This window comes from Halorubrum sp. C191, assembly GCF_002727095.1.
Classification (GTDB): domain Archaea; phylum Halobacteriota; class Halobacteria; order Halobacteriales; family Haloferacaceae; genus Halorubrum; species Halorubrum ezzemoulense.
Window position 1 is genome coordinate 1 of the sequence record NZ_NHNZ01000174.1, and the last position, 55,295, is coordinate 55,295.

At 62.0% G+C, this 55,295-nt stretch carries 59 protein-coding genes and 2 tRNA genes (1 of these 61 running past the window's edge); 23 read left to right on the forward strand and 38 right to left on the reverse strand.

The features are described 5' to 3' along the window. Window positions 1-91: 91 nt before the first annotated feature. Entirely contained in the window at window positions 92-1,042 is a 951-nt protein-coding gene (locus Z052_RS15375; RefSeq protein WP_094520860.1) for an aminopeptidase, read from the reverse strand. Window positions 1,043-1,226: 184 nt separating this feature from the next. Here Z052_RS15375 and Z052_RS15380 point away from each other — a divergent pair, with 184 nt between their 5' ends. Further along, a complete protein-coding gene (locus Z052_RS15380) occupies window positions 1,227-2,294 on the forward strand; it encodes a type II glyceraldehyde-3-phosphate dehydrogenase (protein ID WP_049931557.1) in 1,068 nt (355 codons plus the stop codon). Between the two features lie 46 nt (window positions 2,295-2,340). On the opposite strand, the gene Z052_RS20605 is transcribed toward Z052_RS15380, so the two are convergent. From Z052_RS20605 to Z052_RS15395, 4 genes are all read right to left on the reverse strand, one after another. After that, window positions 2,341-2,517, reverse strand: a complete 177-nt coding sequence (locus Z052_RS20605) for a hypothetical protein (RefSeq protein ID WP_167373071.1) — start codon at window positions 2,515-2,517, stop codon at window positions 2,341-2,343. Between the two features lie 151 nt (window positions 2,518-2,668). Beyond that, entirely contained in the window at window positions 2,669-2,968 is a 300-nt protein-coding gene (locus Z052_RS15385) for a hypothetical protein (RefSeq protein ID WP_099289234.1), read from the reverse strand. Window positions 2,969-3,059: 91 nt separating this feature from the next. Then, entirely contained in the window at window positions 3,060-4,037 is a 978-nt protein-coding gene (locus Z052_RS15390; RefSeq protein ID WP_094520862.1) for a hypothetical protein, read from the reverse strand. A gap of 63 nt (window positions 4,038-4,100) precedes the next feature. Beyond that, a complete protein-coding gene (locus tag Z052_RS15395; RefSeq protein WP_094520863.1) occupies window positions 4,101-6,548 on the reverse strand; it encodes a cation-translocating P-type ATPase in 2,448 nt (815 codons plus the stop codon). Window positions 6,549-6,687: 139 nt separating this feature from the next. On the opposite strand from Z052_RS15395, the gene Z052_RS15400 reads away from it, so the two are divergent. After that, window positions 6,688-7,047, forward strand: a complete 360-nt coding sequence (locus tag Z052_RS15400; protein WP_099289235.1) for a DUF5518 domain-containing protein — start codon at window positions 6,688-6,690, stop codon at window positions 7,045-7,047. A gap of 97 nt (window positions 7,048-7,144) precedes the next feature. Here the strand turns inward: Z052_RS15400 and Z052_RS15405 are convergent, their stop codons facing one another. Continuing rightward, window positions 7,145-7,618, reverse strand: coding sequence for a redoxin domain-containing protein (locus tag Z052_RS15405; RefSeq protein ID WP_086216983.1), 474 nt, complete (start codon window positions 7,616-7,618; stop codon window positions 7,145-7,147). 97 nt (window positions 7,619-7,715) lie between these two features. Further along, window positions 7,716-8,219, reverse strand: a complete 504-nt coding sequence (locus Z052_RS15410; protein WP_086216982.1) for a DUF367 family protein — start codon at window positions 8,217-8,219, stop codon at window positions 7,716-7,718. Window positions 8,220-8,667: 448 nt separating this feature from the next. Here Z052_RS15410 and Z052_RS15415 point away from each other — a divergent pair, with 448 nt between their 5' ends. The 3 genes from Z052_RS15415 to Z052_RS15425 all read left to right on the forward strand — a co-directional run bounded on the left by Z052_RS15415 (window position 8,668) and on the right by Z052_RS15425 (window position 12,356). Further along, window positions 8,668-9,423 carry a coenzyme F420-0:L-glutamate ligase gene (locus Z052_RS15415; RefSeq protein ID WP_049931550.1) on the forward strand — a complete coding sequence of 252 codons (756 nt, stop codon included), beginning with the start codon at window positions 8,668-8,670 and terminating at the stop codon, window positions 9,421-9,423. A gap of 2 nt (window positions 9,424-9,425) precedes the next feature. Beyond that, window positions 9,426-10,409: a 5,10-methylenetetrahydromethanopterin reductase gene (locus Z052_RS15420; protein WP_049931549.1), complete on the forward strand. Its 984-nt coding sequence runs from the start codon at window positions 9,426-9,428 to the stop codon at window positions 10,407-10,409. A gap of 264 nt (window positions 10,410-10,673) precedes the next feature. Then, on the forward strand, window positions 10,674-12,356 hold the full coding sequence (locus Z052_RS15425) for a methyl-accepting chemotaxis protein (protein ID WP_049931706.1): 1,683 nt from the start codon (window positions 10,674-10,676) through the stop codon (window positions 12,354-12,356). Between the two features lie 77 nt (window positions 12,357-12,433). On the opposite strand, the gene Z052_RS15430 is transcribed toward Z052_RS15425, so the two are convergent. Beyond that, entirely contained in the window at window positions 12,434-12,673 is a 240-nt protein-coding gene (locus Z052_RS15430; protein WP_094520864.1) for a hypothetical protein, read from the reverse strand. Window positions 12,674-12,739: 66 nt separating this feature from the next. After that, on the reverse strand, window positions 12,740-13,225 hold the full coding sequence (locus Z052_RS15435; protein WP_086219695.1) for a DoxX family membrane protein: 486 nt from the start codon (window positions 13,223-13,225) through the stop codon (window positions 12,740-12,742). 132 nt (window positions 13,226-13,357) lie between these two features. Here Z052_RS15435 and Z052_RS15440 point away from each other — a divergent pair, with 132 nt between their 5' ends. After that, complete coding sequence (locus tag Z052_RS15440) at window positions 13,358-15,259, forward strand: site-2 protease family protein (RefSeq protein ID WP_094520865.1); 1,902 nt, start codon at window positions 13,358-13,360, stop codon at window positions 15,257-15,259. A 97-nt stretch (window positions 15,260-15,356) separates the two neighbouring features. Continuing rightward, window positions 15,357-15,872, forward strand: a complete 516-nt coding sequence (locus tag Z052_RS15445; RefSeq protein ID WP_049931545.1) for a hypothetical protein — start codon at window positions 15,357-15,359, stop codon at window positions 15,870-15,872. A gap of 71 nt (window positions 15,873-15,943) precedes the next feature. Here the strand turns inward: Z052_RS15445 and Z052_RS15450 are convergent, their stop codons facing one another. Further along, on the reverse strand, window positions 15,944-16,987 hold the full coding sequence (locus tag Z052_RS15450; RefSeq protein ID WP_086215751.1) for a succinylglutamate desuccinylase/aspartoacylase family protein: 1,044 nt from the start codon (window positions 16,985-16,987) through the stop codon (window positions 15,944-15,946). A gap of 110 nt (window positions 16,988-17,097) precedes the next feature. On the opposite strand from Z052_RS15450, the gene Z052_RS15455 reads away from it, so the two are divergent. Together Z052_RS15455 and Z052_RS15460 are read left to right on the forward strand one after the other, a co-directional pair. Next, window positions 17,098-18,453 carry a RimK/LysX family protein gene (locus Z052_RS15455; RefSeq protein ID WP_176450716.1) on the forward strand — a complete coding sequence of 452 codons (1,356 nt, stop codon included), beginning with the start codon at window positions 17,098-17,100 and terminating at the stop codon, window positions 18,451-18,453. A 78-nt stretch (window positions 18,454-18,531) separates the two neighbouring features. Then, window positions 18,532-18,984, forward strand: coding sequence for a hypothetical protein (locus Z052_RS15460; RefSeq protein WP_094520866.1), 453 nt, complete (start codon window positions 18,532-18,534; stop codon window positions 18,982-18,984). Between the two features lie 31 nt (window positions 18,985-19,015). On the opposite strand, the gene Z052_RS15465 is transcribed toward Z052_RS15460, so the two are convergent. After that, the gene (locus Z052_RS15465; RefSeq protein WP_049931703.1) at window positions 19,016-19,570 is read right to left on the reverse strand and encodes a DNA-3-methyladenine glycosylase; all 555 of its coding nucleotides are present in this window, start codon (window positions 19,568-19,570) and stop codon (window positions 19,016-19,018) included. Window positions 19,571-19,939: 369 nt separating this feature from the next. Between Z052_RS15465 and Z052_RS15470 the strand changes: the two genes are divergently transcribed. Then, the gene (locus Z052_RS15470) at window positions 19,940-21,925 is read left to right on the forward strand and encodes a 3-hydroxyacyl-CoA dehydrogenase/enoyl-CoA hydratase family protein (RefSeq protein ID WP_089308111.1); all 1,986 of its coding nucleotides are present in this window, start codon (window positions 19,940-19,942) and stop codon (window positions 21,923-21,925) included. 15 nt (window positions 21,926-21,940) lie between these two features. Here the strand turns inward: Z052_RS15470 and Z052_RS15475 are convergent, their stop codons facing one another. Both Z052_RS15475 and asd read right to left on the reverse strand, forming a co-directional pair. After that, a complete protein-coding gene (locus tag Z052_RS15475) occupies window positions 21,941-22,567 on the reverse strand; it encodes a class I SAM-dependent methyltransferase (RefSeq protein ID WP_086219692.1) in 627 nt (208 codons plus the stop codon). 368 nt (window positions 22,568-22,935) lie between these two features. Next, window positions 22,936-23,982, reverse strand: a complete 1,047-nt coding sequence (gene asd, locus Z052_RS15485; RefSeq protein WP_094520867.1) for an aspartate-semialdehyde dehydrogenase — start codon at window positions 23,980-23,982, stop codon at window positions 22,936-22,938. Between the two features lie 621 nt (window positions 23,983-24,603). On the opposite strand from asd, the gene Z052_RS15490 reads away from it, so the two are divergent. After that, window positions 24,604-25,344: an MBL fold metallo-hydrolase gene (locus tag Z052_RS15490; RefSeq protein WP_086215745.1), complete on the forward strand. Its 741-nt coding sequence runs from the start codon at window positions 24,604-24,606 to the stop codon at window positions 25,342-25,344. A 175-nt stretch (window positions 25,345-25,519) separates the two neighbouring features. Here the strand turns inward: Z052_RS15490 and Z052_RS15495 are convergent. After that, window positions 25,520-25,592 (reverse strand) — tRNA-His (locus Z052_RS15495). 141 nt (window positions 25,593-25,733) lie between these two features. Between Z052_RS15495 and Z052_RS15500 the strand changes: the two genes are divergently transcribed. The 5 genes from Z052_RS15500 (at window position 25,734) to Z052_RS15520 (ending at window position 29,812) form a co-directional block, all read left to right on the forward strand. Beyond that, on the forward strand, window positions 25,734-26,189 hold the full coding sequence (locus Z052_RS15500; protein ID WP_094494322.1) for a DUF5814 domain-containing protein: 456 nt from the start codon (window positions 25,734-25,736) through the stop codon (window positions 26,187-26,189). A gap of 124 nt (window positions 26,190-26,313) precedes the next feature. Continuing rightward, a complete protein-coding gene (locus Z052_RS15505) occupies window positions 26,314-27,210 on the forward strand; it encodes a COX15/CtaA family protein (RefSeq protein WP_222104438.1) in 897 nt (298 codons plus the stop codon). A gap of 139 nt (window positions 27,211-27,349) precedes the next feature. After that, complete coding sequence (locus Z052_RS15510; RefSeq protein WP_049930712.1) at window positions 27,350-28,171, forward strand: basic amino acid ABC transporter substrate-binding protein; 822 nt, start codon at window positions 27,350-27,352, stop codon at window positions 28,169-28,171. 79 nt (window positions 28,172-28,250) lie between these two features. Further along, window positions 28,251-29,087 (forward strand): amino acid ABC transporter permease, encoded by an 837-nt coding sequence (locus Z052_RS15515; RefSeq protein WP_049930713.1) that lies wholly within the window; start codon window positions 28,251-28,253, stop codon window positions 29,085-29,087. Continuing rightward, window positions 29,084-29,812 carry an amino acid ABC transporter ATP-binding protein gene (locus Z052_RS15520; RefSeq protein ID WP_086215741.1) on the forward strand — a complete coding sequence of 243 codons (729 nt, stop codon included), beginning with the start codon at window positions 29,084-29,086 and terminating at the stop codon, window positions 29,810-29,812. The genes Z052_RS15515 and Z052_RS15520 overlap by 4 nt, the downstream gene beginning before the upstream one ends. Window positions 29,813-29,819: 7 nt before the next feature. Here the strand turns inward: Z052_RS15520 and Z052_RS15525 are convergent, their stop codons facing one another. Further along, window positions 29,820-30,890: a zinc-dependent alcohol dehydrogenase family protein gene (locus Z052_RS15525; protein WP_089308641.1), complete on the reverse strand. Its 1,071-nt coding sequence runs from the start codon at window positions 30,888-30,890 to the stop codon at window positions 29,820-29,822. Window positions 30,891-31,036: 146 nt separating this feature from the next. Between Z052_RS15525 and Z052_RS15530 the strand changes: the two genes are divergently transcribed. Next, window positions 31,037-32,191: a HAMP domain-containing sensor histidine kinase gene (locus Z052_RS15530; protein WP_049930720.1), complete on the forward strand. Its 1,155-nt coding sequence runs from the start codon at window positions 31,037-31,039 to the stop codon at window positions 32,189-32,191. 19 nt (window positions 32,192-32,210) lie between these two features. On the opposite strand, the gene Z052_RS15535 is transcribed toward Z052_RS15530, so the two are convergent. Further along, on the reverse strand, window positions 32,211-33,713 hold the full coding sequence (locus tag Z052_RS15535; protein WP_099289236.1) for a replication factor C large subunit: 1,503 nt from the start codon (window positions 33,711-33,713) through the stop codon (window positions 32,211-32,213). A gap of 51 nt (window positions 33,714-33,764) precedes the next feature. Here Z052_RS15535 and Z052_RS15540 point away from each other — a divergent pair, with 51 nt between their 5' ends. From Z052_RS15540 to Z052_RS20290, 3 genes are all read left to right on the forward strand, one after another. After that, window positions 33,765-34,145: a hypothetical protein gene (locus tag Z052_RS15540; protein ID WP_099289237.1), complete on the forward strand. Its 381-nt coding sequence runs from the start codon at window positions 33,765-33,767 to the stop codon at window positions 34,143-34,145. Continuing rightward, window positions 34,132-35,151, forward strand: coding sequence for a tyrosine-type recombinase/integrase (locus tag Z052_RS15545; protein WP_099289238.1), 1,020 nt, complete (start codon window positions 34,132-34,134; stop codon window positions 35,149-35,151). Before Z052_RS15540 ends, Z052_RS15545 begins: the two co-directional genes overlap by 14 nt. Before the next feature lie 132 nt (window positions 35,152-35,283). Then, window positions 35,284-35,460: a hypothetical protein gene (locus tag Z052_RS20290; protein ID WP_158228711.1), complete on the forward strand. Its 177-nt coding sequence runs from the start codon at window positions 35,284-35,286 to the stop codon at window positions 35,458-35,460. Here Z052_RS20290 and Z052_RS19905 read toward each other — a convergent pair. From Z052_RS19905 to Z052_RS15555, 4 genes are all read right to left on the reverse strand, one after another. Beyond that, window positions 35,454-36,533 carry a hypothetical protein gene (locus tag Z052_RS19905; protein WP_144050048.1) on the reverse strand — a complete coding sequence of 360 codons (1,080 nt, stop codon included), beginning with the start codon at window positions 36,531-36,533 and terminating at the stop codon, window positions 35,454-35,456. The two genes, Z052_RS20290 and Z052_RS19905, sit on opposite strands and share 7 nt — an antisense overlap. A gap of 310 nt (window positions 36,534-36,843) precedes the next feature. Then, the gene (locus Z052_RS19910; protein ID WP_144050049.1) at window positions 36,844-37,155 is read right to left on the reverse strand and encodes a hypothetical protein; all 312 of its coding nucleotides are present in this window, start codon (window positions 37,153-37,155) and stop codon (window positions 36,844-36,846) included. Next, window positions 37,152-37,391 carry a hypothetical protein gene (locus Z052_RS15550; RefSeq protein ID WP_099289239.1) on the reverse strand — a complete coding sequence of 80 codons (240 nt, stop codon included), beginning with the start codon at window positions 37,389-37,391 and terminating at the stop codon, window positions 37,152-37,154. The genes Z052_RS19910 and Z052_RS15550 overlap by 4 nt, the downstream gene beginning before the upstream one ends. Window positions 37,392-37,440: 49 nt before the next feature. Beyond that, on the reverse strand, window positions 37,441-37,644 hold the full coding sequence (locus Z052_RS15555) for a hypothetical protein (protein WP_099289240.1): 204 nt from the start codon (window positions 37,642-37,644) through the stop codon (window positions 37,441-37,443). 532 nt (window positions 37,645-38,176) lie between these two features. On the opposite strand from Z052_RS15555, the gene Z052_RS19915 reads away from it, so the two are divergent. After that, window positions 38,177-38,566, forward strand: coding sequence for a hypothetical protein (locus tag Z052_RS19915; protein ID WP_144050050.1), 390 nt, complete (start codon window positions 38,177-38,179; stop codon window positions 38,564-38,566). 1 nt (window position 38,567) lies between these two features. Continuing rightward, a complete protein-coding gene (locus Z052_RS19920; protein WP_144050051.1) occupies window positions 38,568-39,131 on the forward strand; it encodes a hypothetical protein in 564 nt (187 codons plus the stop codon). A gap of 1,000 nt (window positions 39,132-40,131) precedes the next feature. Here the strand turns inward: Z052_RS19920 and Z052_RS15565 are convergent. The 3 genes from Z052_RS15565 to Z052_RS15570 all read right to left on the reverse strand — a co-directional run bounded on the left by Z052_RS15565 (window position 40,132) and on the right by Z052_RS15570 (window position 41,271). Then, window positions 40,132-40,725 carry a site-specific integrase gene (locus Z052_RS15565; protein ID WP_099289242.1) on the reverse strand — a complete coding sequence of 198 codons (594 nt, stop codon included), beginning with the start codon at window positions 40,723-40,725 and terminating at the stop codon, window positions 40,132-40,134. A 143-nt stretch (window positions 40,726-40,868) separates the two neighbouring features. Further along, window positions 40,869-41,054, reverse strand: coding sequence for a hypothetical protein (locus Z052_RS19925; RefSeq protein ID WP_144050052.1), 186 nt, complete (start codon window positions 41,052-41,054; stop codon window positions 40,869-40,871). Continuing rightward, entirely contained in the window at window positions 41,047-41,271 is a 225-nt protein-coding gene (locus Z052_RS15570; RefSeq protein ID WP_158228712.1) for a winged helix-turn-helix domain-containing protein, read from the reverse strand. Before Z052_RS15570 ends, Z052_RS19925 begins: the two co-directional genes overlap by 8 nt. A 188-nt stretch (window positions 41,272-41,459) precedes the next feature. On the opposite strand from Z052_RS15570, the gene Z052_RS15575 reads away from it, so the two are divergent. After that, window positions 41,460-42,698 carry a site-specific DNA-methyltransferase gene (locus tag Z052_RS15575; RefSeq protein WP_099289244.1) on the forward strand — a complete coding sequence of 413 codons (1,239 nt, stop codon included), beginning with the start codon at window positions 41,460-41,462 and terminating at the stop codon, window positions 42,696-42,698. Between the two features lie 5 nt (window positions 42,699-42,703). Here the strand turns inward: Z052_RS15575 and Z052_RS15580 are convergent, their stop codons facing one another. The 15 genes from Z052_RS15580 to Z052_RS15620 all read right to left on the reverse strand — a co-directional run. Next, window positions 42,704-44,263: a restriction endonuclease gene (locus tag Z052_RS15580; RefSeq protein WP_099289245.1), complete on the reverse strand. Its 1,560-nt coding sequence runs from the start codon at window positions 44,261-44,263 to the stop codon at window positions 42,704-42,706. A gap of 129 nt (window positions 44,264-44,392) precedes the next feature. Beyond that, the gene (locus tag Z052_RS19930) at window positions 44,393-44,728 is read right to left on the reverse strand and encodes a hypothetical protein (protein WP_144050053.1); all 336 of its coding nucleotides are present in this window, start codon (window positions 44,726-44,728) and stop codon (window positions 44,393-44,395) included. A gap of 2 nt (window positions 44,729-44,730) precedes the next feature. Then, entirely contained in the window at window positions 44,731-45,012 is a 282-nt protein-coding gene (locus Z052_RS19935) for a hypothetical protein (RefSeq protein WP_144050054.1), read from the reverse strand. 61 nt (window positions 45,013-45,073) lie between these two features. Further along, complete coding sequence (locus Z052_RS15585; protein ID WP_144050055.1) at window positions 45,074-45,340, reverse strand: hypothetical protein; 267 nt, start codon at window positions 45,338-45,340, stop codon at window positions 45,074-45,076. Continuing rightward, complete coding sequence (locus Z052_RS19940) at window positions 45,333-45,620, reverse strand: hypothetical protein (RefSeq protein ID WP_144050056.1); 288 nt, start codon at window positions 45,618-45,620, stop codon at window positions 45,333-45,335. Before Z052_RS19940 ends, Z052_RS15585 begins: the two co-directional genes overlap by 8 nt. After that, a complete protein-coding gene (locus Z052_RS15590) occupies window positions 45,620-46,057 on the reverse strand; it encodes a hypothetical protein (protein ID WP_099289247.1) in 438 nt (145 codons plus the stop codon). Before Z052_RS15590 ends, Z052_RS19940 begins: the two co-directional genes overlap by 1 nt. 64 nt (window positions 46,058-46,121) lie before the next feature. Beyond that, window positions 46,122-46,373: a hypothetical protein gene (locus Z052_RS19945; protein WP_144050057.1), complete on the reverse strand. Its 252-nt coding sequence runs from the start codon at window positions 46,371-46,373 to the stop codon at window positions 46,122-46,124. Between the two features lie 337 nt (window positions 46,374-46,710). Beyond that, complete coding sequence (locus tag Z052_RS19950) at window positions 46,711-47,835, reverse strand: hypothetical protein (protein ID WP_144050058.1); 1,125 nt, start codon at window positions 47,833-47,835, stop codon at window positions 46,711-46,713. Continuing rightward, a complete protein-coding gene (locus Z052_RS19955; protein ID WP_144050059.1) occupies window positions 47,828-49,537 on the reverse strand; it encodes a hypothetical protein in 1,710 nt (569 codons plus the stop codon). The genes Z052_RS19950 and Z052_RS19955 overlap by 8 nt, the downstream gene beginning before the upstream one ends. A 42-nt stretch (window positions 49,538-49,579) precedes the next feature. Then, window positions 49,580-51,580, reverse strand: a complete 2,001-nt coding sequence (locus Z052_RS19960) for a hypothetical protein (protein WP_144050060.1) — start codon at window positions 51,578-51,580, stop codon at window positions 49,580-49,582. A gap of 81 nt (window positions 51,581-51,661) precedes the next feature. Continuing rightward, entirely contained in the window at window positions 51,662-52,111 is a 450-nt protein-coding gene (locus Z052_RS19965; protein WP_144050061.1) for a hypothetical protein, read from the reverse strand. A gap of 210 nt (window positions 52,112-52,321) precedes the next feature. Beyond that, the gene (locus Z052_RS15605; RefSeq protein ID WP_049930723.1) at window positions 52,322-52,618 is read right to left on the reverse strand and encodes a DUF3006 domain-containing protein; all 297 of its coding nucleotides are present in this window, start codon (window positions 52,616-52,618) and stop codon (window positions 52,322-52,324) included. Further along, a complete protein-coding gene (locus Z052_RS15610; RefSeq protein ID WP_094520869.1) occupies window positions 52,615-54,072 on the reverse strand; it encodes a lamin tail domain-containing protein in 1,458 nt (485 codons plus the stop codon). The genes Z052_RS15605 and Z052_RS15610 overlap by 4 nt, the downstream gene beginning before the upstream one ends. Window positions 54,073-54,216: 144 nt before the next feature. Then, a tRNA-Pro gene (locus tag Z052_RS15615) sits at window positions 54,217-54,287 on the reverse strand. A gap of 46 nt (window positions 54,288-54,333) precedes the next feature. Next, window positions 54,334-55,295 carry the 3' portion of a succinylglutamate desuccinylase/aspartoacylase family protein gene (locus tag Z052_RS15620; protein WP_094520870.1) on the reverse strand. Its footprint extends 211 nt past the window's final position, so 962 of the gene's 1,173 nt are visible here — the last part of the coding sequence; its start codon lies beyond the right edge, outside the window; it ends in the stop codon at window positions 54,334-54,336.

Genomic DNA, 55,295 nt, shown 5'->3' on the forward strand with positions numbered 1-55,295 from the left:
CTGTCTCGCGGCCGCCGATGGCGCCCGCTCGTCGGCACGCGCCAGCGCCTCGATAGTTTATAAGTGGGGGATGTTTTCTCTCACGGACGTTTCACGCGCTCGGCAGGTCGATCTCGTCCCCGTCGGCGTAGACCGTCGGGTCCCGGATGATCCCGTCGAGGTGGAGCGGCGCGTCCGTCTCGCCGCCGATCCCGACGTTGTCGCCGATCGCGATGTGGACGGTCCCGCCCGCCTTCTCGTCTAGGAGGACTGACCCGACGAGTTCCGCAACGCCGCCGTTGGTGCCGATGCCGAGTTCCGCGAGGTTGTACGCCGCGTCGCCGACCTCGTCGGCGGCGGCCTCGACGTCGGCGCGGATCGCGTCGTCGGCGATCTCGGTCACGAACCCGTCCTCCACCTCGAACGCCAGCTCCCGCCCGTCGTCGAGCAGGCCGTGGGGCATCATCGTCCCGTCGACGACGAAGGTTCCGGTCGCGCTCGCGGGCGCGACGAACACCTCGCCCGCGGGGAGGTTCGAGAAGTCGCCCGGGTCGCGGACCATGCCGGTGTCGGCGAGCCACTCGCGGTCGCCGACCTCGAAGGTGATGTCCGTGCCGGCGGGCGCGGTGACGCGGACCTCGCTGGCGTCGCCGATCTGCCCCAGCACGTCGTCGCAGGCGGCCTCGATGGCGGCGTAGTCGGCGTCGAGCCCCGTCGTGAACACGTCCTTGGTGATCCCGGGCAGCGTCGCGCCGCGCGCGCCGGCGTCGCAGGCCGCGCCGCGGGCGCGGGTGTGGCTCAGGCTCTTCGTCGTCGGCGCGAGGAAGGCGTCGGCCTCCGCCATCGCGGCCGCGACCGGTGCCGGCGGCTCCGTCCCGTGCTGTTCGGTCGGGGGGTACCGGAGGAGCGTCGCGTCGTCGGTGACGGCGCTCGCGGCCGCGTACAGCGCCTCGCCGATCGGCTCGCGCTCGTCGTCGGTGACGACCGCGACCGATTCGTCGGGAGCGACGTTCAGACACTGTTCGACCGCGGTCGTCGCGGCGTCGGAGAGATCGGCTGCCATGCCAGCGTCTCCGTTCGGCCGGGCGTTAGGCCTTGTCATCGCTGAGTTTACTCTATTCCGTAATTGAATTATTTACGTCCGGTACCGATCGGCGTCGAATTAACCGATCGATTACTCGTGGGGTAGTTAATTTCATTTCACCCACCTCGAAAAGATTATACCGATTCCCGAGCGAGGGGCAGATATGATACGCGTGGGCGTCAACGGCTACGGCACGATCGGGAAACGGGTCGCGGACGCCGTCGCGGCCCAGCCGGACATGACACTCGTCGGCGTGACGAAGGCGTCGCCCGACTACGGCGTCGAGGCCGCGGCGCGGCGCGGCTACGACCTGTACGCGGCGGTCGAGGACCGCGTCGAAGACTTCGCGGCCGCCGGCGTCGACCTGTCCGGGATCCTCGGCGACCTGCTCGACGCCGTCGACGTCGTCGTCGACTGCGCGCCCTCCGGCGTCGGCGAGCGCAACGCGCCCGTCTACGAGGCCCACGACACGCCGGCGATCTTCCAAGGCGGCGAGGACGCCGCCGTCGCCGAGGCCTCCTTCAACGCCCGCGGTCGGTTCGAGGCGGCCCGCGGCGCGGACGCGGTCCGCGTCGTCTCCTGTAACACGACCGCGCTCTCGCGGCTGCTCGCGCCGCTCGACGAGACCTACGGCGTCGAGAAGGCGCGCGTCACGCTCGTGCGCCGCGGCGGCGATCCGAGCGAGACGGACCGCGGCCCGATAAACGACATCGTTCCCGACCCCGCGGCGGTCCCCTCTCATCACGGTCCGGACGTGAACGAGATTCTTCCCGACCTGCCGGTCGACACCGCGGCACTGAAGGCGCCGGTCACGGGGATGCACACCCACAGCGTCAACGTCACGCTGGAGAGCGACCCCGACTCGGGGGCCGTCCGCGACCTCCTCGCCGACGAGGACCGGATCTTCCTCGTGCCGGAGGCCGCGGGCATCGACGGTGCGGGCGCGCTGAAGGAGTACGCCGCCGACGCGGGGCGGCCCCGCGGCGACCTCTGGGAGAACTGCGTCTGGGAGGAGTCGATCAGCGTCACCGGGCGAGACCTGTACCTCTTCCAGAACGTCCACCAAGAGGCCGACGTGGTCCCGGAGAACGTCGACGCGATCCGCGCGATGACGACCGACGTCGACGCGGCCGAGTCGGTGGCGCGGACGAACGAGACGCTCGGCGTGGGTCTCGAAAGTCGGCTCGGGAACGACGGGCCGGCGCGCGCGGAACTGACGGCCGACGACTGACGCCGTAGTCGCGGTCTTTTCGGTCGCTACCGTCCGGAAGCCGCCGTCACTCGGTCGGTCGCGTGACGAGGAACGTCCGGCCGCCGCGGCGTTCGAGGTGGACCTCGCTCCCGTCGACGCGGTTCACGCGGACTCGGTCCGGGAGGCGGTCGGTTCGACAGTCGGTGATGTCCACGCGCGTGGGCGTCGCGTACCGGGGTCGGTCGGCGGTGACTGCGCTCATACACCTAGTTCGGCCCGGAACGCTCCTATAACCGAGCCATCCGCGGAGTGAAAGTGAAAGTGGACGATCCGCTGCCGCTCGCCGGTGATTCGGACAGTCGGGCTCGCCGCCGGCGGTCCGCTGTCGTCCCTCTCGGCGGTCCGCTGTCGCCCTACCGCCGGAGGCCGGTCGCCTCGTCGTCCTCGACGAACCGCACCGTGAAGTAGTCGTAGCCGCCGTAGGCAGCATCGAGCGCGTCCATCCACCAGTTCCACCGCTCCACCAGCGAGGAGTCGTCCGGCGCGTCCTCCATGTGTCCGATCACCCCCCTCACGGTCAGGCCGTGGCCGCGGTCCTCGGAGGGCCGTCCGGAGTCGACGAGGTCGCGGGCCGCCCGCGAGACGGCCCGCCGCTCGGCCTCGGTCCCGCCGAACTCGTCTTCGAGCGCGCGTTCCAGACGCTGTCTGTCCATGAACGGGTTTGGGTGCGCAGGTATATGAGTCGCGTGGTAGGGGGTGTCAGGTCCGGTGTCGCGACGGGTTTGCGTCGACTCCGCGGGCGACTCACAACCGCGCCGCGAGCGCGAGGAACAGCAGCGAGAACGGGGCCGTGAGCAGCGCCAGCGCCAGTCCGCCCGCTCCCTCGCCGGCCGCAACGGCCATGAGGAGGCCGACTACGAGCGAGGACGATCCCAGCGTCGCGAGGGTGAGCCGCTCCGGGACGCTCGCCCGGTCTGGCCCGTCGCTCTCCGCCAGCACCGCGCCGAGCGCGGACTCGACCGCGTCCGCCCGGTCGCGGGGGACGAACAGCCACGGCGTCGACCGGAACCACGCGTTCCCGCGGTACGCGAGCAGGAACACCGTCGTCCACGGGAGGTCGATCCGGCGCGTCCTGACGACCGCCCCGAGGTCATCGCTCCGAGTTCGGTCGCGCGCCGGATACGTCCGCGCGATCGCCCGCTCGGCCGGGTCGAGCCGAACGGCGACCCCCGACGACTCGGCGACCGCCGGCACGAACCAGACGACCCAGAACAGCGGCCAGAGGGCCGGCAGGAAGTCAGTCGGCAGCGCCAGCGCCGCCGCGACGACCGCGCCGAGCCCGGCCAGCGTCCAGCCGGGCCGAAGCGTCTCTGCGGCCTCGCGCAGTCGGGCGACGGACGGCTCCCCGACCGAACTCTCGCGGTACACGGCGTACAGCACCGGCACGGTACCGAGCAGAAGCGCGAGCAAGAGCGCGACCCCGACGGCGATCGCCTCGGCCCCGACGCTCGGGACCGCGAGGTCGCCGGACGCGATACCCGCGATCCCCCCGGCGGCGACGGTGCCGAAGACGACGAGGACCGCGCCGGCGATTCCGACTGACACCCCGATCGCGAGCGAGCGCAGTCGCTCGTGGCGGACCGGCCCCCACTCGATCGGGTCGCGTTCGGCGACCGTCTCGGGGACGCTCCGGTCGCCGTGGGGGTCGGCCCGGACCTCCGCGGACTCCGTGCGGTCCATCGCCTCCTCGGAGGTGGAGGGCGTCCCGCGCTCGGAGGGCATACGAGCGCAGTTACCGCCGCGGTAATAAAAAGCGTGAGGCCGGCTTCCGGGTCGACTGACCGGCTACTGCTCCGACGCGGCGGCGTCCGCGTTCGGCTCGGCCGCGTCCGTCGCCGCCCCGGAGGGCTCCGCGGGCTCGACGTTGCCGAGCCGGAGCGCGTTCCCGGTGACGCCGAGGCTCATACCCATGTCGCCGACGACGACGGCCATCGCGACGCTCACGTAGCCGAGGGGAGCGCCCGCGGCGAGTAGCGCCTTCACGGCGAGGGAGGCCCCGATATTGGTTCGGATCGTCGAGCTCGCGCGCGAGGCGAGGTCGACGACGTACGGGAGCCTGGTCAGGTCGTCGGCCATCAGCGCCACGTCCGCGGTCTCGATGGCGGTGTCGGTGCCGGCGGCGCCCATCGCGACCCCCACGTCCGCCGCCGCGAGCGCCGGGGCGTCGTTGATCCCGTCCCCGACCATCGCGACGCCGCCGTCGGTCTCGGCGGCGAGTTCACGCACCGCCGCGACCTTCTCGTCGGGGAGCAGATCCGCGCGCACCTCGTCGACGCCGACGCGGTCGCCGGTCGCCCGCGCGGTCCGCTCGTTGTCGCCGGTGAGCATCGCGACCCGGTCGACGCCGAGTTCGTGGAGGCGGTCGACGACCCACGCCGCCTCCGGACGGACTGTGTCCGCGACCGCCACGACGCCCTCCAGTTCCGCCTCGGTCCCGACGAGGACGACCGTCTTCCCCTCGGCCTGAAGCCGCGGAATCGTCTCGCTCGCTAGGTCGAGGTACTGCCCGTGGTCGCAGGGCTCGGGCTCCGCGGCGGCGCTCGCCTCGCTCCCGCGCGCTCCGTCTCCGCCAGCGTCGTCGGCGTCGTCGCGCTCCCGAACCACCCCTCCGTCAGGGCGGACGTGGGCGTGGCTCAGGTCGAAACCGAGGTCCTCGAACAGCGAGGGCTTGCCGGCGTAGTGGGTCTCGCCGTCGATATCAGCGCGGACGCCTTCGCCCGTGAGCGTCTCGAAGTCGGTGACCTCGGTCTCGTCGCTGGACCCGGTACCGGCGGCCTCGGAACCGGCGGCGTCAGTGCCCCGCACCACTATCGCCTCCGCCACCGGGTGTTCGCTCCGTCGCTCGATGGCGGTCGCGCACGCGAGCACGTCGTCGGCCTCGCGGTCGCCGAGGGGGACCACGTCGGTCACCGACAGCTCGCCGCGCGTGAGCGTCCCGGTCTTGTCGAGCGCGACGACGTCGACGTCGCCGGCCGCCTCCAGGTGTTCGCCGCCCTTGATCAGGACGCCGTTCCGGGCGGCCGCGGTCACGCCGGAAACGACGCTGACGGGCGTCGAGATGACGAACGCGCAGGGGCACGCGACGACGAGCAGGGTGAGTCCGCGGACGAACCACGTCTCCGCGCCGCCGCCGACGAGGACGGGGCCGAGCGCGGCGGTCGCGACCGCGCCGACCACGACGATCGGGGTGTAGACGCCTGCGAAGCGGTCGACGAACCGCTCGGCGCGCGTCTCCTCGCCGTTGGCGGCCTCGACGAGATCGACGACCCTCGCGATGGTCGACTCCTCGGCGGGCGCGGTGGCCTCAACCTCGAGGTAGCCGGCCTCGTTGATCGAGCCGGCGTACACCTCGTCGCCGGGCTCCTTCTCCGCCGGGACCGACTCGCCGGTGATCGGCGACTCGTCGACCGCGCCGGAGCCCTCGCGGACCACCCCGTCGAGCGGGACGCGATCGCCGGGTCGCACCGCGAGCCGCTCGCCCGTCGCGACGGCCTCGGCGGGGACCGTCTCCTCCTCGCCGTCCCGGATCACGACCGCCTCGTCGGGGGACAGCTCCATCAGCTCGCGGAGGGAGGTGCGCGCCCGGTCGATCGAGTAACGTTCGAGCAGCTCGGCGACCGAGAACAGCACCGCGAGCGTCGCCGCCTCGAACGGGAGGTCGACGAGCAGCGCGGCGACGACCCCGACGCTCATCAGCAGGTCGATGTCGAGGCTCACCCCCCGCAGCGAGTAGAACCCGTTCCGGAGGATCGGCGGCCCGGCGATCGCGACCGCCAGCAGGTACGCGACCGAGGCGCCCGTGACGGCCCACGGCCCGAGGAAGCCGACGCCGCCGATCGTCGCGAACGTCGGGTCGAGCCCGGGGAGCAGCCACTCGAGGGCGAGCCCGACCGCGAGGAAGGCCCCGCCGACCGCGGTGGCGATCGCGCGCGGGCTCGTGAACAGGCCGTCGGCGACGCCGTCGGACTCCGCATCCGCGACCGCGTACCCCGCGCCCTCGACGGCGGCCGTCAGCGCCTCCACGTCCGTCGCCTCCGGATCGTACGTGAGGACGACGACGCCCGTCGTGGGCCGAGTGTCGACCGAGCGGACGCCCTCCCGATCGAGCGCGCCCTCGACTTTCCCCGCGCACGACGAGCAGTCCATGTCCGGCACCGCGAGCCGGAGCTGCGCTCCCGTCGGCGCGCTCCCGTCCGACTCGTCGGGATCGGCTGTCGGGTTCGATTCGCTCATTAGCTGAACGTCGCTCCCGGAGCGTTATTAATCTAGCTACCACATAGAGGCATTATTTTATAAGATATTAATAAAAATAGATTCGAAGTAAACAAATTTGACGAGGAAGTATTTACCTCCGAGCCGGCTACCCGCGGGTATGACAGACTGGCGCGCCGTCGGCTCCGGCTTCGTCGTGATGCTGATCGCCGGGCTGCTGGCCACGCTCGTCCCCGTCGTGGGCCACGTCGGCGCGGGACTCATCGGCGGGTTCGTCGCCGGCTACGTCGCCGCCGGCGGGCTGCTCTCCGGCTTCTGGCACGGCCTGCTCGTGGGCTCGGTGAGTGGCGTGGCCGTCACGCTCCTGCTCGCCGCGTTCGGCGGCCTCGTCGGACTGGCCGGTGGCCCACTCGGAAGCCTGCTCGGTGGCGCGGGGGTCCTCGTCGTCGGGCTGTTCCTGACGCTGCTGTTCGCGGTCGACTCGGCGCTTGCGGGTGCTATCGGCGGCGTCCTCGGATAGCGGGATCGGCTCGAAGCGGTCCGTCGCTGCGGGGCTCCGGTATCTTATTACAATAGAACCGCGGACGCGACGGGACCGGCCGCCCCGCGACCGGAATTCACGCGCTCTCGACGGCGTCGAGGACCGCCTCGTAGTCCGGCTCGTTGGTCGGGTCGTCGGCGACCCAGTCGAAGACGACCTCGCCGTCGTCGTCGATCACGAACACGGCGCGGTTCGCGATGCCGTGGAGGCCGAGTTCGGCGATGTCGATCTCGAGGTCGTACGCGCGGATCGCGTCGCCGGCCATGTCGCTCACGAGGTCGAACTCGATCCCGTGCTCCTCGCGGAACGCGCCCTGCGAGAACGGCGAGTCGGCGCTGATCCCGAAGAGAGTCGCGCCGGCCTCCGCGAAGGCGTCGGCGCGCTCTTGGAAGGCGATCATCTCGTTCGTACACGGCGGCGTGAACGCGCCGGGGAAGAACGCGAGCACGACCGGCCCGTCGCCGATCTCCTCGTCGAGGTCGAACGGCTCGTGATCGCTCGTGCCGACCGTCGCGGTGAACGCGGGTGCGTCGTCGCCTGTGGATACCATCGACTCTCGATACGGCTGATTCACGCAAAAGCCTTGTCGCGACCTCGTTCGGTGCCGGTATTGGCCCGCTACCGTCTCGGGCCGAACCCGCACCGAGTCACTCGCGGTCGAGGTACTCCTGTTGGATGTCGACGATCTCGCCGGAGTCCTCGCAGTCGGCGTACCGGCGGAGCGGCTCCGCGTTGAGTTCGAGGAACGTCTCGCCCCACGTGAACTTCGACAGGGCGCGCTCGGCGCGGTCGCGCTCGCCGAGAATCACCAGCGCCGCGGCGAACGCCTCGACGGTGGTGAGCCGCATCGGACGGCCGAAGTTCACGGGGTTGGCGGCGACGAGGTAGGGCAGCGCGCGGTGCTCGCCGGGGAGCGAGAACATCTTCTCGCCCGCCGACTCCCACGAGCAGTCGAGCGCGACGAGCGCGGTCTCGGCGGCCCGCTCGGCGTCGACGGGCGAGAGCGCGCGCTCGGCGTGGGGGTTGAGGACGACCCCGTACGGCGTGGCTCGGTCCGAGCGGTGGAGCTCGGCGAGGTCGAAGCGCGCGAGCTTCCGGGCCGTACACTTGTCGGGGTCGTCGTCGCCCTCGTACCGGACGTGGAGGTCCACACTTGGCGTTCGACGGAGTCGCGTATAAGCCGTACGGACGCCGTCGGCAGAAAAAATGCGGGTGGTCGACGCCCGCGCGCCGTCACGGGGCGCGGGTCTGCGTCACGATCGGTTCGCCGTCGTCGGCCTCTTCGGGGACGCGCGTCCGCGTCCCGATCGGAGCCGATTCGCCTTCGGTTGTCAGTTCCTTCATCGCGTTTTACAGTATTTACTCGGTGCGTAAAAAATTTTGGCTGAAATACCTATTACCCGCCCTTTGTCCTTATATAGACATGGTTTTTTGGTATTTATACCAACGAATGTTTTAGCAAATACTATTTTTGTGCCTGATCAAACGCGCCAGTTATTCGCCAGTCCGCCGCGAATCGGACTCCGCCGCTTCGTCCCGATACCGTCAAACCGGCCCGGTACCGGCGGGATTTTTCCTCGTCGCCGCGCAGGTGATCGTATGGAGCTGTTCGCGGTTCCGGACCTCCCGGAGATCCGGGAGGGAGACGACCTCGCGGCCATGATCGGCGAGCGCGTCGACCTCCGCGAGGACGACGTGGTCGTCGTCGCCAGCACGGTCGTCTCGAAGGCCGAGGGACGCGTCTTCGACCTCGACGACTTCCCGGCCGGCCCCCGGGCCCGCGAGGTCGCCGACCGGCTCGCCGAGATAGCGGACGAGGAGAAGGATCCGCGCTTCGCGCAGGCGGTCATCGAGGAGTCGACGGAGCTGGTCATGGAGGCGCCGTTCCTCCTCACCGCGACGCGCTTCGGGCACGTCGGCGTCAACGCCGGCATCGACCGCTCGAACGTCCCGGACGGCGACCTGCTGCTGCTCCCGGAGCGCCCCACCGAGAGCGCGGAGCGCATCCGCGACGGACTCGCGGCCGACCGCGTCGTCGTCAGCGACACCTCCGGTCGTCCCTTCCGGCACGGCCAGCGCGGGGTCGCGATCGGCTGGGCCGGGCTACCCGCCAGCCGCGACTGGCGCGGCGAACGCGACCGCGACGGCCGCGAGATGGGCGTCACCGTCCAGAACGTGATCGACGAGCTCGCCGCCGCCGCCAACCTCGTCGCCGGCGAGGGCGCGGGCGGCACCCCGGTCGTCGTCGTCCGGGACTGGGAGTTCGGCGACCACGACGGCTCGGACAATCACTTCCGCGAGGTCGAGGGCGACTTCGTCCGGCAGGCCCTGCGGGAGTGGACCTTTCAGGAGTAACCATGCTCGGAATCGAACTCACCCCAGAACACGAGCTGTCTCGCCTCGTCGACCTCGGCGTCCGCGCCGAGGAGGCCGGCTACGACGCCGTCTACTCGACGTGTCACTACAACAACCGCGACCCGTGGGCGTTCCTCTCGCGGCTCGCGGCCGCCACCGACTCGGTCCGGCTCGGTCCGGGGGTCGCCAACCCCTACGAGACCCACCCGGTGACGCTCGCGTCGAAGGTCGCGACCCTCGACGAGGCCTCCGAGGGGCGCGCCGTCTTCGGGCTCGGCCCGGGCGACCCCTCGACGCTCGCCAACCTCGGCCTCGAAGACGAGCGCGGGCTCCGCTCGGTGCTGGAGGCGTTCAAGACCGCACAGCGGCTCTGGGCCGGAGAGCGCGTCGACCACGAGGGCACCTTCGACGCCGCGGACGCCGGGCTCAACTACGAGCCGCCGCAGGGCGCGGACATCCCGGTCCACGTCGGCGGCGAGGGGCCGCACATGTGTCGGATGGCCGCGAAGCACGCCGACGGCCTCCTGTACAACGGCTCGCATCCGAAAGACCTCGCGTGGGCCCGCGAGCAGGTCGACGACGGCCTCGACGACAGGCCCGATAGCCGGGGCGAGTTCGACCTGATCGCCTACGCCGCGGTGTCGGTCGCCGAGGACGAGGCCGCCGCCCGCGAGGCCGCCCGGCCGCCGGTCGCGTTCATCGCCGCGGGCGCGGCCCCGCCCGTCCTGAAGCGCCACGGGATCGACCCCGACGCCGCGAGCGAGATCGGTGACCGCGTCTCGGCCGGCGAGTTCTCCGCCGCCTTCGAGCGCGTGACCCCCGAGATGGTCGACGCCTTCTGTATGGCGGGCACCCCCGAGACCGTCCGCGAGCGCGCCGCCGCCGTCGCCGAGCACGCCGACGGCCTCGTCGTCGGCTCGCCGCTCGGGCCGGACCTCGAGGCCGCCGTCGACCTCGCGGCCGAGGCGGTCGACGGGCTGTTCTGAGGTCCGTCGACCTCGCGGCCGAGGCGGTCGACGGGGGCTGTTCCGGGCCGCGTCGACGGGGGCTGTTCCGGGCCGCGTCGGCGGCGCCCGCACTGCTTTCACGCACGCTGGCGGCGGATTCTCGCCCGCTGACAATCGAGAATCGCTGCTGATAACGCCGGCGGGAGGTTCATAACCCGCTCTCGTCGAGGGCGAAGTATGTCCACGACACGACAGCGCCGCCCGGGTGTCCGCGGGCGGTACGAGGCCCTCCTGTGGCGGACGATGGACGCGCTCGGCGTCACCGAATCGATAGAGCGCAAGGTCGTCACGGCGGTCGGCATCCAGTTTCTCGTCACGGTCGGCATCTTTCTCACTCAGTTTTTGATCTCGGGGACCGCCGCGTACGTCGTCTCGGGGGCGCTGTTCCTCGGCGCGGTCGTCGCCATCTACAACACGCTGCTCATCGTTCGACAGGACTTCGTCGGCCCGATACGCGCGCTGGAGCGTCAGGCGGAGGCGATCGCCGCGGGGAATATCGACGACGCGCGTGAGCCCGACGCGACCGGGTCGTCGGGCGGCGACGCCGCGGGCGCCCTCGACCCGACCCAACCCGACGAGATCGGGAGCCTCGTCGGCGCCTTCGGCGAGGTCCACGGGTACCTCACGACCGTCTCCGCGCAGGCGGAGGCCCTCGCCGATCAAGAGTTCGACGACCCCGCGCTCGACGAGGAGGTCCCGGGCGCCTTCGGGGCGTCGCTCGACGAGATGGCCGAGAACCTCGCGGCCTACACCACCGAGCTGGAGGCGCTCGTCGACGCCTTCGGCGATGCCGCCGAGCGCGCGCAGGACGGCGACCTGACGGCGACCATCGACGGGGACGCGCTGGCGACCGACGAGGGCCGGTACGTCGAGATCGTCGACAACTACAACCGGCTCGTCGCGACGCTCGGCGAGACGGTCGGCGAGGTCGGCGGGTTCACCGCCGACGTGGCCGGGGCCGCGGACGAGGTGCGCGCGAGCATGGACGAGGTCGACGACGCGAGCGGCGAGGTCGCGCGCTCGGTCCAGGAGATCTCCGACGGCGCGGCCGAGCAGACGGACGAGCTGGAGGCGATCGCGAGCGAGATGAACACGCTGTCGGCGACCGTCGAGGAGATCGCGGCGAGCGCCGACGACGCGGCCGAGACCGCGCGCGACGCCGCCGAACGCGGTCGCTCCGGCCGCGAGGAGGCGGCTGAGGCGATCGCGGAGCTTGAGACGCTGGAGACGCGGATCGGCGAGACGGCGGCCGCGGTCACGGACCTCGCGGACCGGGTCGGCGAGATCGACGAGATCGCGGCCGTGATAGACGAGATCGCGGAGGAGACCAACCTGCTCGCGCTGAACGCCTCCATCGAGGCGGCGCGCGCCGACGGCTCCGGCGACGGGTTCGCGGTCGTCGCCGACGAGGTGAAGTCGCTCGCCGAGGAGACGCGCGAGTCCGCGGGGGAGATCTCCGGGCGGATCGAGGAGGTCCAGACCGCGTCGGCGGAGACCGCCGCCGACGCCGAGGCGATGGAGGCCCAGGTAGCCGAGGGGGTCGAGACGATCGAGTCGACGCTGCGGGAGTTCGAGGGCGTCGTCGAGGATGTGACGAGCGTCGACGAGACGGTCCAAGAGATCAGCGACGCGACCGACGACCAGGCGCGCACCACGCAGGAGGTCGTCGACATGGTCGACGGCGTCGCCTCCGTGAGCCGACAGACCGCGACCGAGGCGGAGACCGTCGCGGCCGCGGCCGAGGAGCAGACCGCAACCGTCTCCGAGGTGACCGGCCGGGTCCACACGCTCTCGGACCGGTCCGACGACCTGTTGGCGCGGCTGAACGAGTTCGAGGTTCCCGACGGGGGCGACGGTGCCGAAACCGTCGACGGTCCGGGGGCCGGCGCCGAGGTGCGGTCGGCGACGGGCGCCGACGACGACTGAGGACGCGGTCGGCGATCGGTGCTGACGACGACTGAGGACGGTCTGGGCGCGACGAGGTCGGCGACCGGCGCCGCCGACTACTCCGAGCGCCCGCGTCCGCCGAGCGAGGGCAGGTTCACGCCAATCTCACCGAGCAGCGCGCCGACGGCGGCGTAGCCCAGCGCGCCGACGGAAGTGATAATCAGGACCTGTCCGACGAGGACGAGCAGCGCCGACAGCGGGTCGCCGGCGCCGAGGATGAGGTCGTTCAGGAAGATGTCGACGAACCGCCCGACGTCGCCGACCAGCCGGGAGACGAAGTCGATGAGCGCCATCATGAGTCACGCTTGTACCGGGGGGTACTTGGGTGTTGAGTTCGCGGCGGGACCTCGATCGCTCCGGAACTACGCCTCCGAACACGGCTCCGACGGGTCGTCGTCGCGCGCGTACCGCAGCGCCCAGGCGATCAGGACGCCCTGAAACGGCAGGCGGGCCAGCGCCGCGAGCCGCGCCGGAGCGACGAGTCGGTCCGGGAGGAGGTCGTCGAGGGTGTCGCGCCGGGCGAGGTGGACGTTCGCCGGAAACACGGCGAGGAGGAGGGCGACGATCCCCCACGCGGACGGGCGCCGCGTCCGCGGTATCGCGACGCCGACCCCGAGGAGTATCTCGGCGATCCCGGAGAGGTACACCAGCCCGACGGGCCGGGGGAACGACGGCGGGATCGCCTCCGCGAACCGATCCGGGATCAGGAAGTGGGCGACCCCGGCGGTAACGTACGCCGCGCCCATGAGGGGCGCGAGCGAGCGTTCGGCGGCGTCCGACTCGACGGGATCGGGCCGTCGGCGCGCGGGCTGTGCGTCTGCGGCGTGGGACCGGTCGGCGTCGGCCATCGGTCCGACGCACGCACCGGACGCGTATCAGTCCTCCCCGACGGCCGCGGCGGGCCGTATCGGTGCGCGCGGTGCGGCCGAGGGTTCCGGGAACCGAACCCCTTACGAGCGGGCGAGCCCAACGGCGTGGTAATGAACACGTTGTTCTGGGTGCTGACGGGGGTCCTCGCGTACTCCGCGGTCGCGATGTGGCTGCGGAACGAGGGGATCCTCCCGGACGCGGTCAGGATCTCCGGACCGGTGTTGACGCTCCGGACCCTCCGCGGGCGCGCCTTCCTCGGCCGACTGGCGGCGCCGAAGCGGTTCTGGCGCGCGGTCGCCAACCTCGGCCTCGGCGGGGCCTTAGTGGCGATGGTGGCGTCGTTCGCGCTCATCCTCTCGTCGGCGATGTCGGCGTTCACGAACGCACAGCCCGCCGCGATCCAGCAGCCGCAGAACTTCCTCATCATCCCCGGCGTCAACGACTTCCTTCCCCTGTCGGTCGCGCCGGAGATCGTCGCCGGGCTCGGGGCCGCGATGGTGATCCACGAGGGGGCACACGGGCTCCTCTGCCGGGTCGAGGGCATCGACATCGACTCGATGGGACTCGTCTTCTTCGCGCTGCTCCCGGTGGGCGCGTTCGTCGAACCGGACGAGGAGGCGACGCAGGAGGCGTCTCGCGGCGCGCGCGCACGGATGTTCGCTGCCGGCGTCACCGCGAACACCGTCCTCACGATCGTCGTCTTCGCGCTCCTCTTCGGCCCCGTGGTCGGCGCCATCTCGCCCGCGGCGGGCTACGCGGTCGGCGAGGTCAACCCCGGCTCCCCGGCGGCCGCGGCCGACATCTCGCAGGGCGACCGGGTCGTCGAGGTCGCCGGAACGCCGATCGAGACGAGCGCCGAGTTCGAGTCGGCGATCGCCGACGCCGGCGACTCGGTTGCGCTCACGGTCGACGACGGCGACGCGCGGGAGACGGTGCGGGTCGACCGCGAGCTACAGGTGGTCGGGTCCGCCGGCGGCAACCCCCTCGGCGTGAGGATCGAGGGCGCACCGGTGACGATCGCGGCGGTGAACGGCGAGCCGGTCGCGACCGAGTCGGACCTCTTCGCCGCGGTCGGCGACGACGAGCGCGCCGCGCTGACGGTGACCGGCAACGCGACCGTCGTCGACCAGGTCCGCGACGCGCCCGGCGCCGAGGACGCCTCGGGCGTCGAAACGGCCGACGGCGAGGCCGCCGTCACCGTCCCGGACGTGCCGATCGGCGCGTACGTCGTCGGGGTTCAGGAGGACGGGCCGATCCACGACGCGGGCGCCGCCCTCGGCGAGCCGCTGACGATCGTCTCGGTCGACGGCGAGCGCGTCGTCGACAACGGGGCGCTCTCCGCGGTCCTCGGCGAGCGCGAGCCGGGGGAGACCGTCCCCGTCACCGTCTACGACGCTGACGGCGAACGCGACACGTACGAGGTCGAACTCGACGCCCACCCGAACCGCGACGGCGGCTTCGTCGGCGTCAGCGTCTTCCCCGGGACGAGCGGGCTCGCGCTCGACGACGTGGGCGTCACCGAGTATCCCGCCGGCGCGTACCTCGAACTGCTCGGCGGCGACGGGGGCGAGGAGACCGCCGGCGGCGTCCCGCTCGGCGGGGTCACCGACTCGCCGCTCGGCTTGGTGTTCGTCGCGCTCATCCTGCCGCTCGGCAGCCTGTTCGGGCTCCCGTTCAACTTCGCGGGGTTCACCGGCGACCTGACCAACTTTTTCGTTGTCGAGGGGCCGCTCGCGGTGCTCGGCGGCGGGACGTTCCTGCTCGCGAACCTCCTGTTCTGGTCGGGGTGGATCAACATCCAGCTGGCGCTGTTCAACTGCCTGCCGGCGTTCCCGCTCGACGGCGGCCGCATCCTCCGGATGGTCGCCGAGGCGGTGATCAGCCGGGTCCCGATCAGCGACCGGCACGCCGCGGTGCGGACGATCACGGTCTCGTCCGGCCTCGTCATGCTGACCGGACTGATCGCGATGATCTTCGGCAACCAGATCCTCACGGCGCTCGGGCTGATCTGAGGCCCGGCGCCACGTCTCGGCCGGTGGCGGAGCTGTTCGGCTGCGGCCGGCCGCGCGGCTCGGAAAGGCTCAACTCCCGGCCCGCCGAAGGCGGCGTATGCGCGCCCCGCTCGCGGCCGCCGCGCTCGTCGCGCTCGGCGTCCTCCTGATGGCGAACCCGCTGTTCCTCCCGGTCTCGGTCGGCGAGGCCGACCCGGCCTACACCCACACCGTTCGGTCGGTGACCGCCGGGTCGTCGGTGGGTCTCGACGCTCCGACCGACGAAGGTCTCGACGACTCGAACGCCGTCGTCGCGTACGCCGACCTTGACCCCGCCGCCCGCGCGGCGTTCGACCGCGCCCGCGACGCCCCCGAGGGCGCGTTCGGCGTCGAGAGCCCCGACGAGCGCGTCGACTCGCTGTCGTACCCGACCGACCCGACGCTCGGCGACGGACTGCTGATCGTCGAGCTCGACGGCGAGCGGTACGAGTTCTGGACCCGGACCGTCGAGCGCGAGCCGGGCGCCGTCGTCGCCCAGCGGGTCGTCCTCCAGCCGGTGGCGTTCCTCGGCGGCTTCCTCGCGGTTGTCGCCGGGGCCGCGGTCGGGCTACGGGAGCGGCTCGGCGAGGGGTGACGGGTCGGTGTCACGGCCACGACGGCGACGTACGAACCCAGAGCGCGACCCGTCGACCACAGAGGGCGACCTCACTTCCCGGCCGTCGGCGTCGGTTGGCCGACGGGCTTCGGCGCGCTGCCGGCCTCGATCGCCCGACGGGTCGACTCACCGATCTCGACGAGGTGACACAGGGGGTTCCCGGGGTAGACGACCGGGTTCTCCAGCAGGCCGATCAGGAGCCCGGTGAACGGGGCCTCCACCGCGACCGCGTCCTCCTTGAACGGGTTGGTGATCGTCGCGATGCGCTCGCCCTCGCGGACGAGCGAGCCGCTCTCGAAGTGGGTGTCGACGATGCCGCCGGAGTCGGCGCGCAGCCACGTCTTCTCGCCCGCCCCGGCGACAACGGTGCGCCAGCCGGGCCAGCGAACCGTGTCGGTCTCCAGGAGTCCGTACTCCGCGAAGACGGATTTGACGCCGTCGAGCGCGTCGTCGATGAGCGGGCGCTGGAACCGGTGGGCCTCCCCCATCTCGATCGTGATCGTGGGGATGTCGGCGTCGGTCGCCTCGCCGCGGAGCGTGCCGCTCGGCCCGTCGCTGTCGATGATCACCTTCGAGCCGAACGCCATCGCGAGCCGGTACACCGACTCGTCGGTCATGTCTGCGCGGACGTGGAGCATGTTCGTCCGGCCGCGGGTGGAGGTGTGGAAGTCGAGCCCGAAGTCGCACGGCGCGATGAAGTTCTCGTAGATCCGGTGGGCCATCCGCTTCGAGCTGGTCGACCCGGGCTTCCCGGGGAACGACCGGTTCAGGTCGCGGTCGTAGACGGGGAGGTACCGCTGCTGGGCGAGGAAGCCGGGCACGTTGAGGACGGGGAGACAGACGAGCGTGCCCGAAAGCGCCGAGAGGTCCCACTCGTGGGCGACCTCGCGGACGACCTCGATTCCGTTGAGTTCGTCGCCGTGGGCGGCCGCGGTCAGGAAGGCGGTCGGCCCATCGCGCTCCCCGTTGACGATCGTGACCGGGATACGGACGGGGTCGCCGAGGTACGTCTCGCTGATGCCGTAGCGGATGTTCTGCGTTTCGCCGGGCGGCACCGCCCCGCCGTTGTACGTGAACGCCCGGTCCTCGCTCATGGCAGACCGGAGCGCGGCGTCGGGTATATATATGGCGACCCGGAGACTCCGGATCTCGTCCGGCCGAAACGATCGGGGCGTCTTTTACGTCGGCCCGCGCAGTGAGAGGTATGAGTTCGGACTCGGTTCGGGTGGGAGTGTTGTCGCTGCACAACAGCAAGGAGACGAAGGCGATCTGTAACGCCGTCGAGGACCTCGGCCACGAGCCGGTGTGGCTCCGCGAGGAGAACGCCGCGGTGAGCGTCGAGGACGGCGAGGTGGCGGTCGAGCCCGCGGTCGACGTGATCGCGAACCGCCTGCTCTTATCGAACACCGACCAGCCCGCGGAGCTGCTCGGGCTGGCGGCGACGTTCGAGCGCATCCGGCCGATGCTGAACGAGCCGAACGCGGTGCTGGCGTCGATCCACAAGTTCGCGACGGCGGCGACGCTCGCCGACTGGAACATCCGCGTGCCCGACGCGCTGCTCGCGCTGTCGAACGACCGCCTCAACGAGGGCCGCGAGCGGTTCGGCGACGTGGGCGTGTATAAGACCGCGATCGGCACCCACGGCGGCGGGACGTGGAAGGTCGACCTGACCGAGCGCGTGAACCCGAAGGTCGGCAACCGGCAGGCGTTCCTCCAGCGGCTCATCGACCGCGACGACGAGAAGCACCGCGACCTGCGGGTGTACGTCGTCGGCGACGAGATCGTCGGGTCGATGTACCGCTACGCGCCCGAGGGCGACTGGCGCACCAACGTCGCGCTGGGCGGCGCGGTGGAGGACGCCACCGACGACATGCCGCAGGAGGCCGCCGACACCGCCCTCTACGCGGCCGAGGTGATGGGGCTCGACTACGCCGGCGTCGACCTCGTCGAGGGGTACGACGGCTGGTACGTCCTCGAAGTGAACCCCACGGCCGGGTTCAAAGGGCTGTTCGAGGCGACCGGCACCAGCCCGGCCCCGCACATCGCGAAGCTGGCGATCGAGACGGTCGGCGGCGAGGTCGAGGACGAGGCGGTCGAGCGCGTCGCCGCGACCCTCGACGACTCGCGGCCGTCCTGCGCGCCCGCGCCGAAGCCGACCCCCTCCGAGCAGCCCGACATCGGCTACATCGAGGAGGTCGTCGTCACGGGCACCTCCGGCTCGACGCAGGCGCTCGCGAAGTCGGACACGGGCGCGACCCGGACGAGCATCGACACCCAGTTGGCCGCCGAGATCGGTGCGGGTCCGATCAAGAGCATGACCCGGGTCAAGTCGGGCAGCGTGAAGGGCGGGAAGGCCCGGCCGGTCGTCGACCTCGTCATCGGTATCGGCGGCAACCAGCACACCGTCACCGCGAGCGTCGAGGACCGCGAGCACATGGAGTACCCGCTGCTGCTCGGCCGCGACATCCTCACCGACTACCGGGTCGACGTGCGGCGGCGCGCCGACAGAGACGAGGCCGAGCGCGACGAGGCGGGCGAAATCCTCGAAGAGGAGGAGTAGACCCGTCCGGCGCCGCCGAAATCTGGCTCACGCGCGTCTGACAAAAGTATAAGACCGAGGCTGTCGAGGACACGACACATGGTGAAGAGCACGGTCCGGTTTCCCGAGTCGGTGGTCGAGGAGATCGAATCGCTCGTCGACGAGGGGCAGTTCGAGAGCAAGTCGGAGTTCTACCGCTTCTCGGCCGACTACGTGCTCTCCCGGACCCTCGACGAGTACGACCCGGAGACGATCGACTACGAGGCGATCGAGTCCGAGGTGATCCCGGACGCGGACCGGACGCTGGGCGCGGACGAGGAGACCGACGGCCCCCCGTTCTTCGAGTCCGTCGCGTTCGTGCGGAAGCTCGCGCTCCGGGAGAAGTTCAGCGACGCCGAGGACTTCATCGACCACCAGTACGTCCCCGGTGATCGGCACGCGGTCCTCTTAGAGGAGATCCTCCGGCTGTACCGCGAGGACGCGGCGAGCGGTGACCGAGCCCCGGCCGGCGACCCCGAGCCCGAACCGGAGCAGTCGAGCCGGACCCGATAGCTCGGCCCGTCGTTCCTCCACGAGAGCGCGGTCAGGACTCGTACTCGGCCCAGATGTATCGCGTCCCGTAGCTCCGGTACGGGCGCCACGCCTCGGCGATCTCGCGCATCTCCGCGCGCGACAGCGATTCCCCACCGTTGTACACCAGCTCGATCCCTTTCCGAACCGCCAGGTCGCCGAGCGGGAGCACGTCCTCGCGCCCGAGCGCGAAGACGAGGTACATCCTCGCGGTCCACTCGCCGACGCCCGTGATCTCGGTGAGCCGGTCGACGACCGCCTCGTCGCTTACGCCCGCCAACTCCTCGCGCGTGAGGTCGCGCTCGTCGTCGCGAAACGCGGCGGCGGCGTTGCGCAGGTAGTCGACCTTCGTGCCGCTGAGCCCGGCCTCGCGCAGGGCCGCCTCGTCGGCCGCGAGGACGCGCTCCGGGGTCGGGTCGCCGCCCACGACTTCCACGAACCGCTCGTGGATGGCCGCCGCAGAGGCGGTCGAGAGCTGCTGGTTCACGATCGAGGTACAGAGCCGCGCGAACTCGTCGTCCGCGGGCGCGACGTCGAGGGGCCCGTGTCGGTCGACGAGCGTCGCCATCGTCGGGTCCTCGCGGAGGACCTCGATCACCGGGTCGTCTACGTCCGCGGCCGGACCGCCACTCTTCGCCGCTGGCCCGTCAGCGTCCGCGGCCGGGTCGATCGTTCCGTCGACGCCGTCGTCCATACCGAAGCGAGGGACCGCACGGAGGAGTACGTTCGGTTCCGGACCGGTCCGCGCGGCCTCTCACACCCCGCGTCGAGCGCTCGTGCTCGTCTCAGTCCCTCGCACCCCGCGTCGACCGTTCGTGCTCGTCTCAGTCTCTCGAACCTCGCGTCGAGCCGCCGCCAACCCACCCGAATAAACTTACAGTTTGTTTTACGTTTGGAAGATGAAAACGTTCAACCATGACGGTTCCGACTCTCAGGTATGCAGCTCGAAGACGTCCAGCGCGTGACGGTGCTCGGCGCCGGGAACATGGGCCACGGTATCGCTGAAGTGGCCGCCCTCGCCGGCTACGACGTGTCGCTCCGCGACATCAACGATGAGCTCGTCCAGAACGGGTACGACCAGATCGAGTGGTCGCTCGGCAAGCTCGCGGAGAAGGATCGAATCGGCGACGACGAGGCGGACGCCGCGCTCGACCGCGTCGACGCGTTCGTCGACCTCGAGGACGCGCTCGACGGCGCCGACGTCGTCGTCGAGGTCGTCCCCGAGAAGATGGCCATCAAGAAGGACGTGTACGACGACGTGGTCGAGTACGCGCCCGACGAGGCCGTCTTCGTCACCAACACCTCCAGCCTCTCTATCACCGAGCTGTCGGAGGTGACGGACCGCCCCGAGCGCTTCTGCGGGATGCACTTCTTCAACCCGCCGGTGCGGATGGACTTGGTCGAGGTCATCTCCGGGGAGCACTCGAGCGAGGAGACGCTCGACCTGATCGAGGGGCTCGCCGAGTCGATGGGGAAGACGCCCGTCCGGGTCCGGAAGGACAGCCCCGGGTTCATCGTCAACCGCATCCTCGTCCCCCTGATGAACGAGGCGGCGTGGATCGTCGAGTCCGGCGACGCGACGATGGAGGCGGTCGACTCCACGACGAAGTTCGACATGGGCCTCCCGATGGGGTCGTTCGAGCTCGCCGACCAGGTCGGCATCGACGTGGGCTACCACGTGCTGGAGTACATGCACGAGGTCCTCGGCGACGCCTACCGCCCCTGCCCGCTGCTCGGCGAGAAGGTCGAGGCGGAGGACCTCGGCAAGAAGACCGGCAAGGGATTCTACGACTACGAGGACGGCGACGGCGCGCAGATCCCGAGCGACGCGCTCGACGACGACGTGCGCCGCCGCCTGCTCGCGGTGATGGCCAACGAGACGGCCGGCCTGATCGGCAACGACGTGGCCGACGCCGACGACATCGACGAGGCGGTCAAGCTCGGCGCGGGCTTCCCCGACGGCCCGGCAAAGCTCGCTGACGAAGAGGGGCTCGACGCGCTGGTCGAGACGCTCGACGCCCTCGCGGAGGAGACCGGCGAGGAGCGCTATGAGGCGACCGACTACCTGCGCGAGGCGGCCGAGTCGGGCGGCTTCCGCGGCGACGGAGCCGACGGCGACGCGGAGAGCGGCCCGGCGTTCGACGTGCTGAACGTCGACGTCGACGCCGACGCGCGGGTCGGGCACGTCGAGATCGACCGCCCGCACCGGATGAACACGATCAGCGGCGACGTGCTCGACGAGCTCGCCGACGCGATCGACCTGCTCGACGGCGACGACGACGTGCGGGCGATCCTCCTCTCCGGCGCGGGCGACCGCGCCTTCTCCGCCGGCGCGGACGTCCAAAGTATGGCCGCGGGCGGCGCGGACCCGATCCACGCCGTCGAGCTCTCTCGGCAGGGTCAACAGACGTTCGGCAAGCTCGAGGAGTCGGACAAGCCCGTCATCGCCGCCATCGACGGCTACTGCCTCGGCGGCGGGATGGAGCTCGCGACCGCGGCAGACATGCGGATCGCCTCCGAGCGCTCCGAGCTCGGCCAGCCCGAACTCGACCTCGGCCTGCTCCCGGGTTGGGGCGGCACGCAGCGGCTCGCGCGCGTCGTCGGCGAGGGGCGCGCGAAGGAGATCATCCTCACCGCCGACCGCTACGACGCCGAGACGATGGCCGACTACGGCTTCGTCAACGAGGTCGTGCCGGGCGACGAGCTCGACGACCGGGCGCGGGAGCTGGCAGCGCAGCTCGCGGGCGGCCCGCCGATCGCGCAGAAGTACACGAAGCGCGCGATCCACGCCGGACGCACCGACAACGAGGCCGGCCTCGAAGTCGAGGCGATGGGCTTCGGCCACGTCATGAACACCGACGACCTCATCGAGGGCGTCACGGCGTTCATGGGCGACGGCGAACCCGAGTTCGAAGGGAAGTAACGAGGGCTCGGCTGCTCACTCGGTGAGCCGCGCGGCGAAGAACGTCCAGCGCGCGTCGGCGCCGTCGGCGAGCGAGTCGTCGACGGTCGATTCCCGCTCGATTACGAAGCCGGCGTTCCGGAGCTGCCGCCGAGTCGCCTCCGCGCCCGCGATGTGCCACTGCATCTCGACGCCGGTGTCGAGCCAGTCCGGGTTCTCGCCGTTCCACGGCTCCGGTCCCTCGGAACAGAGGAGCCGTCCGCCGTCGCCGAGGACGCGGGCGAACTCGTCGACGACGGCCTGGTGACGCCCCTCCGGAACGTGGATTAGCGAGTGGTACGCCGTCACCGCGTCGAAGGCGCCGTCGCGGAACGGGAGCGCGACGAGGTCACCCTGCGCGAGCGGCGCTCCGGGGACGTTCTCGGCGGCCAGCGCCAGTTGGGTGCGCGAGATGTCCGCTCCGACGGCGGTCCCGGAGTCGTTCAGCGCTCGGAGCACGGGCGTGCCCTGCCCGCAGCCGGCGTCGAGGACCCGCGCGTCCGGCGGCAGCGACTCACGGAAGCGGTCGAGGACCGCTCGTCCGCGGCCGTCCTCGACGCGGTCGGCCGCGTACGCCGTCGCGAGTTCGTCGTACCCCCGGCGGACGACGTTCCTGTCGACCATGTGCGGGGACATTCGCGACGGGCTGTTGAACGCTTCGGTCGGCGCGGTCTCGTGGCCCCCGGAGTATTCGGTGCCGTCCGGTGCCCGTCCGGGACCGATCGCAGCGGCGTGTCGGCCGCCGCGGCCACCTGTCTACTGACGCTGCCGACGAGGTACGCGACCGCGGCGACGAAGAGGACGACACCGACCACACTTGACACGCCGGGGAGCGCGGCCTCGACGAACGCGGGGAGCGTCGTCGCCCCGGACACCGGGAGGAGGAGGACCGCGACGCCCCGGCGGACGGACCGTTTCGCGGATGGCTCTGCCATGGCGTCGGCCGACGGAACGCGGAGAATAAAGTGGTTATCGGTCGGCGGCCGGCACGCTTAGACGTACCCTTCCTCGACGAGCAGCTCGCCGTTGAGCAGCGAGGCGCCCGCCGCGCCGCGGATCGTGTTGTGCGCGAGGCAGTTGTACTTCGCGCCGACGTCGGTGGTCTGGACGCCGCCGGCGACGATGCCCATCCCGTCGGCGTACGTGCGGTCGAGGCGGGGCTGCGGACGCTCGGGCTCGTCGTCGCCGAACACCTTGATGAGCTGTTCGGGCGAGCTTGGGAGGTCGCCGACGCCCTCGAACGAGCGCATCGCCTCGCGGAGGTCCGCCGGCGCGGGGTCCTCGGCGAACTCGGCGAAGACGTTCTCCAGGTGGCCGTCGAGCGTGGGGATCCGGTTACACGAGGCGGCCACGTCGGCGTCGTGGAGGGAGACCTCGGCGCCGTCGAACTCGCCGAGCAGCTTACGCGACTCCGTCTCCATCTTGTCCTCCTCGCCGCCGATGTGGGGGATGGCGTTGTCGAGGATCTCCATCGAAGTGACGCCGGAGTAGCCGGCGCCGGAGACCGCCTGAAGCGTCGAGACCCGGACGCTTTCGAGGCCGAACTCGTCGATCGCCGCGAGTGTCGGCACCATCGTGATCGTCGAGCAGTTCGGGTTCTTCACGAGGGCGCCGTCCCAGCCCCGCTCGTCGCGCTGGACCTCGATGAGCCCGAGGTGGTCGGGGTTGATCTCGGGGATCGTGAGCGGGACGTCCGCCGCCATGCGGTCGTTCGAGGAGTTCGAGGAGACGATGTATCCGGCATCGAGGAACTCGGGCTCGACCTCGGCCGCGACGCCCGACGGGAGCGAGGAAAAGAGGAGGTCGACGTCGTCGTCCGCGACCCCTGCGGGGCTCGTCTCGGCGACCTCCATCTCGGCGACGCCCTCCGGAATCGGGGTGTCGACGCGCCACTTGGCCGCCTCGCGATAGGTCTTGCCCGCGCTCTCCGCGCTCGCGGTGACCGCGGCGAGCTCGAAGGTCGGGTGGTCGTCGAGCAACTGGATGAACCGCTGGCCGACCGCGCCGGTGGCACCGAGGATGCCGACTCGTACTGACATTGCGCGTGGGTCCGTGACAGGGACGTAAGTGCGTTCGGATAGCCGTCGATACCGCCGAACGCGGCCGGCGATTCGGTCTGACGGTCGGTCCGACTACGATGCGTCGGCGACCGCGGCGCGTTCCCAACGAACCGTCGCCGACTGCCGTGGTCCGGGAGATATTCGCCGATCCGGCAGGAACGTTCCGTTCTGGGCGTCAGGTGCGTTCGAAGCACGCCCAAGTTCGACGGGTTCTCGCTCGTCCTGACCCTGTCCGCCGCCACGCTGGCGAGCGTCACCCACGAGACGGCCCGCTCGCTCTCCTTCGGCATCCGGCCGGAAGTCGTGAGCCTCTCACCCGACCGTTTAACCGCGTGCGACGGATACCCGAACGTGCGCGCCCCTAGTCCCCGCCCGAGTACTCCCCGATGGGAGCGATGACAGCGCGGAGAACCCAGGCGCGTGACACCGGTCGCGAACGCGACCCGCCCGTCGCCGCGCAGGCGACCGCCCGCCACGAGGGTTTCCCGGTCGACGCGGCACGCCGCCGGAGATGAGACCGGTCGTTAGTGTCGCGGGCGACATTCCGACGCTCGACAGCGGCGCCGCAACGCACAACCCCTCGCGCGCCGAAGGCCCGACATGTCGAACACCCGCGGCGCCGGCCCCGCCGTCACTCTCGTCCGCAACGCCACGGCGCTCGCGACCGTGGACGGGACGACGTTCCTCGTCGATCCGCTGTTCGCGTCCGAAGGCACGCTTCCGCCGATCGACAACACCCCGAACGACCGGCGCAACCCGCTCGTCCCGCTTCCCGACGTCGACCTGTCGCACGACGCGGTGATCGTCACCCACCGCCACCCGGATCACTTCGACGACGCGGCCGCGGAGCGACTCGACGCCGACGTGCCGCTGTTCTGTCAGCCCGCGGAGGCGGACGCGTTCGTCGAGGACGGCTTCACCGACGTGCGACCGGTCGAGGAGACGGCGTCGTTCGACGGCGTCGCGCTCCGCCGAACCCCGGGCCGTCACGGACACGGGGAACTTGCCGAGCAGATGGGTCCGGTCTCCGGGTTCCTGCTTGACGGCGACGAGACGCTGTACCTCGCCGGCGACACGGTCTGGTACGACCCGGTCGCGGAGACGCTGGCGGAGTTCGACCCCGACGCCGTCGTGCTCAACGGCGGCGCGGCGCGGTTCAACCACGGCGAACCGATCACGATGGGCGTCGAGGACGTCGCGGCCGTGCGCGAGGCCACCGACGCCCCGGTCGCCGTGGTCCACATGGAGGCGATCAACCACTGCCTGCTCTCGCGCGAGGAACTCCGGGCGGAGACGGCGGACGTGCTGATCCCGGAAGACGGCGAGCGGATCGAGTTCTGACCGGCGCCTCGATCACCGCTTCAATTCGCTACGGAGCCTCGCAGCTCGCGATACTGCTCGCCGCGAGAAGGTCCAGGTGCGAGAATCGAACCCGGGCGAGACGGGCTCCGCTCGTCTCGCATGATTCAATCTCGCCTTCCGGACTTTTCGCTCCTCACTCCGTTCGTCGGAAAAGGTCCGGGTGCGAGAATCGAACCCGCGTCTCAGCCTCCACAAGGCTGAAGGATAGTCCACTACCCTAACCCGGACACGCGTCGTCTAGTACCCCGCTTCGATAAATAACGGTTACGACTCCCGGACGGGCGTGTGACGCGATGTCGTTCGAACCGCCGACGGTCTCTCGATCACCGCGTCGCTTTTGAGGGCTGCGGGCGTACAAATCGCTAACTGTGGCCTTTACCGACAAGATCTACGTGAAGAACCACCGGCAGCTCGCCTCCCAGCTGGAGGCGAACATCCCGAAGGGGGCGTTCGCCGGCGCCACCCTCGACCTGCTGTTCACCGGCGACGGCCTCTCGAAGCTCGACGAGACGACCCGCGACCGCGTCCTCGACTTCGCCGAGGACTTCCTCGACTGCGACTGCGATTCGAACCCGTACTGCGGCTGCCCCGAGGAGAAGTTCATGCGCTATGTCCTCGAACTGCGCGCCGAGGGGCTCGGCCCGCAGGCCATCGTCGACGTGATGACCGACGATTACATGGTGTACGCGTACACCGGCGACGTGCTCTCGTTCCTCGACGACTCCGTCCGGAAGCTGGAGGCGATCGAGACGCTCGCGGACGTCGACGGCAACGAAGAAATGTCCGAGCGGGCGCGGCGGGCGAAGCGAGAGCTGTCCGGGTAGCGGTCGCGTACCGGGGGACGCTCGACCGCCTCGACCGTCCGTCGCCGCCTGTCGACCCGTGCGCCCTTCTCGATCGCGAGGAGCGGCCGAACGGTCTAAGTGCGCGCGCGCCCGAAATCGGCTAATGAGTCTTCGGCCCGCGTGGCTAACGTTCAGGCGATACGCGGCGGCGACGACGGGGATGACGCTCGTCCTCTTCTCGCTCGGCGTCTACACCGCGGCGACCGGCTCCGGGCTGGCGTGTCAGGCCCAGTGGCCGCTGTGTTCCGACCAGCTCATCCCGGCGCTGACGATCAACCCCGACTTCATCGAGTGGTTCCACCGGGCGTGGGCGATGGTCACCGGCTTCCTCATCATCGGCGTCGCCGGGTGGACGTGGCTCGGGTCCGGGTTCGAGCGCCGGACCAAGCTGGCGGCGACGCTGGCGGTCGCTATCTTACCGCTCCAGATCACCGTCGGCGCGATCACCGTCACCCTCAGCGGGCTCATCCCGGGCGGGTACACGGTGTCCACGCACGCGGCGCACCTGTCCGTGGCGCTGATCATCTTCACGCTGCTCGGGCTGGCGACGATCTGGGGCGGCGGGCGCGGGAACGCGCGACTGCTCCGGGCGGCCGCGGGAATCGCCGTCGCCGGTATCGTCGCCAGCGCGGTCTTCTCGCGGGCAGTCCCGTTCCTCACATACGCGCCGCCCGCGCAGGCCGCCTTCTACATCACCGGACTCGCCGGACACCTCGGGCTCGTCGCGGCCGTCGCGTACGCGACGGAGGCGGTCCGGGGCGGGTACGACGAGCTCGACGCCGGGACGGCCAACACCGTTCGCGCGTTGGCGGCCGGGTCGTTGGCCGCGCTCGTGGGCACGCTGCTGCTCGGCCGGGACCTCGTGTTGTACACCGCGACGTGGCAGCAGATCAACCTCGCCGTCTTGGCCGTCGCCGTCGCGCTCGCCGCGGGCGCGGCGTGGACCCTCCGCGGCGCCGACGAGATGCGCGACGGGAGCGTCCCGATCGGCGGCGACTGATCGGGCCGCTCGCCGCCGGGTCGCGGCCCCGAACGGAGCGGCGTCTCTCCTGAACGACCCTGTCGAACCCCCGCAGTTCGGCAAATATTGCTATCTCGCGGCCGAAACGTTGAAATCGTGATCAACCGAGAAACGGTGTATGGACGAAAACCGTTCTGTGAACCGGCGACAGTACCTGACCGCGGTCGGCGCGAGCGGACTGGCGGCCACCGCCGGCTGTATCGGCGGCGGCGGCGGGGGCGGTGAGACGATCACCATCGGCTCCGACATCCCATACGCGCCCTTCGAGTACCGCAACGAGGCGGGCGACCTCATCGGATTCGACGTCGAGATCGCCGAGGCCGTGTTCGGCGAGCAGCTCGACATGGACTACGAGTTCCAGGAGACCTCCTTCGACGGGATCATCGCGTCGCTGAACAACGCGAACTTCCGCGTCATCATGAGCGCGATGACGATCAACGAGTCGCGCGCCGAGCGGGTCGACTTCTCGGACCCGTACTTCACCGCGTACCAGACCGTCCTCCTCTTGGAGGGCAGCGACATCGGCTCCCGCGAGGACCTCCAGGGCACGTCCGTCGGCGTCCAGCGCGGGACGACCGGCGAGGCCGCCGCCGAGGACCTCCAAGAGGAGTTCGGCGGCGACCTCCAGATCGAGAGCTACGACCAGATCAACGGCGCGTTCGACGCGCTGCTCAACAATCAGGTGGACGCGGTCATCAACGACAACACCGTAAGCGCCTCGTTCGCCGCGGAGAACGAGGAGGTCGTCTTCCTCGAGGGAGACGGGGTCGCGGCCGACCGCGACGACGCGCCGCCGTACCTCACGCTGACGATCGAGGAGTACGGGATCGCGTTCCGGCAGGACGACGACGACTTCCGAGAGGAGGTCAACGGGGCCCTCGCGACGATCCGCGAGAACGGGACGTACGAGGAGATCTACAACGAGTACTTCGACGGCTGAGTCTCCGGACCTCGCCGTCTCTACCTGATATCACATGGCAACACAGACAGAATCGGAGTCGAGCGGCGGCGGCGTACTGATGCGCGACCGGCTGGTGAAGCGGGTCGGCGAGGTGGCCGCCGGGGGGTTCGTGCTGGCCATCGGGGGACTGTTGGCCTGGATCCTTTCGACGCAGGTCGACTACAGCCTGCTCGCCTCGCCGCTCATCGCGCGGCGGTTCGCGGAGGCGTTCTTCCTCGTCATCCAGATCGTCGTGATCTCGAGTCTCCTCTCCGTGTCGCTCGGCGTCCTCGTGGGGCTCGGCCGGATCTCGACGTCGAACGTCACCGGACGGATCGCGAAGGGGTACGTCGAGTTCTTCCGCGGCACGCCCCTGCTGTTCCAGCTGTTCGTCATCTACTTCGGCGTGCCGCGGCTCTGGGCCACCGGCGAGTTCCCCTTCACGGACTGGGCGATCCCGGCCGCGATCATCGGGCTCACGCTGAACCACGGGGCGTACGTCGGCGAGGCGATCCGCGGCGGGATCGACGCCGTCCCCAACGGCCAGATGGAGGCGGCCCGGTCGCTCGGGATGTCCCGCGTGATGGCGCTGCGGCAGGTCGTCCTCCCGCAGGCGTGGCGCAACGCGCTCGCGGCCATCGGCAACGACCAGATCATCCTCGTGAAGGACACCTCGCTGCTGACCGTCATCGCCGTCCCGGAGATCATGAGCGTGTTCCGAAACATCAACAGCAACCAACTGGACCCGTGGACCCCGCTCGTGTGGGTGTGCGTGCTCTACCTCGCGATCACGATGTCGATGAGCCAGCTCGTCAACGGACTGGAGCGCCGGTCGGACTGGGGGTCCGACAGCCGGATGTTCGGTCGGCTGTCGGGGCTCGGCTCCGGCGACGACGACGGGGGTGAGGAGGCGTGACCGGTCCGCTCGTCGAGTTTGACGGCGTCGACAAGTCGTTCGGCGACACGCAGGTGCTGTACGACGTCGACGTCGACGTCGACGAGGGAGAGGTCGTCGTCGTCATCGGACCGTCCGGGTCCGGGAAGTCGACGCTGCTCCGGTGTGCGAACCGGCTAGAGGAGATTCAGGGCGGCGACATCCGGCTCGACGGCCGGTCCGTGATCGAGACGGACGTCAACGAGATCCGACAGCAGATCGGGATGGTGTTCCAGTCGTTCAACCTCTTCCCGCACAAAACCGCGCTGGAGAACGTCGCGCTCGCCCCGGAGAAGGTGAAAGGCGAGCCGGAGGGCGAGGCGAAGCGGGCCGCGTCCGACCTCCTCGACCGGGTCGGGCTCGCCGATCAGGCCGAGTCGCACCCGGGCGCGCTCTCGGGCGGCCAGCAGCAGCGCGTCGCCATCGCCCGCGCGCTCGCGATGGAGCCGCGGGTGATGCTGTTCGACGAGGTGACGAGCGCGTTGGACCCCGAGCTCGTCGGCGAGGTGCTCGACGTGATCGAGGGACTCGCGGCCGACGGGATGACGATGGTCCTCGTCACCCACGAGATGGGCTTCGCCCGCGAGGTCGGCGACCGGATCGTCTTGATGGCCGACGGCCGAGTCGTTGAGCGGACCGAGACGCGGTCCTTCTTCGACGAGCCGTCGACGGACCGCGGTCAACAGTTCCTCTCGCGACTGCTGTAGGCCGCGCTCAGAACTCGGTAACGACCTCCACGCCCGCCACCTCGTACTCGTCCATCGCCGCGAGCCGGCCCGACACCTCCGGCAGTGACAGTTCGCGAGCGACCAGGGCGCCGGGGTCGATCCCCGTCGACTCGATCAGCGCGAACAGGTCCGGGTAGCTCGTCGGCGGCATCCCGCGCGAGCCGAGGAACGAGATCTCCCACCGGGTCATCCAGTCGGTCGGGAGCGACACCTCGCCGCGTTCGGCGTCCGTCGTGAGCCCGACTTGGACGTGGGTGCCTCGGGGACGCAGCGACCGGACGGAGTTCCGACAGGTCTCGGCGATCCCCAGAGCGTCGAGCGAGATGTCGGCGCCGCCGTCGGTGAGGTCGCGGATTTGCTCGGGGACCGAACTTTCCTCCGGCAACGACCCCAGACTCACGCTCTCGTCGGCGCCGAGCTCGCGAGCGAGCGAGAGGGCCGCGTCGTCGATGTCGACCGCGATCACGCGCGCGCCGAGCGCCGCGGCGATCTGGACCGCGGAGAGGCCGACGCCCCCGCAGCCGTGGACGGCGACCGCGTCGCCGCCGCTGACGTTCGCGCGCTCGGCGAGCGCGTGGTACGCCGTCATGTACCGACAGCCGAGCGCCGCGGCCGCGGTCGCGCCGAGCCAGGCGGGGCGCCCGACGAGGTTGTAGTCGGCGGCCGGCACCGCCACTCGCTCCGCGAACGCGCCCGGGGCGGCGGCCTCGAACCCCAGCGCGCGGCCGTCCTCGCAGACGTTGCCGGCCCCGCGGCGGCAGTGGGGGCACGTCCCGTCGCCGAGCGAGAAGGGGACGACCACGCGGTCGCCCGGGCGGAACCGGTCGACCTCGTCGCCGACCGCGACGACCTCGCCGGCCGGCTCGTGGCCGAGCACTTGGCCGCGCGGGACGCGGTCGTCCGCCCACTCCCCGTGACCGGCCCACGCGTGCCAGTCGCTGCGGCAGACGCCGCAGGCCTCCACGCGGACGACGGCGCCGTCGGGCTCCGGTTCGGGGTCGGGAAGCTCGCGAACCGCGAGCGGCTCCCCGTGGTCTCGAAGGATCGCAGCGCGCATACGGCGATCAATCGGCGGACGCGACAAAGGTCTCTCGGCGGTTCCGCTTCCGCGATCGATTTTTTCGTGTTATTTTGACTTGATCTCAGTGTATGACAAGTGATAGTTGAGTAATGTTTATGTGGACCGAGTAATCTGGTTGACACGTGTCACGACCGATGAAGCGACGGCCCGGGATCGCCTACCGCCGACCCGAGGGGGACCCCTCTCGGTTCGTGATCGAGGCGGGAGACGATCCGCGGGTCCACGCCCCGGAGCGGCCGGACGGCGGTTGGCTCGACTGCGTGGCCGACGAGGACCGCGACCGTCTCCGGGAGGCGCTCGAGACCGACCCCGTCGACGTGGTGTACCGCGTCGCGTCCGACAGTGAGCCGCAGTGGGTCCACGAGCGTGGCCGGGCGACCGAACGCGGCGACGTGGCGGGGTACCTCTTCCCCGCCGACGAGCGCGTCGAGCGTCGCAAACGGCTGGAACGACAGCGCGAGCGGCTGGAGGAGTTCGCGAGCGTCGTGAGCCACGACCTCCGGAACCCCCTCTCCGTCGCGGTCGGAAACATCGAACTGGCCGACGACCTCGACGGCGACGCGTCGACGGAGCAGCTGGACCGCGCCCTCGACGCCCTCGACCGCATGGACCACCTCATCGGCGACGTCCTGACGCTGGCGCGCGAGGGGAAAACGGTTCAGGCGACCGAGCCGACCGACCTGCGGTCGGTCGTCGAGAGCGCGTGGCGGACGACGGGCCGACCGGCCGACGCCGCGCTCGTCGTCGACGCACCGCTCCCGACGATCCGGTCGGACGCGGACCGACTCCGACAGGCGCTCGAGAACCTCTTCCGCAACGCGATCGAACACGGGACCCCGGACGAACCCGGCTCGGCCGGCACCGGCGGCGACGAGTCGGACCCAGACGAGCGCGGCGCGCCGAGGACGTTCGCCTCGGGAGCGGGGTCGCAGGCCGACGGCACTCCCTCGGACCCCGACGAGGCCGCGGTCCGCGTCCGGGTCGGGCGGACGCGCGAGGGGTTCTACGTCGCTGACGACGGGCCCGGGATCGACCCCGACCAGCGAGACGCCGTCTTCGATGCTGGACACACCACCGCGAAGGACGGGACGGGCTTCGGGCTCGCCATCGTCGAGCGAATCGCCGAGGCGCACGGGTGGACCGTCTCGGTGACGGAGGGCCGGGAGGGCGGCGCGCGGTTCGAGTTCTGCCGCGTGGATGCGATCGAGCCTGCGGGCGTGAGCGACGGCGGTTCGGGGCCGAGTTCGTCCCCCCTCAGCGGCAGCGGGAACCGGTGAACTACCCCCCGAGACCGGCTCACATGAAGTCGGTCAGCCCGGCCTGATCGTCGTCTTCCTCCTCGTCGGCCGCTTCGTCAGCGGCCGCGCCGTCCGCCGAGTCGCGCTGGTCGCTCCCGTCGGCGGTCGCCTCGGAGCCGTCGCGGTCCGGGTCGTCGGCCGCGCCCGAGTCGCTCTCGTCGTCTCGGCGGTCGGCCGCGGCGTGCGCGAAGGCGCCGTCCGCGTGCTCCTCGATCAGTTCCTCGCGGCGGGCCTGCGCGTCCTCGACGATCGACGCGACCTTGTTCGTCGACTCGCCGGAGCCGGTAACGAAGGCGACGCCCGCCTCGTCGAGGTCGTATGCGGCCGCCATCGCGACGGTCAGGTCGCGGGGCTTACAGTGGTGCGTGACGGTCTCGAGGAACGGGAGCACCTCGCGTCTGGCGGTCGCGACGCTACAGCCGCTCGCGGCCGCAATCTTGCCGACGACCTCGTCGGCGGTCGCGTCCGACGACGACCAGAACTGCGGGCGGCCGTACCGGGTCCAGCCCCCCTTCTCGCCGTCGCGGGCGGACGCGACGCCCGCCGCCGCGTTGTCGGTCGCGTACCGCCAGTAGGAGTAGTTCTGCGTGGCGCGGACGCGGCCGAGCCACATGTCGGCGTTCGCGAGGAAGTCGTACGCGCGAACCGCCGCCGCCGGCTCGTACACGTCGAGGACGTTGTTCTCGATCCACGCCGTCAGGTCGTCCGGGGTCTCGTCGACGGCGTACGCCGACCGGAGCGCCTCCTCGGCGGACTCCTCTTTCAACACGGCGTCGAGGAACGGGAACAGCCCCAGCGCCTTGTCGCGGTCGCCGGTGACCACGTCCTCGACCGCGATCGAGTCGCGCCCCTGCGTCGCGGCTTGGAGGTCGTTGACCGCGCCTCGGAGGTCGCCGCGGTTCCCCTCCGCGATCCGCTGGAGGGCGTCGGAGTCGAACTCGATTCCTTCCTTGCGGCAGACGTCGCGGAGGACGGGGACGATGGAGCGCGCGGAGACGTCGCGGAACTCGATCTCCTGGGTCGCGTTCCGGAGCCCCCGCGACATGTCGTAGTAGTCGTTGGCGATGAGCACGATGGGCTGGCCGGACTCCTTGACCAGCTTCGTGATCGCCGAGGCGCCGCCGCGGTCGTAGTTGCCGTGGATGTTGTCCGCCTCGTCGACGATGACGAGCTGTCGCGAGGCGGTGTCGCCGCCGGCCGCGCCGCCGCCGGCCGCGCTCCCGCTGAGGGTGGCGTTCCGCGCGGCCCGGCCCGCGAACCGCTCGATGACGTCGGCGGTGCGCTGGTCGGAGGCGTTCAGCTCCACCGTCTCCCACCCCATGTCGTTCGCGAGCGCGTGCGCCGCGCTCGTCTTCCCGACGCCGGGGCTGCCGTGGAGGACGACCGCCTCGTGATGGTCGTCCCACGAGCGGGCCCACTCCGCGAACGCGTCGCGGGCCTTGTCGTTGCCGCGCACCTCCGAGAGCGTGCTCGGGCGGTACTTCTCCGTCCAGTCACTCATATTGTAATGACGTAGGACTTACAGGCGTCCAAGCCTTGACTCTGATTAACGATGCCAGATGAAGATGAGGAAGAGGAAACGAAATTAGTCCAGTTCAAAGCACCTGTTGAGCGGGTTGAGGTTTGGGACGAATACTGGAAGAATGAACCAGAACTCAGCGACCGTTCTGACCTCATTCGGAAGAGCGTTGAGCGAACCATCTCTAGTGACAACGACGAGCAGGATGCACAAGATGCTATCGGACGGGCGGAAGCGTTGGAACATTTCGAGCAGTTAGAGTCCTTGGTCAACGAGGTCAACAGGGAAGTAGGTCGGGTTCAGAATGACCTCGTTGATGAGGATAGGATGGGTGAGCTTATGCTGAATCGTTCGATTAGGTCAACAAGGCGGGTTCTCGAACAAAACGGGATGTTAGAAGATGACAGCGAGTGAAATCAAAGACTGGATTAAGAGTAACGAGAGACCTCCTGATTGGATTCATAACCAGCCCAAACAGACAGAAGAATATCTGTACGGGTACTGGCGGTCAACAATAGCCAATAATTCTACGCAGACAGTACGCAACCGTTCTGTTTCGGTTCGTCAGTTCGCAGAATGGTTCGATGATGATATTGCTGACGTAGAAACGTCTGATGTTATCGAATGGAAAGAAGATATGCAGATTGAGGACTACGCGTATCGTTCTATCCAGTCCAAGATCTACGCTCTCAGCACTTTCTACAACTGGTTAATTGAACGGAAAGATTTTGACGACAATCCTGTTGATGATGTTGAGATTGAGCATTTTGAAAAGACGAAGCTGAGTGAAAACCTCGATAGAGAGTATGTAAATAAAGACGAGTTTCAGCAGATGATGGAAGCTTGTGAGACGACGAGAGAGAAACTAATATGCCGACTGTTCTGGGATACAGGCGTTCGAGTTGGTGAAATAGTCGAAATCAAGTGCAAACCCAACGGTGGAGATATTAACAGACGAAACAAATCGATTGAGATTGTGAGCGGTAAGACTCGGAAGATGGAGGAAGACGACGAACGGACAGTCTACTACTCTCAATCTCTCGAATCTATCTTGATGGAATGGCTCGATAATGGGCAGAGAAACGCCTACTTTGGTTCTACGGGTGAATATTTGATTCCATCAGATGAAGCCGACAAGCTGTATGAAGGGACGGTATCTGACATCGTTCGCGAAGTTGCGGATAGGGCAGGAATACTGAAAACCATCTATACGGACAAGGCAGGACAAGAACGCTACTTCCCGCACCCTCATGCGTTGAGGAAATCATACGGCGTCTACAGGACAAAAGGAGGGATGCCGATTGCATACTTGTCGGAGTTAATGGGTCACAGCGACATTCAAACAACGCGGGATGAGTACCTGAAATTCCGAGACGACGATATTCGAGATGCTGACCGCCGATACCGACCCCGAGTCTAGTTTCTGTTAGTATAATGATATTTAGTGCGGGCAGGCGTACGTATGAGTATGCGTACGAGAAAGTATCCTATCTACAACGACTCGTCACTCAACCAAGTTCATATTCTGAATCTAGGTCGAGATGGATATCCTGTGAATGAGAGAGAAGCATTTGAGAAGTATGCTACGGAGCAGATTCAGGGTACGAAGTTAGAATACCGTAAGGGTAGGATTGGCTGGCTAGCCGTTCCAGAACCGAAAATGTGGGAAATGAATATAGAACGAGATCTGAGAGTTGAGGTTAATGAGGATTGGATTGAGAATCAGTAGTCCTTCGTCAGAACTAATTTTTTGTCGTAATCATAATCCCACATCTCACCGTCGTACTCATCTAAGCACACAAACACCTCTTTCTTTGATACGCCTATCTTCTTGAATCTGCGATAGATTCTATCCTCCATCGCAGACTGACCGTTCTGCTCTGATACCCACTCGTATATTGCCTGCTCCAGACCTTCATTTTCTACTATATCCTCAAGAGTCCGTTCACTACTTCCAAATTCAGGGTCGTACTCGCTAATCCACTGCTTCGCATACTTTTTGACTGTAGATTCTGATTTAATTCCGAAGCACTCAGCTAGCTTATCTTCAGCTTCATCTATATATAATCCACCTGAATTCTCGAATGCTGTATTGAATGCCTGAAGACGTTTGTCGCGTTCCGTTGTTTTCAGATATTCATCTGTCTCCTGCCTCTCCTTGATACGCTCGAATGTCAGCGTATCCTCTGCCCACCATCCATCAACTACAGACTGTAGTACTCGATTTGCTTCATGAACATGTAACGTCTTGTGCTGTCCATCAACTATTGCTCTAGCTACCCTGTGCTGTGGCTCAACCCCATCCTCAACATACTCCAGAATATCTCTCTTGCACCGTATACGGTCTGCTCTATCTCTATACGGTGATTCGGAGTAGCAATCGATAGCGTCCTCCAACTCAGTATTGAAACCCCACCCGATTTCCTCGTCTAGCTCTTCTGGAATATGTACCTTTATAGTAGATTTGTACCCTTCCGATGTTTGCTCAACGTAGTCATTATAGAACTCATCCCAGTCATCTGCGTTCTCGCTTGATAATTTTATTTTTTGGATATGCTCTGAAAAAAGAGTGTGGTGAGAGTCAAGACGAGAATCAATCATCTCTTCTTGTTCATCCAGTATATCCATAGGTTCAGAGTCTGTACGGTTCATCATCAGGATTTCATACGCTATCACACCCTGTGTTGTTGGTTTGTTAGCTTGATTCGCTACGTCTCGAACAAATTCGTACGCAGACTGGTCTATATCGGTTACTTTCTCGACTGTCTCTACATTAGTACGGATACAAGATTCATTCACCATACACAATATATTGTCACTTATATGTTAAATAAATTCTTACGATTAAGTAGATTTGGAACAATAAATCTACTGTATAATAGTAGATTTAAAAAATAATACAACTACCCTGATGTAGTGATTTTTGGTCAAGATAGTTCGGTTGTAGTGCTGTTTGTAACGGATAGGCTGTCTCCGTCTTGTTTTGTCTCAAGCTCTCGACTCGGTTCAGACTCTTTTTTCAGACATCGTCCAAAAAATAAAATTATTGTACGACCTCGGTTACCACCTCGATCTCGACCTCCGTCCCAACTCCAACCGACACCGTTTGAACCTACTCTTCGTCTGAATATCCGACCGATATCGGTAACAAACCGAATAAGAAGAACAGGACAAGAGCAGGTACTAACAACGCAATCAGCACCTCTAATACGATAATAAATCCACCGACAAACAGAGAGAAGCCTACGATAACGATTACAGGTGCTAACGGAATAGCAATCACAGGATGTATTTTGTATTTGAAAAACAGGATAAGGGTGACTATGATACTCCAAGCAATTCCACCTGCTATCAACTCACCTGTACTAGTTACCGATTTTGCTCCCTCAATACCCCACTTCCACAGGTCGATTTGAAGAATCATTTTTTCTTGAACTCGCCTTCTTTCGCATCCTGAAGATCTCGTTCGAGACGTTCAATATGCTCCTCCAAAACTGAAGAATCGATATCAGTAAGACGCTGAAATTGAATCGGCAAATAATGGTTCTTGAAGCACTCAAGATACGGATTCTGATGATGATTTATCCTACTCTCCTGAACTCGTTTTGCTTCCTTCAACCACTTCAGACGTTCTTCTAACAATTCTTCGTCACTGTGCATAGCTAATTGTCAGTTTGACTAGGAGATCAAAAAGAAGACCGATTCGTTCTCAGTCTCGAACCCGACCATACAGCTTGTCGCTGAGTGAGACGAATCCAAACAATATCCCAAAGAGAGCCAGAAATTCCTCTTCTCCAGCAGTCAGCGTAAACTGTACGAGAAAGCCGAATTGTAGAACGCTGAGTCCTAAGATTATGATTGTCGTTTCGCTACCGTACCAAGCAAGACGTTTCCAGAGAGGAATGTCATCCATACCATTCGATATTCACTCTAATGTTAAACTTTTATAATATATCTCACATATTTGCGTTAATAATTTAGGGAAATAAAATAGTTGTTTAGTTGTCATATGAATAACTTTGAGCAAATGGTAGTAATCATAACATTAGTTTTGCTTTGTACGAATATTTGTTTAGTATCGCTAGCTGATCTTGACAAAATTCAACGCTCAGAGACTAACGAATACTATTCAGAACTACAAGAGAACGAATATGCGATTGATTGCGATGGTGACGAAAAGTATGAGATTTTCAGAGATATATTTTCTCACAACTATGGTATTAACGACAATAGTAGCGTCAATAACTACACTCAGTACAGTACTGGATTCTGGTCAGTAAAATCGCACAATCTTGAGGGGGTAGTACGGAACGAATGCAAGAAAGCTGTTGAGTGGAACGGCGTTGATGATGTTGATTTTGACAACATTAGCTACCGCCAATTGAACTAATTTTATCTCACATATTTGAGTTAATAATTTACCCCTCCAGAATAGTAATTATCATATGGGTGATATACCTGGAATCGAACGTAGAGTCCAACTTGAAAATGAGATGTCGGTCAACTTCGGTAATCAGTTCGAAGCGGAACGGGTTGTTGTACTGGAGAATGACGGACGGTATGAAGCACAGGCTAGGGTCGGAATCAACGTCGACGGCGTCGTTGTCTATGACAGAGTCAAACTGAGTGACGTTCATTCTACGACTAAGGTCTGGTCTCCAGTCAGGTTTGTTGAGTTCCAAGATGGATTCCGAACAGAGGTGACGAAGGCTCTGATGGAGTGTTTTGTCGAGCTTGATGATATGACCGAGATATCCGAGTACGTTGCACAAGAAATAGCGAGTCTGGTCAGCTCTGAATTGACTGATAATATGAGATACAACACAAGGTGGTAACATGGCTACAAATCTATTCAACTCAAAAGACGACGCTTCCTACGAATCGCAATACGAAGAAGCTCTGAGCAGACACAAAATAATCGAATCAATCCTTACTCAATCACTCTCGGCATCGTTCTATCGAATACTCGAAGGCGGAGACGAAGTTGATGAAGATCTTGACCATGCGGGTATTGACGCAGTTGCTGATATTGATGACCAGCACAGTTTTCTTGCCCTGAAGACCCGCAATCTCGAAAACTTCCCATTCGGTGACGACCCGCGAGATGTTGACGTAGCACTCCGCAAACTCGGTCGGAATGGAGGCAAGTCAGAAGAGTACGGTCGCTACATCAGCGACAACGCAGAAGTCCCGCATCTACTGATTTTCGTAGTACTTCACAAAGACAAGCCAGTCCGACATATGGTGCTTGACTTCCGAGCGATGAGCAACAATAGAGATGAGATTGATGAGACAGAGAAATGGTCATCAGTACCGTCTGATGATGGAAAATTCGTCTTCCTCGATTCAGAGGATGTCAGAGAGTTCGCACAGACCGAGTGGACTCATCCTGAGTATTAGTAAACGATTCACACCATCTGTTCCTTCCGACCATTTCCTAACCGTATCAGACCGTTTCTAGCCTCACCTGTATCTGTCCTACCCGCACCGTCGACAGGGCATTAGCCCTATCGCTCGTTGTCGTTAGCATCCTTAGAGTCTCGGATTGACTTGTGAAGCTCGTCCTCAACATTCTCAAGACAACGTAGAGCTTCCTTCTTTTCCTCGCAGTCCTCGAACTTCCCAATCCAATCTTCAGCGTTTCTAACAGAGACAAGAATCTGTTTAGCTCGTTTCTTTTCCATATAAAAGCCGAATCAACTATACCCTAAAGAAACAGCGTTCAGATATCGTATCGGAATCGACAGTATGCCTTCGATAACCAGTCAAAACCAACAAGGAACATAATCATCCCTACTGCAAAGATAGATGCTATACCCTGTATCCCGAACGCATAGAAGACAGAACTCAATAATCCTAAAACAGCGACTACTATGAATCCGAATCTTGATAGCTCGTAGGATGGTTCAATCTTAGTTTCCACATAGGTATCTCCTCCTTCTACTCGACGCTCCTGTTGAACTTTCTCGAACCAAGGCGTTTTGTGATAGTCAGGCTGGTCGGAAGCGGTGTGTCTAACGTTGAGGTCAGATGTGTTTTCTGTAGTGGTGTCTGTAGTATCTGAAGTTGAGATCTGCTTTTGCATAATGGTCAGCGACGGAATCGAACCGTCTGCACCTGCGATGATTCGCCCCGCCGAATCTAACAGTATAGCAGGCTCTCCAAGACTGACCTAGTATTATATTAGTGACATTATGGTAAATGAATGGGGGTCTGACAACTTCTAATATGATTCAATTCTACTCTTGATGTATGAGCCAAGAAGTCAAACTATTCAGGTGTAAGAATTGTCTGAACGTAGTCGCTGTAAACGCTAACCAAGGTAACACACCAGATATGATATGCCCTGCCTGCGAGTCCTCTGAAAGCTGGACGAAAGTCTACTCAACAGATTCATAGTTCAGACCCAAGCAACCTTCCCAATCTCCTCGCTCTGTTTCTGCTCGGTGAAATCCTGTAAGTAGTGGTCTCGGAATGTACGCCAATCATCCCATCCACCCCACTGCATCACCATCATCGGACTAACACCAGCGTCGAGCAGACTGTTAGCCCAAGTCCGACGACCGTCATGGAGTTTGATATGCCGATACCCTTCGTCATCATATTGGAGAGCTAGCTCTCCACAAAATCGTTTCAACCACCTCTGCACAGTACGCATACTGACTTCGATTATTGACTGGTCTGGCGATACATCATTCACCTCTGCCATCGTCTGAATCCTCGTTGCGACGGTCTCAGGAACAGGTGTCTCTCGGTACTTACTCCTCTTAGCTCCGTCTTCCCAGACTCTCAGAATCCAATCTCCAGTATCTCGCTTCCGAAGGTCTCGGTGACGAACGTATTCAATCTCTTGTCGACGCAATCCGCAGTAGCTCGCAAGCTCCCACCCTATCTTGCTCTGCGTACGATAGATTCGGTCTCTTATCTCCTCTCGTTCTTGGTCACTCAGTACTACTCGATATCCATTCTTGTTGTCGTAGCTATCCAATCTCATATGTCTACTAATATTGCTAAATGGACAAAAGCACCCAATATAACTCAAATAGCTGAGTTAATTCCCGCTATAGACGGCAATACCCCCACCAGTAGAGCGAATGCGAGCCGAGTTTGTCTAAGAACTCAAGATTCTTGGACAATTCAATCAGTCCAGTTCCACAGTACAACTATTCCTGTTGGAATAATCAGCAGTAGAACCGCACCCATAACGTTCAGAATGAATCCGTCGAACGCAGATGGGTTGACATCGACTATTTCGTAGATTATCCATGCTACAAGTACGACACCAACTATGCCACCACCGACCTTCCTGATATCGTCAATCATCTACTTCCCAGATGTAAGTGTTGCCCGCTCTCGATGATTCAATTACCCCCTCTTCTTCAAGTGCAACTAGGCGGTCGTAAGTGGTGGTTCTGTGATATCCAATTTCATCAGCAATCTCTGATGTAGACATACGAGTATCGGTAATCACCTCTAGTATCTCTTCATCGGAGACAGATTGGCTAAACCGACCTGTCTCCTCATCCCTTCTCTTAGGCACTATGAGCATATCTCTTTGTCTCGTTCTTAAACCCTCAGCTCAGAACACAAACATTTTCTAGCTCCATACTACATAACGTTGTGTGGACCGAGTCAAGCGATTCGAACATCTGAACGGACTGAGACAAAACGAGAGCGAAAGACTAAGTTATGTCACTAACAACATCTGAGCCAGAAGAATCTCGAATCATGGATGAACACTCTGCCGTAGCTGACTTGACCGAATCCGAACCTGAATACTCGGGAAAACTCGGGTCTGCATATCATGGGGATAGTCGGAAGCTTCTGAAGGAGCTACCTGACAACAGTATCGACCTGATTGTTACGTCTCCGCCGTTCGCTCTTCAGAACAAGAAGGCGTACGGAAACGAAGATCAAGAAGGATACAACGACTGGTTTCTGGAGTTCGTTCCTGAAGTCCGTCGAGTCCTACAACCGCATGGGTCGTTTGTCGTTGAAATTGGTGGTGCATTCAAAAAAGGGTATCCCGAACGTTCCACTTACCAGTTCGACCTCCTGAGCCGACTGACTGACCCTGACGATGGAGGAATGCATCTCGCTCAGGACTTCTACTGGTACAACCCTGCCAAGCTACCCAATCCGATTGAATGGGTGAATGTTCGGAAGATTCGGGTAACTGACGCGGTCACTCACATCTGGTGGTTGACGCCAGAGATTAACAAGGACTCCGCCGTTGAAGAAGGAGAACATCCACACCCTGAGGCGAGTAATCAGAGAGTCCTACAGGAGTACTCTGACTCGCAGAAGCAACTGTTGGAGACTGGTGAATTTAACGACGGTGAGAGAGATTCTGGCTGGAGTATTGATTCTGAAGCGTTCGCAAATGAGAATGAGGGTAGTATACCAGATAACTTGCTCGAAGGCTTCCAGTCCGATGACGTTCTGAAATCTCTGGATGAATTTTCTGTGAAAGAGTTTGTTGAACTGATGACTGACAGAGATGTCGAAGATGTCTCTGCTGGTGAGTTGATGTCTATGCTCGGTATGGGTGGTCGAACGGCTGACAACCTAATTGAGGCGTCCAATACCGCCAGCAACACTCACTACTTGCGGATGTGTAGGATGGTAAATGACGAGATGGAAGACGAAGGTGTTGAACCTCATCCTGCTCGTTTCCCCCGCCAAATCCCTGAGTTCTTTATTGACTTCCTGACCCCGAACCCACCGTACGATGATTGGGATAAAGGTGTCCTAGACCGTCCTGTCGTACTCGACATCTTTGCAGGTTCGAACTTAACGGGCAAAATCGCTGAAGCTAAAGAACGTTACTGGATGTCGTTCGAGCGGGAACAGAACTACGTCGAGACCTCCGAATTCCGATTCCGCACCGAGGAGCAGATTAAGCAGATGATGAACCAAGATCAGAGTAGCCTTGGTGAATTTCCAACAGTCGGTGATTCGAACTGAGTCGCTTAGTCTTCCTCATCGAATAAGTCTCTAAAGTCACTCTGCTCTACTTCGCTTTCGACGGTAGCATCATCGATTTCATCCTTGAAGTCATCCAATACTGCTCCTTCATCAACCTCATCAGGAGCATCATCATCCTCATCTTCATCCACCATATCTCGCTCACCCAACTGTTTGCGATTGTGGATACGACGGGTCTCTCCCCGAAGGACATTTCTCAGACGGTCTGGGTTGTCATCTATTTCTTCGATATCTTCACCAGTAAGAAACATAATAGCCAGATTCTCCTGATGCATAATTCGGTTCGCAAACCGCTTGGCATCAGTTGTGACACCACCTCTCGCAATCATCAAGATGGTGTTAGTCTGAAGCGTTCGAGAGATCCCGACCTCTCTTGCGATATGTTTGGTCTGTAGTTTGCCTTTGATGTTTTTACACTGAATTTGAACTCGGGAATAGGTGAGACCGAGGTCATCCATCACAACGTCTACTTCGCTCCCTCCTGTTTCTCGACCTCGAACTCGCCAGCCGACAAATTCCAAGCCGAGCATCCTTCCGAGCTTCACAGACAACGTCTCCAACGCCATTCCTTTCTCGTACGTATTGCTGGAATCCATCTCATCCAGAAGTTCCCCGTATGACTTCCGCAGAACCCGACGAGGTACATCTGAACGTTCAGCCAGATTCTCTAGGACAGGAATGAGAATTTCAGCTTCGAACCTATCTCCCTGTTCGACCAGATTCGGCTTCCCGTTCCGATGCTCCCACTCGATGAACCCCTTCTCCTCAAGCGGGTCGAGCAGGTTCGTCCCTATTTTTGACTGACTGATGTCTACTCCGTACGCTTCCTCAGCCAGTCGTTTGACAACGCTATTATCGATTTGACCGTCAGGATTGACGAGTGCTAATGCCCGAAGGAAAGCTCGTTCGTTAGCATCCAGTTCATCAAGGTCGAGAGCGACATCTTCATCGAGACCTGTTAATTCCTCAATCTTGGTACGGTCGATTTTGTAGTGTTGAGTATTCGTATTGATGATATCTGCTTTGGACATCCAAGCCCGCATCTGAGACCAGTGATTCGAGGTCTCGTCGATGTGGTAGTCGTATTGTTTGCGAAATTCTTGTTTGAGATTGTCGTTGATAGTTCTCTTACCCTGAGCTTCCAAATCCTCGATTATCTCAATTCCTTTCAGACCATCTAAATTCAGCAAGATGTGCTGTGCGAATCGGTCGTACAACTCATCGTAATCGTCTCGCATTTCGTAGAGTTCTTCTCCCAAATCTGTAAATTCAAAGTTCTCGTCCATTATCTCATAGCCGTTCTGAGCCATCCCTGTGCGGACAGTGAATGCTCGGTCAGGGTCTGAATAAAATAGATTCTCAATAGCCTCATCGAATGCATCAGAGTCTCCCTCAAACTCCCTAGCCAACTCCAATAGAACTGGTAGCTCCTCGTCAGTATGTTCAACATCATAGTCGCTAAAGTCGGCATCATCCAGTTTCTTACTCAGTTGTGCGGGGGCAAACGCGTCTCCAACGGGGAGATCTGTCTTCTCTCGGGGCACTAACTACGAGCTCTTTCCTCCGACAGAAAAAGCTGGTGCTCAACCAGAAACTCTGATTACAACCAAATAGAGGGCTACAACTGAGCCAACGTAGATTATTTCTTCACACTCAGTTCATCAGATTGCTGTTCAGTTCCTCTGAGGAATGAGATCTTGTTCTTCGTTCTGCTTTTCTTGTCCGTCACCAACGACAACATCATCAAGAGCTTCTTCGAGTTGTCGTTCAGTCATCAGACCGTCAGCGTACATTTCTCTGATGACCTGCTCTTTTCTCGTTTCTTCTTTTATCCTCATTAGCCCTTTATCAGAATAGTAGTCTTGCAACGCTAAAATACCGAAAGATAACGCTCCAAGCAAAACGAACCCAATCAATACGAATATCACAATATCAACAAGAGCAGACGCAGGAAGCGTCGTCAATAGCAGAATAGTCAACACACTAAGTGTGAATACACCGTCATCCATAGCTAATCACCTGTGTACTTGTAGACGGTCGCTCTGTTACCGCTACCGTTCGGTTTCTCCTGTCCTACCTTCTTCGCCCGTCCTCGAAATTCAAGCCACTCAACTTGTTTCCTGATGGTATTCTGTGCCACCTGATAATGGAGAGCTTCTTCGATTTGCGGTGTCGTTGCTCTACCTAATTCTTCAAATGCTACTTCGATTCTTTCTCTAAGATTCGTCCGTCTGCCAATCTCTTCTTCCGCATTTTCAATACTTTCTACTATTCTGTCTTTTTCTATTGACATATATAACACATATGTCTAATGAACTAAATTATTAACGCAAATAGTTGAAAGAAAAGGAGAATCAAGCGTTGGCTAGTATCTCTTCCACAGTTGCATACGCTCTATCATAAGACGACTTTGCACAACACTTCCGCAGGTCGTAGCTCCCATCCATCAAAGTTCCAACGTAGACAACATACCATCCAGTCATCCGCTTCTGAATCGAGCAGACCGTCCGTTCCTCTCGGATGGTGTTTTCATCGGCTAGGAGCTCAATACCGTTGACTTCGATTCTCTCAATCGTAACGTCTGCTTCGTAATTAGAAAAGAACCGTTTGATTTCATTCATCGATATCACCTTGTTGATCTTTGTAGTATTCTTCAAGTTCCCATCCATAGTACGGTGCTTCTGTTATTATTCTGTTATTAAATTCGCCTTCAAGTAGGTCATCACCGAAATGTAGTGCATAATCACTAAAATCATCTACAGGCTCAATTGCTACTGCTTTCAATTTTCCATCATCTATAATCGAATCAACTACATTAATCGAACCAGCTACATTAGCATCTATATACTGTTCAAACTTTTCTACTAGTTCATCTTTAGTAGTATTATTGTTCGCCTGCATTAGTTCTGTGACTCACCTTGATTCTCAAGTTGACGTTCGAAGTCAGCGAACCACTCGTCAATCACCTCTGCTATCTGTTCAGCGACAGTCCCAACGATTTCTTCACATTCATCAATCGTCATAAATTCCGAATCGTATGCGTACTTGAATAGACTCGATTTCAACCGCTCTTCGAATCTTTCCGTAATCAGGTTCTGATGGTCGATACCTACAATCTCCACAGGAACTGCTCGTTCTAACCATGACCCTGTTGATGAATCTTCGATTTTCTCGTACTGTTTAATCAACGCACCTTCTGTGCTTGCTTCCACAGCAACATGTTGTTCCAATCTATGCATTCCGTCTCCAATATCTTTGACCGACCCAATCAGTAGACCGTCGTCGCCATCCAATATCTCCAAGCTATACTCACCGTTCTGAATATTATTTTCGTCCATAATCGGCAACAGTTACTATATACCTAATACCTTATATAATTAACTCAGATATATGAGATTAAATCTAACAATCTAAATCATCATCGAGACGGTCGCAAGCTATCACTTTCGACTTTTCGCTGTTGTCTGCTATCTTGAACCTACCAGTCCTAGTAAGATTTCGAACTTCAGATTGGTTCGGAACAAGCGTCTGCTCTACGATGTCCTGAATGAAACTACACACAGCAACATCAGATTGGATATCTTCGATGATGATATCTTGTCCAGTTCGCTTGTCTGTAACTATTCTGCCTTGGAACGGTTCGAGGTCGTCCATACCTGAGTCGACTCAACTATATCCTAAATATCATTTGACCAACAATATCTTTCGCAACTGGATAACTCAACCCCCACCACCTGAGCAATCACAAGTCGAAGATCTCCCCACTTTTTTCGACCATAGTTTTACACATGAGTATGACCGTATCTGTGCGTTTGTTCGTTTCCACAAGTACCCATAATGTGCGTACGGACGTATGCGGACATGCGTAGATGTATAGAATGAAAAATACAGCTAGCCACAGTTTCGATATTGAGCTATATCAGCGTAGATTGGAGATTGCGATGAATGACACCTAACGGAATAGCGTCGAATCTAACCCTGTTAGAAACGGTCAGTCGATATCGTTCTTCTCTCGGAACTCTTCAACTCGGTCGTAGACCTGACTCTTGCTGAGTCCGACTTTCTGCCCGACCTCTCGATACGACATATCCGTTTCCGAGTAGAGTAACCACAAACGACGATTGGCTTCTTCTTCTGTTGCTTCGACCTGTTCTTCCAACTCTTTGACTCGGTCATCCTCTTCACCTTCGCCATCGATATCATGAGTCCAGTTCCCCGCTCCACCGTAGTCCACCTGTGTCTCTGGAACGTTTCGAGTTCGGAATCTCACATCCTCTGGCTCACCGTTCTCATCAGTACTCTCAGCAAACTGCATTCGATACGGTTGGGTATCGCTTGGTTTGTGTCTCACCTTGAACCGATTCCTGATTTCAGGAGCAACAAGACGTTGTGATGTCATCAGGATGTGAGCGTTGTTGTGACGCATCAGCTTGATTCTGTCACCGAGTGCATCTGCTCTCTGCGTACTCCTACCAGTACCCCCAAACAGTTGATCCCCTTCGTCTAGGGCTACTACTATCTCCCAGTCAGACTTGCTTCCGTACTCATCAACCAATTCATCCAGTTTGCTCGTCCTATCTACATTCTCGAACTTATCCAGATTTGTTGTTTCAGGAACTACGTCAACATTAGAAATACCAAGAATATTCTTATCGGTCTCTCTTTTGATGACTCTCGGTGCGATTAGAAATCCTTCCTCCATCATCCAAGACGACTTACCAGCACCCTCATCGCCGTTTATTAGTGATTTCTGAACTGCGTTCCCATCAATACGATTTGACCACTGTGATTCGACATACTCAGTTACGTTGTAGAAGGTGTCATCACCATCGTCTACACCTTTGTAGAACGCCAGTTTGGACATATTCTCGTCGTCTAATGCGTTGTTGAGAGTATTAGCACCAGTACCGTCAGCTACGGCATTCGGTATCGCTGTATCGTCAAAATTGGGATGCTCATCGCTGATGTCAAGAGCAGTTATGATAGTGGATACAGACCTGCGAGCATGTTCATCCTCTATAAGTTGTAATATCGGATGAGGAGCAGGCTCACCTCGGTCTCGCCTGCCTTCCATCGTTTCCCGCAGATACGCCTCGTTGATTCCTTCACTATCCATCGTCATCACCCGCATCTAAGCGGTCGTACTCACCCTGAACTGCTTTCTCGCCCTCAATCGCCTTTCTCCGTTCTCGCTCAAGTTCGTTCTCAAGTTCCTTCTCTTTCTGACGGTAGGACTCTGATTGAGAATCAAGGACATCAGAGATTGGTGTGCCAGTTAGGGCTTTGTCAAGACCTTCAGCGATATCCCGAGCTTCCTGCATTCGAATCTTACTGCGAATCATCGACTCGTTCTTAGACCAGTGCAATCCTTCCTTCGCCATCTCAGACATATCCTGAACAACGACCATCGCCTTGATTGGGTCATCCAGAACCTCGTTTATCCAAATCTCCCCACCAGTCTCCTCGTCATTTCCAACATCAACAAATTCGACTGTTTCTGGAACGTTGTCTTGAATCTCCTCGTACATCTCCTGACCCTTGTCCGAGAGATTCCAGACAAAAGCAGGCTCAATCTTTTGATTCTCTCGGTCGAACGCTGAAGCAAGATAATTTTTATCTCCTTGTTCATTCCTTGCGACAGGCATCTGTCCATCAATAGAGTCTGCGTATCTTTGCTCCAGTAATCCATCTCTGGCAATAAAGTCAGCAACCACTTCACCATTTTCAGCGAATACAGTTAGTTCCTCAATTGATGGCTGGTACAATCTGCTTAGAATCCACTTGACGAAGGTTGGGCAGATGAATACGTATGTGATAGTGAAGAATCCGATGAAGCTGACGAGATAGTCATTCGGAGCAGGCAAGCCTAGCTGTATCGATGTGAAAGTCTGCAACACATATAACAGAGCGATAATTCCTGCTAAGAGGTACAAGATACGCCTGATGGTGAAGAACCGATTCAGAACCTCCAGTACTCCATCATCAGGATTGTCGCCCTGTTCTGCTGTTTTGACGGTGTCTTGAACTGACCCACTAATATTACCCTTGGCGTACGCAGATTCAGGTCTGAACTTATCGAGGAGCTTTGCCATCTTGAGGTAGAACCGAATCAGGTAGTAGATGATGGACAAGACGGCTCCGCCTGCAGATGTCCACAAGAGCGTTCCTCTAAGGTTCTGAATGATTGGCGGTGGAGCAGATACTATCGATGCATACGCTCCTTCTTCGGTGATGAGATTGACTGTCGTTGTACTGTCCGAACCTACTGGAATCGGAATCTGTGTGCTATTTCGGTCTGCCCTAAATGTCGCTGTACCTTGTGCTGTGATGCTGGCTGACTGCTGACGCCTGTTGACTTCTGTTGCGAAGTACGTCGCATCAACATCTTCAGAAGCGTTATATTGTACGTTCACAACTCCTTTTTGGAAATTAAAATCTCTACTCTGAATCGTAACTGAACCCAAAATCTTGTCTCCGTTCTCGGTTACTTCAGCTTGTGTAAAATTCTGGGTCTGGGCTTCGAACGTCGTACCTCCACCACCAGTATCGGCTTCGACAGGCTCGGATTGATTGAGGTACTGTTGAGCCTCAGAACGGAGATCTCCAAATCGTTGAGACGCATTACTGTTGACCCAACTTCGAACCTGCTGATAAGACTGTTCAGTATTGTCTCCTGCTTGTATAATCGTCTGTATCGTCTGTGCTTTGTCCTGTGGTGTGTGTTCGTCTGCAACTGCTATCGTTGCCGTTAATGTGATTACACTTGTTAGTACTACGATAGTTAGAAAAAATAAATACAATACTAATCGTTTGTTCATGCTAATAAGAAAGATTCGGAAGTGTAAAATAGTTTATATGAGTTATAAAACTCTGCTGTATAGGATGATGGCGACCGCTCCTAGGACTACTACTGTTCCAGCACCATTACCACCAGGGAGTATTGGTGGGAATTCAAGGTCATTATCCTGTGCGGAGTCAACGGTATCGATGGTTACGTCAACCGACTCTTGTATTGCGTTAGCCTGCTTCGACAAGTCCGTTGAGAGCAGGTCGAAGGTCTGGATATCAACATCATCTACTGACTCACCATCCTCAACTATATCATCTATCTTCACATCTCCGCTCAGTTCGTAGACCTCTGCGTTGTCAGGATTAACGACAAGCGTTCGGGATACGTCCGAAGCGTTGAACGTATCGTTGACAGCAAGCTGACTGCTGTTGTCCGTCTGATTCATCAGCGTCTGCAGGTCAGTCGAGAACAGCACTACCTCGTTGTACTGCGTTCCGTCTCCGTTAGTGAGGTTGATTCGGGTATCAGACGGTTGTGCTACGCTATCGTAGATACCTGCGTACTGCGACAGTACAGCGTCTGTGTCGTTCGCATCGACGTTGTCGACGTTGAATATCGACAAGTCTTCTGTGACATTTTCAAAGTCCGTAGCAGATAGATTATCATCGTTTGCTACCGTCTTGATTGTGTCATTCCAAGTGTTGCTCGCATGCGTACTTACAGTATTGTAAACTGCATCAGACCTGCTATCCCGAGTCTCGATGATATCGATAGTGCGACTGAATTGGACAGGTTCGACTCGGTCGTAAATCCCGCTTGTTGGAGTATCGATGTAGAGCTTCGAACCGTTCTGATAATCCATCGGCTGATATCCACTACCTGTGTTGACGTACGGTAGTGCCACTTGAAGTGGTGCTTCTGTGGCGTTCGAATAGCTACTAGCGACAGATACGTTGATACCTGTTAGGTTGGCTGTGCTGTTGTTGTGTGTGAACGAGATCTCTGCCTCTGGCGAAGCTACATCAGCAGGGTCGAGCGTTACATCTTGATTATAATTTGTTAGATCTGGAGCTTCTGACAGGTTATTAGCGAACACACCATTATCATCATATACATTAAGTGCAGATTCATAAACATCATTAGCATCTACATCAACATTTTTAAATAACAACGCACTCCCATCACCAGAGAAGTCAATATTTTCTGTTATACCACCACCAGTACCGTTAATCGTACCATCTTCAAACCTTATATCATTCCCATCATTTGTTATACCGTAACCATATGCGGATGATGTATCCCATTTTAATTTGTAACCATTCAAGTCAACAACTACATCTTGATTTAGATTTTTGTCATCATTCTGCTGTCCTACTACTGTTATATTATTCTGGAACTCTATTCTATCAGCTGTTTTTCTTAGGGCATCATCTAATTCTTGCTCATTTGATACCTTAGCAACATTCTGTACGTAGTAATCGCTACTGTAGTTAGCCGAATCTAGCTTCTGAATCTGATTCTTAGCTAGGTCGTAGGTGTGGTAATTGTGCTTCTCTACGATGTTGGTATTTGTACCCCACAAATAATCGCTGACAGCATTTTCTGCTGTTACAACTGTCTCAGATTCGCTGGTTAGGTTATCCGCTTCGTTGATGAGACGGTTGTTGACAACTTGTACACCACTACCTTCGATTGTGTTGAGGTCATTATCGATACCGTCTGCCCAACTATCGTACGAACCTTCTGCAGATATCGATGCGTCATGTACGTCTGTGCGTATGACATCATCAGCTTCCGATGCGTTGATTTGCGATTCTGCAAAGTACTGACCTACTTCTACACCCTTATAGAATCCATACGAACCCGCTACAGAACCAGCGATTACTGATGCTCCGATGACGGCAGGAATAAGAGCTTCAGCTTGATTCGGAGTGACATCTACAGGATTATTACTCAACCCGATTTTGTGCGTTCCATCTGGTTGTTCGAGTAGCTTCACATCGCTGTGCTGTTCTACTTGTTCACCTGTCTGTACGTAGTTGTCCGCCTGTAGAGCAGGAGGAGCTACCATATACGCCATAATCAGGACTAACGAAATCACAATCGTCAGACCGTAAGATTTGATTTTGCTATGCATATTGAATCACTTTGATTAGGACATCTTCATCGAGTTTCCATTATATTCTGTTCGACCGAGTACGTACGCACCTCCTGTGCTGATGATGAACGCACCAAGTTCGGTTAGCTGGTTGTAGTGGACTACTCCCGAAACTGACGGGAAGAATATCGGAGCGACGAGAATCAGTAGCGTACCGCCAAACAGGATCTGCTCTGGAGTAGACCATCCATCCCAAACTCCCATATCGAATCCTTCAGCGATAGCTAGTCCAATCAGACCTCCAACCGAAAATACAGTTGCATACGTTATGATGGCTGTACTGCCGATTAGCGGTACTTGGACGCTCAGTAGTTGAGTCGACATTCCATATCCGAGTACGGACAAAGAACCGACTCCGCTGGTTACTAATGCTCCCAACGTAAAAACCGCAAGTGCAATTATTTCAACTACGCTGAGGGTGTCAAATTGTTCAGTAATACCCATAGTGAAATAAAATACCCTGAAATCCTAAAAGAAGGGAATATATCTCAAATAAATGAGTCTGTAATTGCTCTACCCCTACCAGTAGAGCAAGTATGAACCTTCTTAGACTTACAGTATCATTACGATTCTGATGACTGCTCCGTCCAGTCGGCCATTACCGAAGCAAGGAGCGAGCCGCGTTTAGTGGTTGCGGAGCGACCGGCGCCGCCCTTACGCCCCCTCGTCGGACGGCGGTCGCTCCGAGAGCCGATCGAACCGGTCCTGCGCCGCCTCGGCGCGGCGCTCCGTCTCCTCGGGCTCGTACGAGGCGGCCTCGATACGCCCGCCGTCGAGCGTCACTGACAGGACCGCGTCGGCATGCCCTCCGTCCGGCGGAAGCCGCGAGGCGTCCAGCACCGCGTCCCCCACCTCGTCGCCGTCGCGCTCGAAGAACACGGTCGCGAGCCCGTCCTCGACGCCGTCCACGACCGCGGTGTACTCGCCGTCGGGGAGATCGATACCGGTCATTCGTAGCTCACCGCAAGCACGCGTTCCCCGGCGGCGTTCGAGAGTATCACCGTGTCGCCGGCGTTGTTCCAGACCGGTGACCCCGCCCCCCAGTACAGCTCGGCGTCGGTGTCTGCGCCGCTCCCCGTCCGGAGCGTCACCGTCGCGCCCGCGTCGAGCGTGTATCCCTCCGGGAACGCGTAGCTGTGCGCCGCCTCGTCCGCGACCGTCCACCCGGACAGGTCGATCGGCTCGTCGCCCGCGTTCTCGAAGACCACGTACTCGTCGTTCAGGTTCTCGCTGTCGTCGCCCTCGGCGTCCGCGTTGATCGCCGCGACTTCCAAGGCTGCGGCCGGATCGGTCGACGCCGTCTCGTCCCCTCCGTCAGTGTCGCCGCCGTCGTCGTCGGCGTCGCTGTCGTCGTCGGCTCCGCCTCCGGAACCGCCGTCGACCGGGTCGCCGCCGAGCCGAGCGCGTTCGACGACCTCGCCGCCTGCCCCGGGTTCGATCGGCTCGCCGTCGCGCACCGCGAGCGGGTCGGTGGGCGCGTCGCGCTGCGTCCGCACGGAGACGCCGTTCCCGTCGCTCACGAGGACGACGGTCCCGTGCGTCGCGGTCCAGTAGGTCGGGAGCGACCGGTCCGCGAACCGCCGGAGGACCTCCTCTGTCGGGTGACCGTACTGGGAGTCGTACGCGCTCGACACGACGACCGCCCGCGGTCCCACCGCGTCGAGGAACTGGCCGCTCGACGAGCTCGACGAGCCGTGGTGGCCGGCCTTCAGCACGGTCGACTCCAGTTCCGACCCGTACGCGTCGATCAGGTACGCTTCTTGATCGTCTTCGGCGTCGCCGGACAGCAGGAAGCTCGTCTCGCCGTGGGTGAGCCTGAGCACGACGCTGTTCTCGTTGCGCGCTTCGCCTTCGAGGTACGGCTCGGGCGGCCCGAGCACGTCGACGCCGACCGCGCCGAACGAGATCGCGTCGCCCTCGCGCGTCTCGTACAGCGTCACGTCGTGCTCCTCGACCGCGTCGAGGTACTCGGCGTAGGTCTGCGTGCTCGCGGCGATGCCGGGGTCGTAGACGGCACCGATCCCGTCGGCCTCCGTCTCGTAGTGCTCGATGATCGCCGCGTTGCCGCCGATGTGGTCCGCGTCGTTGTGCGAGGTGACGAGGTGGTCGATCCGCGTGATGTCGTGCCGCCGGAGGTACTCCAGCACGTACTCGCCATCGTCGTTGTAGTGACCCGTGTCGACGAGCATGGTCGCTCCCTCCGGCCCGACGACGAGCGTGCTGACCGACTGCCCGACGTTGATGAAGTGGACCTCGACGGTGCCGTTCGCCGCCTCGGCCGCCGTCTCGTCGCCCGCGTCCGGTCCCGTCGGCGCCTGATCGCCGGGTACCGCGCCGGCACAGCCCGCGAGGAAGATGATCCCCGCGAGCAGGAGGATCCGGAACGCACCGCCCGTTCGTTTCATGTTTCGTTGATATTCTACACGGGCAAAGAGGTACGCATCCGTTACCGACCCGCACGTGTACTGTCCCGGATCGCGTCGCACCGTCCGCGAAGAGCGACAGCGGTCGCGCTAGCCGCATCCGGACGGTCCGCGTAGAATTCCGTATGGGACCGCTGAGAGTCGAACTCAGGTCATACGGACCCCATCCGCATAGGATACCACTACCCCACGGTCCCTGACTACACGCTGAAAAACGACGGTCCGGTAATTAAGGACTTCGCTTCAGTCGTCGCCGTCCCGCGGGACCACGAGGTCGCCCGCGTCCCGCACCGCGAGGCTCCCGATCGCGTCGCCCTCGTAGACGGCCAGCCCCTCGGCGCGACCGAGGACGTACCCGTCGCGGTCCGCCTCGACCGTCCCGCGCTCCGCGCCCGCGGCGTCGACCACGCTCGCGAGGACATCTCCCTCGTCGAACGCGTCCCCGGCCGCCACCCGGTGCCGGACGAGTCCGGAGATATCGGTCGTCGGCCCGCGGAAGCGCCGCACGGGAAACTCGACAGGGGCCGGGGCCACGCCGACCCCGGGCTCGCTAGCCGACTCGGGTACTTCGTCGAGGAGCCCGAGTTCGACCGCGACGCCGACGACGCCCGCGACGCCAGCGTCGAGGAGCGCGTCGTCGACGACGCTGTGGGCGCCGAGCTCCGCCGTGAACGCCGGGATCCCCGCCTCGTTGAGTACGGCGCCCGCGGTCGATCGCTGGAGGTTCTCTTCGACGTACTCTGCGGTGGGATACTCCCGGACCACCGGAAGCCCGAACGCCTCGACGAGTCGGCCGAGGTCCTCAGAGAGCGCGGCCGCCTCGGCCTCATTCCGTCGGTCACCGTACAGCACGCGGTCGCGGATGGCGAACGGCTCGCTACCGACGCCCGCGGTGTGACAGTCGATCAGTGCGTCCGCGGTCGCGTCGGTGCCGACCGCGTCGACTGAGAACTCGTTCCCCTCGTCCGACGACTCGCCGGTGATCGCGGCGTACAGCCGGGCGTCGATCCGCTCTTGGAGCTTCGGCGGGCGGGCCGACTCCGCGTCGGCGTCCGGGAAGTGCCGGTTCGGGTCCTCGTCGGCGTAGTACGTCTCTCGCGCGTTCCGGCGCAGGCCGGCCGGGGAGACGACGGGCACGACGACGACAACGCCGGCGAGGTCGGCGAGGCGGTCGCCGAAGGTCGCGACCGCGTCCTGGACGACCG

What these genes read in the sequence shown, in the direction of transcription:
- Z052_RS15375 (WP_094520860.1), bottom strand. Translation starts at nt 1,042, where the DNA reads ATGGCAGCCGATCTCTCCGACGCCGCGACGACCGCGGTCGAACAGTGT.
- Z052_RS15380 (WP_049931557.1), top strand. Translation starts at nt 1,227, where the DNA reads ATGATACGCGTGGGCGTCAACGGCTACGGCACGATCGGGAAACGGGTC.
- Z052_RS20605 (WP_167373071.1), bottom strand. Translation starts at nt 2,517, where the DNA reads ATGAGCGCAGTCACCGCCGACCGACCCCGGTACGCGACGCCCACGCGC.
- Z052_RS15385 (WP_099289234.1), bottom strand. Translation starts at nt 2,968, where the DNA reads ATGGACAGACAGCGTCTGGAACGCGCGCTCGAAGACGAGTTCGGCGGG.
- Z052_RS15390 (WP_094520862.1), bottom strand. Translation starts at nt 4,037, where the DNA reads ATGCCCTCCGAGCGCGGGACGCCCTCCACCTCCGAGGAGGCGATGGAC.
- Z052_RS15395 (WP_094520863.1), bottom strand. Translation starts at nt 6,548, where the DNA reads ATGAGCGAATCGAACCCGACAGCCGATCCCGACGAGTCGGACGGGAGC.
- Z052_RS15400 (WP_099289235.1), top strand. Translation starts at nt 6,688, where the DNA reads ATGACAGACTGGCGCGCCGTCGGCTCCGGCTTCGTCGTGATGCTGATC.
- Z052_RS15405 (WP_086216983.1), bottom strand. Translation starts at nt 7,618, where the DNA reads ATGGTATCCACAGGCGACGACGCACCCGCGTTCACCGCGACGGTCGGC.
- Z052_RS15415 (WP_049931550.1), top strand. Translation starts at nt 8,668, where the DNA reads ATGGAGCTGTTCGCGGTTCCGGACCTCCCGGAGATCCGGGAGGGAGAC.
- Z052_RS15420 (WP_049931549.1), top strand. Translation starts at nt 9,426, where the DNA reads ATGCTCGGAATCGAACTCACCCCAGAACACGAGCTGTCTCGCCTCGTC.
- Z052_RS15425 (WP_049931706.1), top strand. Translation starts at nt 10,674, where the DNA reads ATGGACGCGCTCGGCGTCACCGAATCGATAGAGCGCAAGGTCGTCACG.
- Z052_RS15430 (WP_094520864.1), bottom strand. Translation starts at nt 12,673, where the DNA reads ATGATGGCGCTCATCGACTTCGTCTCCCGGCTGGTCGGCGACGTCGGG.
- Z052_RS15435 (WP_086219695.1), bottom strand. Translation starts at nt 13,225, where the DNA reads ATGGCCGACGCCGACCGGTCCCACGCCGCAGACGCACAGCCCGCGCGC.
- Z052_RS15440 (WP_094520865.1), top strand. Translation starts at nt 13,358, where the DNA reads ATGAACACGTTGTTCTGGGTGCTGACGGGGGTCCTCGCGTACTCCGCG.
- Z052_RS15445 (WP_049931545.1), top strand. Translation starts at nt 15,357, where the DNA reads ATGCGCGCCCCGCTCGCGGCCGCCGCGCTCGTCGCGCTCGGCGTCCTC.
- Z052_RS15450 (WP_086215751.1), bottom strand. Translation starts at nt 16,987, where the DNA reads ATGAGCGAGGACCGGGCGTTCACGTACAACGGCGGGGCGGTGCCGCCC.
- Z052_RS15455 (WP_176450716.1), top strand. Translation starts at nt 17,098, where the DNA reads ATGAGTTCGGACTCGGTTCGGGTGGGAGTGTTGTCGCTGCACAACAGC.
- Z052_RS15460 (WP_094520866.1), top strand. Translation starts at nt 18,532, where the DNA reads ATGGTGAAGAGCACGGTCCGGTTTCCCGAGTCGGTGGTCGAGGAGATC.
- Z052_RS15465 (WP_049931703.1), bottom strand. Translation starts at nt 19,570, where the DNA reads ATGGCGACGCTCGTCGACCGACACGGGCCCCTCGACGTCGCGCCCGCG.
- Z052_RS15470 (WP_089308111.1), top strand. Translation starts at nt 19,940, where the DNA reads ATGCAGCTCGAAGACGTCCAGCGCGTGACGGTGCTCGGCGCCGGGAAC.
- Z052_RS15475 (WP_086219692.1), bottom strand. Translation starts at nt 22,567, where the DNA reads ATGGTCGACAGGAACGTCGTCCGCCGGGGGTACGACGAACTCGCGACG.
- asd (WP_094520867.1), bottom strand. Translation starts at nt 23,982, where the DNA reads ATGTCAGTACGAGTCGGCATCCTCGGTGCCACCGGCGCGGTCGGCCAG.
- Z052_RS15490 (WP_086215745.1), top strand. Translation starts at nt 24,604, where the DNA reads ATGTCGAACACCCGCGGCGCCGGCCCCGCCGTCACTCTCGTCCGCAAC.
- Z052_RS15505 (WP_222104438.1), top strand. Translation starts at nt 26,314, where the DNA reads ATGAGTCTTCGGCCCGCGTGGCTAACGTTCAGGCGATACGCGGCGGCG.
- Z052_RS15510 (WP_049930712.1), top strand. Translation starts at nt 27,350, where the DNA reads ATGGACGAAAACCGTTCTGTGAACCGGCGACAGTACCTGACCGCGGTC.
- Z052_RS15515 (WP_049930713.1), top strand. Translation starts at nt 28,251, where the DNA reads ATGCGCGACCGGCTGGTGAAGCGGGTCGGCGAGGTGGCCGCCGGGGGG.
- Z052_RS15525 (WP_089308641.1), bottom strand. Translation starts at nt 30,890, where the DNA reads ATGCGCGCTGCGATCCTTCGAGACCACGGGGAGCCGCTCGCGGTTCGC.
- Z052_RS15535 (WP_099289236.1), bottom strand. Translation starts at nt 33,713, where the DNA reads ATGAGTGACTGGACGGAGAAGTACCGCCCGAGCACGCTCTCGGAGGTG.
- Z052_RS15540 (WP_099289237.1), top strand. Translation starts at nt 33,765, where the DNA reads ATGCCAGATGAAGATGAGGAAGAGGAAACGAAATTAGTCCAGTTCAAA.
- Z052_RS15545 (WP_099289238.1), top strand. Translation starts at nt 34,132, where the DNA reads ATGACAGCGAGTGAAATCAAAGACTGGATTAAGAGTAACGAGAGACCT.
- Z052_RS19905 (WP_144050048.1), bottom strand. Translation starts at nt 36,533, where the DNA reads ATGGTGAATGAATCTTGTATCCGTACTAATGTAGAGACAGTCGAGAAA.
- Z052_RS19910 (WP_144050049.1), bottom strand. Translation starts at nt 37,155, where the DNA reads ATGATTCTTCAAATCGACCTGTGGAAGTGGGGTATTGAGGGAGCAAAA.
- Z052_RS15550 (WP_099289239.1), bottom strand. Translation starts at nt 37,391, where the DNA reads ATGCACAGTGACGAAGAATTGTTAGAAGAACGTCTGAAGTGGTTGAAG.
- Z052_RS15555 (WP_099289240.1), bottom strand. Translation starts at nt 37,644, where the DNA reads ATGGATGACATTCCTCTCTGGAAACGTCTTGCTTGGTACGGTAGCGAA.
- Z052_RS19915 (WP_144050050.1), top strand. Translation starts at nt 38,177, where the DNA reads ATGGGTGATATACCTGGAATCGAACGTAGAGTCCAACTTGAAAATGAG.
- Z052_RS19920 (WP_144050051.1), top strand. Translation starts at nt 38,568, where the DNA reads ATGGCTACAAATCTATTCAACTCAAAAGACGACGCTTCCTACGAATCG.
- Z052_RS15565 (WP_099289242.1), bottom strand. Translation starts at nt 40,725, where the DNA reads ATGAGATTGGATAGCTACGACAACAAGAATGGATATCGAGTAGTACTG.
- Z052_RS19925 (WP_144050052.1), bottom strand. Translation starts at nt 41,054, where the DNA reads ATGATTGACGATATCAGGAAGGTCGGTGGTGGCATAGTTGGTGTCGTA.
- Z052_RS15575 (WP_099289244.1), top strand. Translation starts at nt 41,460, where the DNA reads ATGGATGAACACTCTGCCGTAGCTGACTTGACCGAATCCGAACCTGAA.
- Z052_RS19930 (WP_144050053.1), bottom strand. Translation starts at nt 44,728, where the DNA reads ATGGATGACGGTGTATTCACACTTAGTGTGTTGACTATTCTGCTATTG.
- Z052_RS19935 (WP_144050054.1), bottom strand. Translation starts at nt 45,012, where the DNA reads ATGTCAATAGAAAAAGACAGAATAGTAGAAAGTATTGAAAATGCGGAA.
- Z052_RS15585 (WP_144050055.1), bottom strand. Translation starts at nt 45,340, where the DNA reads ATGAATGAAATCAAACGGTTCTTTTCTAATTACGAAGCAGACGTTACG.
- Z052_RS19940 (WP_144050056.1), bottom strand. Translation starts at nt 45,620, where the DNA reads ATGCAGGCGAACAATAATACTACTAAAGATGAACTAGTAGAAAAGTTT.
- Z052_RS15590 (WP_099289247.1), bottom strand. Translation starts at nt 46,057, where the DNA reads ATGGACGAAAATAATATTCAGAACGGTGAGTATAGCTTGGAGATATTG.
- Z052_RS19945 (WP_144050057.1), bottom strand. Translation starts at nt 46,373, where the DNA reads ATGGACGACCTCGAACCGTTCCAAGGCAGAATAGTTACAGACAAGCGA.
- Z052_RS19950 (WP_144050058.1), bottom strand. Translation starts at nt 47,835, where the DNA reads ATGGATAGTGAAGGAATCAACGAGGCGTATCTGCGGGAAACGATGGAA.
- Z052_RS19955 (WP_144050059.1), bottom strand. Translation starts at nt 49,537, where the DNA reads ATGAACAAACGATTAGTATTGTATTTATTTTTTCTAACTATCGTAGTA.
- Z052_RS19960 (WP_144050060.1), bottom strand. Translation starts at nt 51,580, where the DNA reads ATGGTAGCTCCTCCTGCTCTACAGGCGGACAACTACGTACAGACAGGT.
- Z052_RS19965 (WP_144050061.1), bottom strand. Translation starts at nt 52,111, where the DNA reads ATGGGTATTACTGAACAATTTGACACCCTCAGCGTAGTTGAAATAATT.
- Z052_RS15605 (WP_049930723.1), bottom strand. Translation starts at nt 52,618, where the DNA reads ATGACCGGTATCGATCTCCCCGACGGCGAGTACACCGCGGTCGTGGAC.
- Z052_RS15610 (WP_094520869.1), bottom strand. Translation starts at nt 54,072, where the DNA reads ATGAAACGAACGGGCGGTGCGTTCCGGATCCTCCTGCTCGCGGGGATC.